The following is a 57671-nucleotide window of genomic DNA, read 5'->3' as shown; positions in this document are numbered from 1 at the left end:
CGACGACGAGACCACCCGGCTGGAACCGAGCCTGGCCCGGCACTACGCCCGCTACCTCAGCCTGACCGCCCACGCCCTGCGCCTGTACAGCAACAGCCGCTTCGGACCCGCGAGCGAGGACGGCCTGCGTGAGGCGGTGCGGGACATGCGCGAGACGCTCGGCACCCTGCGCCAGGACCTGGTCCGCTCCAGCAGCGACGACCCCTCCGGAATCGCCGTCTACGGCGCCCTGCTCGCCCAGGCCCACCGGCTGGCCCGCCAGATGGTCCTCTCCGCCGACTGACCCGGTTACGGGCAGCCGTCCTCCGGGTACTCGGCGGGACGCGAGGGGCGACTTCGGCCAGGGAGGGCGACGCATGACCGCCGAGGACCACACGGTGCGCGCGGGGCGCCGCACCGTCGAGCTGCACCGGCCGGAGAAGGTGCTCTTCCCGGCCGACGGCGACCACCCGGCGTACACCAAGGCGGATCTCGTGGCGTACTACCGCGAGATGGCGCCCTTCATGCTGCCGGGGCTGCGCGGGCGGCCGCTGATGCTGGAGCGGTATCCCGACGGGATCGACGGGCCCCGGTTCATGCAGAAGAACACCCCGGAGTACTACCCGGAGTGGATCACGCGGGCCGAGGTGCCCAAGGAGGGCGGCACGGTCTGCCACACCGTGTGCGACAGCGCCGCCACCCTGCTCTACCTCGCCGACCAGGCATGTCTGACCCCGCACCGCTGGCTGTCCCGCGTGGACCACCCGGACGAGCCCGACCTGCTGGTCTTCGACCTCGACCCGGCCGAGGGCGCCGACGACTTCGGGCGGGTGCGCGAGGCGGCCCACTGGCTCGGCGAGGTGCTTCAGGAGCTGAAGCTGCCCTCGGTGCTGATGACCACCGGCTCGCGCGGCCTGCACGTCACCGTTCCGCTGCTGCCGAGGCAGGACTTCGACGCGGTGCGCGGCTTCGCCCGTGACGTGGCCGACCTGCTCGTCGCCCGGCACCCCGACCGGCTGACCACCGCCGCCCGCAAACGGGACCGCGGCGACCGCCTCTACCTCGACGTGCAGCGCAACGGCTACGCCCAGACCGCCGTGGCCCCCTACGGCGTGCGCGCCCGCCCCGGCGCCCCCGTCGCCACCCCGCTCGCCTGGGACCAGATCGACGACCCGGACCTCGGCCCCCGCCGCTGGACCATCGCCGACGCCGTCGACCAGGCCCGCACCCACCCCTGGCCCGCCCTGCGCGGCCACGCCCTGGACCCGGCCCGGCGCCGGCTTGAGGAGATCGTGTGATGCAGACACCCTCGACCACGGCCGCCCCCGACTCCCTCGTCTCCCCGGTGAACTCGCACAACGAGTGGGACCCGCTGGAGGAGATCGTCGTCGGGCGTCTCGAAGGCGCCACGATCCCGTCCAAGCACGCCGTGGTGTCCTGCAACGTGCCCCGCTGGGCCGCCAGACTCCAGGGGCTCGCGGCCGGGCGAAGATACCCGCGCACGCTGATCCGCCGGGCGCAGCGCGAGCTGGACGAGTTCGCCGGCCTGCTGGGCTCCCTCGGCGTCACGGTGACCCGCCCGGACGCGGTCGAGCACCGGCGCCCCTTCGCCACCCCCGACTGGTCCGCCAGGGGCTTCTGCAACACCTGCCCCCGCGACAGCCTGCTCGTCGTCGGCGACGAGATCATCGAGACGCCGATGGCCTGGCCCTGCCGGTACTTCGAGACCCACTCCTACCGCGCCCTCCTCAAGGATTACTTCCGGCGCGGCGCCCGCTGGACCGCGGCCCCGAAACCCCAGCTCACCGACGAGCTGTACGAACGGGACTTCCGGGTGCCGGGCCCGGACGAGCCGATGCGGTACGTCCTCACCGAGTTCGAGCCGGTCTTCGACGCGGCGGACTTCGTACGCGCCGGGTACGACCTCTTCGTGACCCGCAGCAACGTCACCAACGCCATGGGGATCGAGTGGCTGCGCCGGCACCTCGGGCCCCGGTACCGGGTCCACGAGATCGAGAGCCGCTGCCGTACGCCCATGCACATCGACACCACCCTCGTGCTGCTCGCGCCGGGCAAGGTGATGGTCAACCCGGAGTACATCGACGTCGACCGGCTGCCCGACGTGCTGAAGTCCTGGGACGTGCTGGTCGCGCCGGAACCCGACCCGATCCACGACCCCCTGCTCAAGGTCACCTCGATGTGCGGCAAGTGGCTCAGCATGAACGTGCTGATGCTCGACGAGAAGCGGGTGATCGTCGAGCGCCACCACACCGGCATGGTGCGCGCCCTGGAGCGGTGGGGGTTCGAGACCATCCCCTGCGACCTGCTGCACTACGCGCCCTTCGGCGGCTCCTTCCACTGCGCCACCCTCGACGTCCGGCGCCGGGGCGTGGCGCAGTCCTACTTCCCCTGAGGGCGGCGGCTCAGGTGTGCCGGGCGTGCACCGGGCTGTTGGCCACCTCGTCCGGGCACTTGCGGTGGGCCCGCCGGCCCGGCCGGTCGCGGCGCCAGTCGAAGGCGGCGAGTGCCAGCGAGGCGGCCATGCCGATCAGCGCGGCGATCAGGGCTGTCACCAGGGCGGTGCGGTAGTCGCCGTGGGTGCTGCCGAGCACCACGTAGAACAGGCCGGGCAGCGCGGCCGTACCCACCGCGGCACCGAGCCGCTGGCCGGTCTGGAGGGCGCCGCCGGCCGCGCCCGCCATGCGCACCGGGACGTCGCGCAGGGTCATGGTGATGTTGGGGGACACCACGAAGCCGGAGCCGATCCCGCCGATGAACAGCACCGGCGCGGCCACCCAGGGCGCGATGTCGAGCGGCGCGAGGCGCAGCAGCAGCGCGGTGCCGCCGAGGCCCACGATCACCCCCACCAGCCCGCACACCGTCAGCACCCGGCCGAACCGCTCCACCAGCCGCCCCGCGAGCACGGCCGCGCTCGCCGACCCGATGGCGAAGGCCGTCACGGCGAGGCCCGACTTGAGCGGGGAGTAGCCGAGCCCGTGCTGGTAGAACAGCGCGAACACCAGCCACACCCCGCTGAACCCGACGAAGTACAGCGTGCCCACCCCGGCGCCGACCGCGTAGCCGCGCACCGTGCTGAACAGCCGCGGATCGAGCAGCGGCTGCTTCTCCCGGGCGACCAGGCGCCGCTGCCACCACACGAAGGCGACCAGCAGCACCCCCGCGACCGGGAACAGCCACCACAGCCGCGCGAGCCCGCCCGAGTCCGCCTGGACCAGCGGATACATCAGCGCCAGCACCCCGGTGCCCAGCAGCAGGATGCCCGGCACGTCCACGCTCCCGCGCCCCTTGCGCTCGATACGGGGCAGCAGCCGGCGGCCCAGCAGGACCGCGAGGAGCCCGATCGGGACGTTGACGTAGAAGATCCACCGCCAGCCCTGCTCGCCGGAGGCCAGGGCGAGGATGGTGCCGCCGGTGATCGGGCCGATCGCGGAGGAGATGCCCACGGTCGCGCCGAAGAAGCCGAAGGCCCGGCCGCGCTCGGCGCCCCGGAACATCTGCTGGATCAGGGCCGAGTTCTGCGGCGCCATGAACCCCGCCGCCAGCCCCTGGCAGAGCCGGGCCAGCACCAGGAGTGTGATGTCCGGTGCCGCGCCGCACGCCGCGCTGAAGATCACGAATCCGCTGAGCGCCAGCAGGAAGATCCGCCGCCGGTCCAGCGCGTCGCCCAGCCGCCCGGCGGTGACCAGGGCGAGGGCGAAGGTCAGGGCGTACCCGGAGACCACCCACTGCACCTCGGCCGGGGTGGCGTGCAGGTCCCGCTGGATGGTGGGGAGCGCGACCGCGACGATCGTCACGTCCAGCAGGCTCATGAAACCGGCGACCAGGGTCACCCACAGGGCCCGCCACCGGCGGGGGTCCGGCTCGTACCCGTCCTCGGGTGCGGACGGCCGCCCGCCGCCCGCCGTCGATGCCGACGCAGTCACCAGGGCTCCTCTCACCGGGGACGAACACACCGGGCATCCGAGTTCCCCCGCGGGCCGCCCAGCACTCGTACGGCCCCTCTTTGATCACCCTCGGTAGCGGCGCGGACGCCCAGTGAAGAGGATCGTTTGAGCGCGCGCTGACTGCGCAGGTGTTCTGCTTGAAAACGTGTACGGCGAAAGGAACACCCATGGCGGCCCTCGACAACGAAGATCCGGTGAACCCCGGCGCGGTCAGACGCCACCGTGTGCTCTTCCGCGCGATCGAGCGGCGGCGCAACCCCAAGCTGCGCCGCAGCGACATCACCGTGACGGACCAGGCCGCCGTGAAGCGTGCCACCAAGGCGGCCGCGCTCGGCAACGCCATGGAGTGGTACGACTTCGGCATCTACAGCTACCTCGCCGCCACCCTCGGCAAGGTGTTCTTCCCCTCGGGGAACGACACGGTGCAGTTGCTCAGCTCGTTCGCCACCTTCGCCGTCGCCTTCCTGGTGCGCCCGCTCGGCGGCATGGTCTTCGGTCCGCTCGGCGACAAGATCGGCCGTAAGCGCGTCCTGTCCATGACCATGATCATGATGGCGGTGGGCACCTTCGCCATCGGTCTGATCCCCTCGCACGCCGCCATCGGCCTGTGGGCCCCGGCCCTGCTGATCCTCTTCCGGCTGATCCAGGGCTTCTCGACCGGCGGCGAGTACGGCGGCGCCTCCACCTTCATCGCGGAGTACGCCCCGGACAAGCGGCGCGGGTTCTTCGGCAGCTTCCTGGAGTTCGGCACGCTCGCCGGATACGTCGGCGCCTCCGGCCTGGTCGTCATCCTGAGCACCGTGTTCAGCGAGGACCAGATGCTGCACTGGGGCTGGCGCATCCCGTTCCTGGTCGCCGCGCCGCTCGGCTTCATCGGCCTCTACCTGCGGCTCAAGCTGGACGAGACCCCCGCCTTCCAGAAGCTGGAGGGCGGCAACGTCCGGGCGACCGAGGCCGCCGACGCCGTGGAGACCTCGGCCACCGCCGACCTCGGCAAGATCTTCACCCGGTACTGGCGGCCGCTGGTGCTGTGCCTCGCGCTCGTCGCGGCGTACAACATCACCGACTACATGCTGCTGTCGTACATGCCGACCTATCTGTCGGACGAGCTGGGCTACCCCACCAACCACGGGCTGCTGATCCTGCTGCTCGTGATGGTGCTCCAGATGTGCGTCATCAACCAGGTCGGCCGGCTCTCCGACCGCTTCGGCCGCAAGCCGCTGCTGATGACCGGGATGCTCGGGTTCGTCTTCCTCTCCGTGCCGGCCTTCCTGCTCATCCGCCAGGGCAGCGTCGTCCTCATCACGGTGGGCCTGCTGATGATGGGCCTCTCCCTGGTGGCGATGCTCGGCACGATGTCGGCGGCGCTCCCGGCGATCTTCCCGACCCAGGTGCGCTACGGCTCCCTGTCGGTGGCCTACAACCTCGCCACCTCCATCTTCGGCGGCACGACCCCGCTGGTGATCACCTACCTGATCAGCGTCTTCCACACCAACCTCATGCCGGCCTACTACGCCACCGCGGCCGCGGTCGTCGGTGTGATCGCGGTGCTGTGCATGAAGGAGACGGCCAACAAGCCGCTCGCGGGCTCGCCCCCGGCCGTGGAGACGGAGCAGGAGGCCGCGGAGATCGTCCAGGCCCAGGTCCCGGCGCCCAAGTTCTGACCCGCGCCGGACCCCCGTACGACGGAACGCCCCCAGCCATCGCGGCACGGGGGCGTTCCGTCGTCTGCGGCCGAGGCGCCTACGGCTTGATGCCCACCGCGGTCCACAGGCTGACCTCCGCGTCCGTGGCGGTCGGCTCGGTGTCCGGACGCCAGCGGTGGCCGACCTCGACGCCGGGCTCCAGCAGCTCCAGCCCGTCGAAGAAGCGCGCCACGTCCGCGCGGGAGCGGAACTGCACCGGCGTGCCGGCACCGTGGTAGATGTCGGTGACCTTCTGCCAGGTCGGCGCGTCGAAGTCGGGCGTGCAGTGGCTCAGGGCCAGCGCGCTGCCCGACGGGAGCACGTCCAGCAGCCGGCTGACGATGCCGTACGGGTCCCGGTCGTCCGGCACGAAGTGCATCAGGGCGTTCAGGGAGAGCGCGACGGGCTGCCTCATGTCCAGCACGTCGGTCAGCTCGGGGGCGTCCAGCAGCGACTGCGGGTCGTTGACGTCCGCCTCGATGTACGCGGTGCGCCCCTCGGCGGTGCTGCGCATCAGGCGCTCGGCGTACTTGAGGACCAGCGGGTCGTTGTCGGCGTACACCACCCGCGCGTCGGCCACCACGGACTGGGCGACCTGGTGCAGGTTCGGCTCGGTGGGGATGCCGGTGCCGATGTCCAGCCACTGCCGGATGCCGTGCTCGCGGGCGAGGACGCGGGTGGCGCGGTGCATGAAGGCGCGGTTCTCGCGGGCGCACACGAAGATGCCGGGATAGGCGGAGGCCACCGCCTCGGCGGCGTGCTTGTCTATCTCGAAGTGGTCCTTGCCGCCCAGGTAGTAGTCGTACATCCGGGCGGAGTGGGGCCTGCTGGTGTCGATGTCCCGCGCCGCGTGTGAGTTGGTCATCCTGTCCCTTTTCGGTGTGTGCGTGGGGGGAGAAGTCAGCCGTTGGTCAGATGGTCGGCGAGGCCCCGCTTGACCCCCGCGACGAACGCGGTGATCTCCTCCGGGGTGTAGATCAGCGCGGGTCCGGCGGGGTCGGTCGACTGGCGCAGCGCCACCCGGCCGTCGGCGAGCTGCTTGGTCTGTACGCACTGGCCGCCGTTGGGGCCGCTCCACGGCGACTCCCAGCCCTGCTCGCCGAGGTCGGAGGCGGGCATCCCGTTGTAGGCGTGGCCGCGGCCGTCGATGGTGGTCATGAGTACTCCTTGCGCATGCGGTTCAGGAGTGCCCTGCTCTGCGCGTCGGAGGACAGCAGGGACATGCGGTTGTGCGCCTCCAGATGGGCGACGACGTCGGAGCGCTGGTCCAGGTACATCGCGCCGGAGAGGATCTCGCTGTAGACGATGTCCGGCAGCTCCGGCTCCTCGAACCGGAAGTACGTGAACGGCGCGCACGCCCCCACATGGGCCCCGGCGGCGAACGGCACCACATCGACGCTGACGTGCGGCAGCTCGGAGAACTCCAGCAGCCGGTCGATCTGCTCCCGCATCACCTCGGGCCCGCCCACCACCCGGTGCAGCACGGCCTCCTCCATCACGACCCACAGCGTCGGCGAGTCGGCGCGCTCCAGCAGGGCGCTGCGGCGCAGCCGCAGGTCCACCCGGCGCGCCAGGTCCTCGTCGCCCTCGTTCGGGAAGCCGCCGGCGAGGACGGCGCGCGCGTACGCGGGGGTCTGGAGCAGGCCCGTCACATAGTGCGGCTCGTAGGTGCGCAGGGTCTTCGCGCCCGTCTCCAGGCTCACGTACGCGCTGAACCAGCCCGGCACCACGTCACGGTAGGCGTGCCACCAGCCGGGCTCGTTGGCCCGGTCGGCGAAGGCGACGAACTCCTCCCGCTCCTGCCGGTCCGCGCCGTACGTCTCCAGCAGCTTCTCCACATAGAGGGGCTTGAGCGCCACCTCCGCCTTCTCCAGCCGGCGGATGGTCAGGGCCGTGACCCTGAGCGCCCGCGCCGCGTCCTCCAGCGAGACGCCCGCCTCCTGGCGCCGCTCCTGCAGCCTGCGGCCCAGGACCATGCGCAGCACGGTGGGCGCACTGGCGCCACTGCCCGCGCTCGAACGGCCTTCACTCACGCCCTACCTCCTGATGGGCTGTCACTCGTAAGAGTGTGACAGGGAGTTGGTGAATCAACCAGACGGATAGCGGCTCTCTGTAATTATCAGGGAGTCGGTTGCAGCCTGAACTCGGTTGCGAGCATAGTTACTTGAGTGACCGCCTCACGGAAGGCAATCATCGTGACCCCCACCACGACCTCGTCACCGGACCTGTTAGACGTCGCGGACCCGGACCAGACGCACTGGATCACTTTGCGATCGCACCATTCCAGCGTCCGGATCGCCCGCCGCTCCATGCGGGACCGGCTGACCGGCTGGCCGCTGCCGGGAGACCTGCGCGCGGACGCCGTGCTGCTCGTCTCGGAGCTGGCCACCAACGCCGTCCTGCACACCTCCAGCGTGCGCATCCTCTGCGGCATCGGGCTCATCGCCCCCGGCCGCCTGCGTATCGAGGTGCACGACCACGACTACTCCGGCCAGGGCCTCACCCGGCGCGAACCCGGCCCCGACGACGAGGGCGGCCGGGGCCTGGTGCTCGTCGAGCAGCTCGCCGACTCCTGGGGCGTCGACCGCTCCCGGCTCACCAGCGGCAACGCGGTCTGGGCGACCTTGAGTCCCTGATCAGCCTTCGGCGGGCGTGAGTTGGGCCAGTAACAGGGTCCGGTCGTCCGTGCCGCTCGTGCCCGAGGGCGCGTGCAGCAGGTGCTCGCACAGCGCGGGCAGATCGGCGCCCAGTTCGGGAGCGGCCGCGTCCAGGGAGTCGGCCAGGCGGGCTATCTGGTGGTCTATGTCGGCCTCGCGGGACTCCACCAGACCGTCGCTGTACAGCACCAGCAGGGCGGGCTCCGGGACGTTGAACACGGTCGCCTCGTAGTGGCCGGTGCCGAGTCCCAAGGGCAGGCCGGGCTCCGTCAGGGGGATCGGAGCCGTCTTCCCGTCCGGGCCGCGCAGCAGCGGGGGCGGATGGCCCGCGCTCACCACGGTGCAGGTGCGCTCCGCCGGCGACCACTCGGCGTACACACAGGTGGCGAAGGAAGCACCGGGCGTGTCACAGGCCAGTGCGTCGAGCCGGCGCACCAGATCCACCGCCGGTATGTCGAACCCGGCGAACGCCCGTACCGCCGTGCGGAGTTGGAGCATGGCGACGGCGGACTCCGGGCCGTGGCCCATCGCGTCGCCCACGATCAGGCTGACCCGCCCGTCCGGCCGCCGCAGCACGTCGTACCAGTCGCCGCCTATCACCGTGTCCTCCCCGGCGGGCAGCGAGCCGTGGCTCACCCGGCACCCCTCGAAGCGCTGCAGCGTGCCCGAGGGCAGGCTGCCGCGGATGGCCAGCGTGGTGCGCCGCTCGTGCTCGTAGCGGCGGGCGTTGTCCAGGGCGACCGAGGCCCGCGCCGCCAGCGCCTCCACGGCCGCCACCTCGGTGGACCCGAACGGCTCCCGGTGCGGACCCCGCGTGCACGCGACGAAGCCGATCGCGGCCCCCCGCACCCGCAGCGGCACCACCAGGAAGGACGCCGTCCGTAGCAACTCGTCCATCCGCGCGTCCCCGTTGCCGGAGGCGCGCAGCCGCGCCGAGGTGTGCGGGTCCACCGAGTCCAGCAACTGCGCCTGCCCCGAGGACAACGCGCGGGCGTACGGCGTCTCGCGGGGGAAGACGATCACCTCGCCGACCGGCAGCAGCTTCTCCCAGTCCTCGCGCGCGTCCGCCCCCACCCGCAGCGCCAGCCGGTGCGCCTCGATGCGCGGCGGGTCCGGCGCCACGCCCGCGTTCTCCCCCCGGCGCCACCGCTCCAGCAGGTACACCGAGGCCGCGTCGGCGAAGGCGGGGGCCAGCGCGTGGGTGAACTGGGCGCCGGTCAGGGCGAGATCGAGCGCCGAGCCGATCGCGTCGGCGGCGGGGGTCAGGAGCGGCCGGCGCGGCGAGGTCCGGGCGGCGGGCGGTTCGTCGATGCGGCTGCGCGGGTCGTTCCGCAGAGTCGTGCCTTTCCGGGGGTGAGGGCGACCGACCGCGCGCCGGGCCGTGGGAGGCGGGGCGGGGCGTCGCTCGTCGTTCCGGGCAACTATATGATGCGTCGTCAAGTCGCATGCGAGGGAAGGAAGTTGCGATGTCCGACAGCGCGGTGGCAGGTTCCGGGTCAGAGCCCGACAAGGCGAGCGTCGCCCGGATGTACGACGCGATGCTGGGCGGACAGCACAACTTCGCCATCGACCGGGAGGCGGTGGCCGCCTTCACCGCCATCGACCCCCAGGTGCGTACGCTCGCACGGGCCAACCGGGACTTCCTCGGCCGGGCCGTGCGCTTCCTGATCGACTCCGGGGTACGGCAGTTCATCGACCTCGGCTCCGGCATCCCCACCCAGGGCAACGTCCACGAGGTGGCCCAGGCGGCCGACCCGGACGCCCGCGTGGTGTACGTCGACAACGATCCGGTCGCCGTGGCGCACAGCGCGTCCCTGCTCGCGGACAACCCGTACGCGGACATCGTCGACGGCGACATCCGCAGGCCCGCCGACATCCTGCAGTCGCCGCAGCTCCGTAAGCTGATCGACTTCGAGCAGCCCGTCGCCGTACTGATGATCACGATCCTGCACTTCATCACCCCGGAGGAGGACCCGCGCGCCCTCGTCGGCGCCTTCCGGGACGCGCTGCCCGAGGGGAGCTGGCTGGCGATGTCCCACGCGACCAACCAGGACCGCCCCGACACCGCCGCCGCCGTCGGGCAGCTCTACCGGTCCCGCGCCACCTCTCCGGTGACCGCCCGCTCGTACGAGGAGATCCTCGGCCTCTTCGACGGCTTCGACCTCGCCGAGCCCGGCCTGGTCCACGTCCCGCTGTGGCGCCCCGACCCGGCGGAGGCCCTGCCGGACAACCCGACCGAGTACTGGGTGTACGCGGGGGTCGGGCGGACCACCCCGAGGTAGGGGATTGAGGCCGGGGCGCACGGGCACTTGGTGGCCAGAAGGGCGGCGGGCGTTCCGCCGTCCGGCTGGTGGCAGGGGAAAGGCCGTGCTCATGGACAGAAGACCGACGCAGGCGCACGATCCCGGCCGCGCCCCCACCCCGCCCCTGCTGCCCGGCGGCTACGACCCCGCCGACTACGCCGGGACCGTGGCCCGCAGCGCCGAGACGGCCGGGGTGTCGCCGGTGCTGCTGATGACCGTGCTGCACAACGAGGCGTACAAACCGCACCACCCGCTCCTGGAGCGCCTCTGGCAGTGGTGGAAGCCCGGCGCGTCCTTCGGTGTGGCCAACATGCACCGGGCGGCCTTCGAGTCGGTCCGGCGCGCGTACGGTCTGTCGGGGCGCTGGGAAGACCTGCGGGACGATCCCGCGTTCGCCGTCCGCGTCGCCGCCCTGCACCTCAGGGACCTCGACCGGGCCCTCCCGCGTACCGACGTGCGCCGCTACACCCGCGACGAGCTGCTCGCCCTCGGCTACAACGCGGGCGAACGGAACATGCGGGCCTTCGCGCGGGGCGTCCCGCCGGGGCCCATGGCGCGGTCGTACCTGCGGCGCTACCGGGAGTACCGGGGCCGGGCCGCCGACGCGCTGGCCGAGGGCGGCCGGCCGGGCGACCCGGACGCGCTGGCCGGCTGAGCCGCCCACCGGATGCAGACGGCCGGTTTCTGGGTGACGGTAGTCGGAGGGGCCCACCGGCACGCTGCGCGCCGCCGGAGGGTCCACCACGGCGACGGCGAGGAGGAACTGTGGCTACTTCCGATCACCAGCACGAGGGCCCCGCGGACGGCGGGGCGGCCGGCGAGCCCGGTGTGCACGACGGCGGTGCGGACGGCAGCGCCGAAGGTCCTGCGGACGGCGGTGCGGCGGGCGTTCCCGGCGTGCACGACGGTGGCGCGGACGGCAGTGCCGAGGGTCCGGCGGACGGCGGCGCGGCCGGTGTTCCCGGTGTCCACGACGGCGGAGCCGACGGGAGCGCGGACGAGGGCGCCGAGGGTCCCGCCGACGGGGGCGCGGCCGGTGTCCCCGGTGTCCACGACGGCGGCGCGGACGGTGGCGCCGACGACGGTGCCGAGGGTCCGGCCGACGGTGGTGCCGCCGGTCAGCCCGGTGTACACGACGGTGGCGCGGACGGCGGCGCTTGAGCGGCCCGGCCGACTCCCCTGATCCCGGCACCCCCACGGGTGCCGGGATTCTGGAGCGCCGTCTGACCGGCCTCGCCCCCGACGTCTTCGCACGGGACGTCTGGTCGCGCACCGCGCTGCTCACCCGGCACGCGAGCGACTTCTCCGACGTGCTCGACGCCGGCGCGGTGGACGAACTCCTCGCGCGCCGGGGCCTGCGCACGCCCTTCCTCCGCGTCGCCAAGAACGGCACCGTGCTCCCCGAGTCGTCCTACACCTCGCCCGGCGGAGTCGGCGCCACCATCGCCGACCAGCTCGACGACACCAAGCTGTGGCGGCTGTTCGCCGACGGCGCCACCCTCGTCCTCCAGGCCCTCCAGCGCACCTGGGCGCCGGTCGGGGAACTGTGCGCCGCGCTGGGCGCCGAGCTGGGGCACCCGGTGCAGGCCAACGCCTACATCACCCCGCCGCAGAACCAGGGCTTCAACGACCACTACGACGTCCACGACGTGTTCGTGATCCAGATCCAGGGCAGCAAGCGCTGGCTCGTCCACGAGCCCGTCCACCGCGACCCCCTCCGGGACCAGCCGTGGACCGACCACCGGGCCGCCGTCGCCGAGGCGGCGGAGGGGCCCGCGTACATCGACACCGTGCTGGAGCCCGGCGACGTCCTCTATCTGCCGCGCGGCTGGCTGCACGCCGCCCGCGCCAAGGGCGAGGTCTCCGTCCATCTGACCCTCGGCGTCCACGTCTGGACCCGGTACGCGCTGGCCGAACAGCTCGCCGAAGCCGCCCTCGCCGCGCTCCGCGAGGACCCCTGGACCCGTGCCACGCTGCCGCTCGGCGCCGACGCCACGGCCGAGGTGCTCGACGGCGTCCGCGCCCGCCTCACCGCGGCCGTCGCCGACGCCGACCCCGCCCCGCTGTTCCACCGCACCCGGCGCGGCCAGGGCCGTCCGGCGCCGCTCGGCCCGCTGGCCCAGCTCGCCGCCGTCGACGCCCTCGCCCCCGAGTCGCCCGTACGCCTGCGCGACGCCCTGGAGGCCCGGCTGGAGGGGGCCCGGCTGATGACCCGCGTCGGCTGGCTCGACCTCCCCGCGGCCGACCTGCCCGCCGTGACCCGCCTGCTGGACGGCGAGGTCCGTACGGCCGGTGACCTCGGGCTCCCCCTCGCCGGACGGCTGCTCCGCGCGGGCGTGCTGCTGCCGGGCGGACAGTAGCGGCCCGGTGACCACCACCGACCGGTTCTTCTGCGCCGACGCCGCCCGGATACGCGGCGACTCCCTCGCGGGCACCGCGCCGCGCGGCACGGTCTGGGTGCTGATCGAGTACCGGGGCGCCTGGCCGACCAACGGCTACGACGGCATCGACCTGGACCCGGTCGTCAAGGCCCACGTCTGGGCCGCCGCCCACGCCGTACGCGCCCGCATCTTCCTCATCAGGCGGCTCGTCCGTCCCAGACCCGAGGGGCCCGGCCGCTGGGCCGTACTGCACTACGAGCGGTCGGGCGCCTACCGCCAGCGCTGGGGCACCTGGAGCAGCGACCAGGACCTCGTGGAGATCGCCGAGGCCCTCCGGTCGCCGGGTCATCTCGACGAGCCGCCGGTCGTCCTGGTCTGTGTGCACGGGCAGCACGACATCTGCTGCGCGGTACGCGGCCGGCCCGTGGCGCGGGCGCTCAGCGAGCGGTGGCCCAACCTCGTCTGGGAGTGCACCCACGTGGGCGGGGACCGGTTCGCCGCCAACGTGGTCGTCGTCCCCGACGGGACGTACTACGGCCTCCTCGACCCCGCCTCGGCCGTGGGCGTGGTCGAGGAGCACCTCGCCGGGCGCATCCACCCCGACTTCCTGCGCGGGTACACCGACCTGGCCCCGCCCCAGCAGGTCGCCGTCGCCGCGCTGCTCGCCCGCTTCGGCCCGGCCGGGCGGCACGACTACACGGTCACCGGCACCGCGCGCGACGGCGACGACTGGCGCGTCCGCGTCGAACTCCACGCGCCGCACCCGACCGCGTTCGACATCGAGGTGCACGCCCACCGCACGGCCCCCTACCGGCTCACCTGCCGGGGCCCGGTACCGAGCCCGGCGGTCGCCTATGAGGTGCGGTCCATCCACTCGGCCTGACCGCTTGCCTTGAAGTCCACGCGAAGTCCTAGCGTCGTCAAGGGACTTCACCGGAAGGAACACCATGACCAGCACCTGGTTCATCACGGGCACCTCGTCCGGCTTCGGCCGCCTCCTCACCGAGCGGCTGCTCGCACGCGGGGACCGGGTGGCGGCCACCCTGCGCCGCCCCGAGGCCCTGGACGACCTGCGCGCCGAGTACGGCGACCGGCTCTGGACCGCCCGCCTCGACGTCACCGACACCGCCGAGACCGAGCGGGTCGTCGCCGACGCCTTCGCGGACCTGGGCGAGATCGACGTGATCGTCAACAACGCGGGGTACGGCGTCTTCGCCTCCGTGGAGGAGGCCACCGAGGAACAGATCCGGCGGGTGATCGACACCAACCTGCTCGGCTCCATCCACGTCATCCGCGCCGCCCTGCCCCATCTGCGCGCCCAGGGCCACGGCCGCATCCTCCAGGTCTCCACCGCCGGCGGCCAGACCACGTACCCCGGCTTCGGCTACTACCACGCCTCCAAGTGGGGCATCGAGGGCTTCTGCGAGACGGTCGCCCGGGAGATCGCCCCGTTCGGCATCACCCTCACCATCGTGGAACCCGGCGCCACCCCGACCGGCTTCGGCGCCTCCCTGGACACCGCCCCGCCCATGCCGGAATACGCCGACACCCCAGCCGGCGAGGTCCGGCAGGCCCTCACTGACGGCACCTTCGTCCTGCCCAACGCCCCGGAGAAGATCGCCCAGGCCATGATCGACCTGGTCGACTCCGGCGCGGCCCCGCTCCGCCTGCCCCTCGGTTCGGACACGTACGACGACATCCGCGCCTCCCTGACGACCCGCCTGGCGGAGCACGACGCGCACCGGGACACGGCGTACTCGGTGGTCGGCGAGGAAATCGAGGCCACGTGAAAAAGGTGACGTGAACTGTCACCTTTGGCGTGCACCGTAGAAGCATGACCACAGAACACCTCACCACACCGCTCGCCGGCCGCATCGCCCTCGTCGCCGGGGCCACTCGGGGCGCCGGACGGGCGATGGCCGTCGAGCTCGGCCGGGCCGGAGCCACCGTCTACGTCACCGGACGCACCACCCGCGAACGGGCCAGCGAAGTCGGGCGGGACACCGAGACCATCGAGGAGACGGCGGAACTGGTCACGGCGGCCGGGGGTACCGGGATCGCCGTACCCACCGACCATCTGGAGCCCGAGCAGGTGCGGGCGCTCGTCGCGCGGATCGAGGGCGAGCAGGGGCGGCTCGACATCCTCGTCAACGACCTCTGGGGCGGCGAACACCTGCTGGTCAACTCGGTCTTCGGCAAGAAGAGCTGGGAGACCCCGCTCGACGACGGCCTGCGCATCCTGGAACTCGGGGTGCGCTCGCACGTCATCACCGCCGCGCTCGCCCTCCCACTGCTGATCCGCTCCGACGGCCCGCTGCACGTGGAGGTCACCGACGGCACGGCCGTCTACAACCGCCGGTACCGGGAGAACCTCTACTACGACCTCGCCAAGAACGCCCCCCTCCGCATCGCCTTCGGACTGGGCGAGGAACTCGCGGAGTACGGCGGTACGGCCGTCGCCGTCACGCCCGGCTTCCTGCGCTCGGAGCAGATGCTCGGCCACTTCGGCGTGACCGAGGAGAACTGGCGTGACGCCATCGCCCAGGAACCCGACTTCGCCACCGCCGAGTCGCCCGCCTACCTCGCCCGCGGCATCGCCGCCCTCGCCGCCGACCCCGAGCGCGCCGCCCGCTGGAACGGCCGGTCCACCTCCAGCGCCGAACTCGCCCAGACCTACGACCTCACGGACATCGACGGCAGCCGGCCGGACGCCTGGGCCTACTTCGAGGAGGTCAAGTTCGGCGGCAAGGAGGGCACCCCCGACGACTACCGCTGACCGGCCACCCCGTACAGCGCGGCGAGGGCCCGCGCGTGCGCGCGGAAGCGGGCGCGCAGGCCCTCCGGGGCCAGCACCTCCACGTCCGCGCCCAACTCGCTGAGCTGGGCGAACGCGACCTCCTCCGACTCCACCGGCAGCTCGACCGTCACCCGGCCGTCGGCGTCCGGCCCGCTCGCGGACGCCAGCGCGTCCGCGACCCCGGCCGGGTCCGCGACGGCGGGCAGGCGGGCGAGCCCGCGCTCGGTGAGGCGCAGGGTGGCCGTCGTCCGCAGCAGGGTCCGGGCGAACGCCTCCGCGTTGGCCCGCCAGTACGCGGTCAGGTCGAAGCCGGGGTCGCGGACGAAGGGTTCGCCGTCGGTGGGGGAGAGGGCCGTGACCCGGTCGACGCGGTACGTGCGCCAGGCGCCGTCCCGCCCGGCCGGGACCCGGCCCACGACGTACCAGACGCCCGCCTTCAGCACGAGCCCGTACGGCTGGAGCAGGCGGGTCACCGCGTCGTCCCGGCCCGGCCGTGCGTAGGTGATCTCGACGGTGCGGTCGGACCACACCGCGCGGGCCAGCTCCGGGAGCAGCTCGGGGGCCGACGGCTCGCGGAACCAGGCCGGGGCGTCCAGGTGGAAACGGCGCACCGAGGACTCGGCCGCCGCGCGGAGCGAGGGGAGCAGGGTGGCGGAGAGCTTCAGCCGGGCGGTGTCCGCCGCGTCGGAGAGGCCGAGGTCGCGCAGCGCGGAGGGCAGGCCGGAGAGGTAGAGGGTCTCGGCCTCGGTGGGGTGCAGGGTGGTGAGCCGGGTGCGGTGACCCGGCGCCAGGTGATAGCCGCCCGCGCGGCCGCGTTCGGCGCGGATGGGGACGCCCGCCTCCTGGAGCGCCTGGGCGTCGCGGATGACCGTACGCCGGGAGACGTCCAGTTCGCGGGCGAGGGCGTCGGCGGTCAGGCCGGGGCTGGACTGGACGAGAAGCGCCATGCGGATGAGACGGGCGGCACGCATGGGTCAAGCATCGTGCACGGGGGCGCTCAGGCCGGAGCGCCCCCGCCGCCTCACGACCGGGCGAAGTCCTGCGGCCGGAACTTCCGGTCTTTCAGGTGCCGTTCGATGTCTTCCAGGCTGCGCCCGGTGAGTTCCGGCATCCTCCGCCAGACGAACAGCCAGGCGGCGACGTTGAAGAGGGCGTAGATCCAGAAGACCTGGCCCACGCCGAACGCGTTGATCATCGTCAGCAGGGTGAGGGTGATCAGCAGGTTGGTGCTCCACAGGGTGGCCGACTGCACGCTGGTGGCGGCCGACCGCACCGAGAGCGGGTGGATCTCCGAGCCGGTGAGCCAGCCCATGAGCTGGAGGCCGCCGGCGTTGAAGAACATGAAGGCCAGCAGGCAGCCCACGATCGCCGGGACGTAGGCACGGGTGCCGTGGCCGGTGACGTACAGGGCGCCGAGGGCGAACAGGCTGAGCGCGGCGCCGGGGACCATGATCAGGGTGAGCCTGCGGCGGCCGACCTTGTCGACGATCCACAGGCCGACGATCATCATCACCAGGTAGACCACGCCGAGGGCGACGCTGATCCGGAGCGCGTCGGCCTGCGGGAAGCCGTTGTCGGTGAGGATGGTCGGGGCGTAGTAGATGATCATCTCGATGCCGGAGAGCTGGGTGAAGGCCGCGATACCGCAGCCCACGATCAGCGCCGGACGCACCCACGGCTGCCGCAGCCCGCGCCAGCCCCGCTCGGCCCGGTCGGTGTCCTCCTGCTGCCTGGCCAGACCGGCGATCTCGTCCAGCTCGGCGTCCACGTCGTAGCCCTCGGGCCTCAGCTCCTCGAGCACCTCGCGCGCCCGGTCCGTGCGCCCATGGCGCAGGATCAGCCAGCGGGGGCTCTCAGGCAGCCGCAACTGGCCCAGCAGCATCAGCAGGGCCGGTACGGCGGCCGCGCCGATCGCCACCCGCCAGGACACGGCCTCGGTCGCGCCGACGACGGTGGCGATGACGATGCCCGCGCCGATGGCGAGCTGGAAGCAGAGCACGAGCCGCCCGCGGATCGCCATGGGGGCCAGCTCGGCCACGTACATCGGCACGGTCTGGGTGGCGCCGCCGACCGCGAAGCCGAGCAGTACGCGGGCGAGCGCGAGGCCCACCGCGTTGGGGGCGAAGGCGCAGGTCAGGCTGCCTGCGATGAAGATCCCGCAGATCAGCAGGATGGTGCGGTGCCGCCCGAAGCGCTCGCACAGCCGGCTGCACACCAGGGAGCCGATCACCGCGCCGAGCAGGATGCCCGCCGCGATGGTCTCCTTCATGGTGCTGCCGATGTGGAACTCGTCGGAGATCTGGAGCAGCGCGCCGGAGATGATGCCGGTGTCGTAGCCGTAGAGCAGTCCGCTGATCGCGGACACCACGGCCGCCATCAGCATGTGCCCGTTCAGGCCGCCCGCTCCTGCGCGGTCCGTCCGGCGGGTCTCCGCTGTTGTCCCTCTTTCGTGTGACCCGCTCGGGCGGCGGTCATCCACGCTCTGCACTGACACCGTGATCCATTCCTTCGAATCCGGGTCTCTGGGCGCCCGGACCTGGATCGTCTGCCCTGATGAGAGCGGGAGATGCGCACGAAAGGGACGGATCGCGGCGGGGCTCGGTGCCGGGCTCACCCGCGCGCGGTAGCGCCCTTGGTGCGCGCCGGCGCGGGCCGCCTCGAACTGCTCGGTCTCCGGCGCCGCGTTGCGGATCAGCAGCGCGATCACCACGACCAGGGCGCTGGCCAGGAACGGGATGCGCCAGCCCCAGCTCAGGAAGTCGTCCTCGGGCAGCGTGGAGACGGCGGCGATCGCGCCGGACGCGATGACCACGCCGATGAACTCGCCCGCGCCGGGCAGCGATCCGTACAAGCCCCGCTTGTGTTCCTGGGCGGCTTCCGTCGACATGACGTACGCGCCGCCGAGTTCGGCGCCGACGCCGAAGCCCTGCATCATCCGGCACAGCACGAGCAGCACGGGCGCCCAGATGCCGATCTGGTGGTACGTGGGCAGCGCGCCGATGGCCAGCGTGCCCGCGCCCATCAGGACCACGGTCAGGATCAGCACCGGGCGGCGCCCTATTCGGTCACCGAGATGGGCGAGGAGCAGCCCGCCGATGGGGCGTACCGCGAAGCCGCGTCCGAAGGTGGCGAAGGACGCCAGGGTGGCCGCGAAGGGGGAGACCGACGGGAAGAAGATCTTGTTGAAGACGATACTTGTTGCAACATATGCACGCCTGTTGCGCAAGGGCCGCTAATGTTCTTCACGGCCACAGCCGCATGTCAATGGAGGGGATGGCGATGACCGGTACGACGGTCTGCCTCGGCGAGACGATGGCGCAGGTCACCCCGGCCGACGGCGAAGGGCTGGAACTCAGCCGGGAGTTGCGGCTCGCCGTCGCGGGAGCCGAGTCGACGGTGGCGCAGTACCTGGCCGACCTGGGACACCGGGCCGCGTGGGTGAGCCGGGTCGGGGACGACCCGCTCGGGCGGCGGATCGTCGCGGCGGTCGGCGGGCGCGGAGTGGATGTCAGTGGGGTACGGGTGGACCCGAAGGCGCCAACTGGCCTCTACTTCAAGGACCCTGGGCCGGACGGCACCCGTGTGCACTACTACCGGCGGGGCTCGGCGGCCTCGCGGATGGGGCCCGCGGATGCCGAGCGCGTCGACCTGGCCGGGGCGCGGCTCCTGCATCTGACCGGGATCACGCCCGCGTTGTCGACAGGGTGCGCGGAGCTGGTGGAGCTGCTGATGGAACGGGCTTCGCGGGCCGGGGTGTTGGTGTCCTTCGACGTGAATCACCGGCCCACGCTGTGGAGTTCGCTCGGTGAGGCGGGGGCGGCCTTGCGGGGCCTGGCCCGCCGGGCGGACCTCGTGTTCGTCGGCCGGGACGAGGGCGAGCGGCTGTGGGGGACCGCCACGGCGGAGGAGATCCACGCCCACCTCGCGCCTCGCGGCACGCTGGTCGTGAAGGACGCCGAGGTCGGGGCCACCGAATTCAGCGGCTCTGCGCGGGAGTTCGTACCCGCTCCCGCCGTCGAGGTCGTCGAGGCGGTCGGCGCCGGAGACGCCTTCGCGGCCGGTTACCTGAGCGGACTCCTGCACGGCTCCAACTCCGCCGAGCGGCTGGCCCTCGGGCACCGCCTCGCCGGGCGCACCCTGCGCAGCATCGAGGACTATGTGCCCGCCGACACCTTGGAAAGGAACTGACGTCATGTCACAGACGGTGAGACGGGCCATCGACATCCTGGAGTTCATCGCCCGCGGGCCCCGCACCCAGACCGAGGTGGGCGACCACCTCGGCGTGCACCGGTCGACCGCGCTGCGCATCCTGGAGTCGCTGACCGAGGGCGGGCTCGCGCGGCGGCTGCCCGACGGGCGGTACGCGGTGGGACACCGGCTCGCCGGACTCGCCCAACTCGCGCTGGAGCAGTTCGGGCTCAAGGAGATCGCGGCCGGCCATCTGCGCACGCTGGGCGAACACTGCGGCCACACCGTGCACTTGGCCGCGCTGGAGGGCGATCAGATCGTCTACGTCGACAAGGTAGACCCGGTGGACGGAGTGCGCCTGTACTCCCAGATCGGCCGGCCCGTGACCCTGCACACCGCCGGCGTCGCCAAGGCGATCCTCGCCCATCTACCGCGTCCCACCGCCGAAGCCCTGCTCGCAGGCTGCGACTTCGCCCCCCACACCACCACCACGATCACCGACCCGGCCGCCTACCGGAAGGCGCTGGACGAGACCCGCGCACGCGGCTTCGCCGTGGACGACGGCGAGTACGAGGACTACGTGAACTGCGTCGCCGTACCCGTCCGGGACAGCGGCGGCGAAGTGATCGCGGCGATCTCCGTGACCGCGCTCAAGGCGAAGGCGGACCTCACCGCGCTGGAGCGGGTCGTGCTGCCCGAGCTGACCACCACCGCAGAGACGATCTCCAGGGAGCTGGGATGGCGACCGTGAACCCCCTGACCTTCGACCGGATCTTCGCCGAGGCGCCCGTGATGGCGATCCTGCGCGGGATGCCGCTCGAGAAGTCCGTCGAACTGGCCACCCGTGCCTGGGATCTGGGCATCGAGTGCGTCGAGGTGCCGGTACAGAGCCGGGAGGCCGCCGAGGTCCTCGCGGCCGTCGTGGAGGCGGGTGCCGGGCGCGGCAGGCCGGTGGGCGCGGGCACCGTCACCACGGCGGAGCGGCTGGCGTGGGCGGTGTCGGCCGGGGCGGCCTTCACCGTGGCGCCGGGGTTCGACGCCGAGGTGGCGCGGGCGAGCCTCGACGCGGGGCTGCCGCATCTGCCCGGCGTGGCGACGGCGACCGATGTCCAGGCGGCGCGGGCGCTGGGCCTGGACTGGCTGAAGGCGTTCCCGGCGAGTGTCCTGGGCCCGGACTGGTTCCGCGCCATGCGCGGGCCCTTCCCCGAGGTGCCGTTCGTCGCCACCGGCGGCATCGACGCGTCGAACGCGGCCGCGTACCTGGCGGCGGGCGCCCGGGTCGTCGCCGTCGGCTCGGCGCTCGAAGATCCGGAGCAACTCCGTTCGCTGACCGATCTCTTGAAGCGCTGACCCATCCGTACGCAGACAGGAGCCGCCATGAAGATCACCGCACTCACGACCTACCTCGTCGCCCCCCGCTGGCTCTTCCTGAAGATCGAGACGGACGAGGGGACAACCGGCTGGGGCGAGCCCGTGGTCGAGGGCCGCGCCCACACCGTGGCCGCCGCAGTAGACGAACTCGCCGATTACCTCACCGGCCAGGACCCGCTCCGGATCGAGGATCACTGGCAGGTCATGACCAAGGGCGGCTTCTACCGGGGTGGCCCGGTCCTGTCGTCCGCCGTGTCCGGCATCGACCAGGCGCTGTGGGACATCAAGGGCAAGTACCACGGCGTCCCGGTGCACGACCTGCTCGGCGGCGCGGTGCGGGACCGGATGCGGATGTACTCCTGGATCGGCGGCGACGACCCGAGCGAGGCCGCCGAGCACGCGGCGCAGCGCCTCGAACAGGGCTACCGGGCCGTGAAGATGAACGTCGGCGGCCGGCTCAAGCACCTGGAGACCGCCCGCGAGATCGACGCCGTCCTCGCTCGCGTCGCCTCCGTGCGCGAGGTGATGGGCGAGGACGGGGACGTCGCCGTCGACTTCCACGGCCGCACCTCGCCCGCCCTCGCCAAGCAGCTCGCCCGCGCGCTCGAACCGCTCCGGCCGATGTTCATCGAGGAACCCCTGCTGCCCGAACTCACCTCGCAATACGCCGACTTCACCGCCGCCACCAGCATCCCGGTCGCCACCGGTGAACGCCTCTACTCCCGCTGGGACTTCGACCTGGTCCTGCGCTCCGGCATCGCACTGGCCCAGCCCGACCTGTCGCACGCCGGCGGCATCTCCGAGGTGCGCCGGATCGCGGCCCAGGCCGAGGTGCACGGCGTGGGACTCGCCCCGCACTGCCCGCTGGGCCCCATCGCGCTGGCGGCCTGCCTCCAGGTGGACTTCGCCAGCCCGAACGCCTTCATCCAGGAGACCAGCCTCGGCATCCACTACAACGTCGGCTCCGACCTCGGTGATTACCTCGTCGACACCTCCGTCTTCGACTTCGACACCACCGACGGCCACATGGCCCGCCTCAGCGCCCCCGGCCTCGGCATCGAGATAGACGAGGACGCCGTGGCCAAGGCCGCGGAGAACGGCCACCGTTGGCGCAACCCGGTGTGGCGGCACACGGACGGCTCCCTCGCGGAGTGGTAGGGGTGTGACGGCCGATCCGGTCCAACCGGTTGAGTGGGCTCCGGGAACATCGCCTACCTGCTGTCCGGCACCTTCGAGGCCGAGGGGGAGCGTGTGGTCCACCCGCCCGGCTGGGCACCGGCGCCGCGCTGACTCAGGTGATCGGCGGCAGTGGGCGGTCCGTGTCCGCGACGCGGGTGAGCCGGGCGGTGACCGGGGTGAGGAGCGGCGAGGTGAGGGCCCGCATAACCAGCGTCCGCAGGGCGAGCCCGAGCCGGGTACGGGGGTAGGCGAGGCGTACGACACCGGGCGGGAGCTTCTGCACGGAGTCGACCAGCGGGCGCATCCAGCTCTCGTACGCGGTGAGGGCGGCCTCGGTGTCCGGACGGCCGGCGAGGCCGGCGGCGAGGACGTAACCGCTGGTCAGCGCCAGTGAGGCACCGCCGCCTCCCATCGGCGTGACGCACCACGCGGCGTCGCCCACGAGGCAGACCCGGCCGCGGTGCCAGGTGGGCATGCGGATCTGGGTGAGACCGTCGACGTACACGTCCTCGGAGGCGTCGAACCCGTCCAGCACCCGCTCCGTCTCCCAGCCCGCCCCTGCGTACCGGGCGCGGACGCGGGCCAGCGCCCGGTCGCGGTCGAGCGGGGCGAGGTCCTCGGCGTGGGCGTAGGCGAGGATGGCGCGGGTGGTGCCGTGGTTGTCGGGCCGCAGATGGACCTGCCGGCCGCCGACCGTGCTGTACCAGCGCCAGCGGTCGTCGTCGCCGTCGGTGCGCGGGATGGTGCCGAACACCATGTTGATCCCGAGCGGCCGTCGGTCCACCAGCCCGTCGAAGAGCCGGTCCCGCGTGGTGGAGCGCACGCCCTCGGCGATCACGAGGAGGTCTGCGCGGAGGACGCGGCCGGCCGCGGTGGTGACGGTGATCGAGTCCTCGTCCTCGGCGGTGTCGCCGATCGTATCGCCGTAGACGATCTCGACGCCGTCGGGCAGGTGGTCGAGGATGGCGCGGGCGAAGTCGCCGCGCAAAATCTCCAGTTCGGCCGTGGCGCCGTCCGGCCCGTCGGAGGGCAGTTCGACGGTCACCTCACCCTGCTCGTCCACGAACACCGCCGTCGTCTCGGTGGTGTTGAGCGCCTTCACCGCGCCGAAGAGACCCATCCGGTCGAGCACCTCGCGCGCGACGCCCCGGACGTCGACGTTCTGGCCACCGTCCCGGAAGCTGGGCGCGCGCTCGATGACGGTGACCTCCCAGCCGGTGCTGCGCAGCCAGTAGGCGGCGGAGAGGCCGGCGATGCCGGCACCGGAGACGACGGCGTGCGGGTTACTCATGGCTACTCCTTCGGCTGTGGTGACCCGACCGGATGCGGTCCGTTTCTCCCGTCTTCTACGCTGTCGCCGGTGGACAGCATGATCGACTACGGAGACTTCGCGGCCCGGCTCGCCAGGACGAGGCCCCGCCCGGACGAGCACGCCGTTGGCCTGGTGGACATGGCCCCGCGCTGGGAACTCCTGCGCCAATTCCAGGAGGAGTGGGGGTACGAGGTCCCGGCGGACGCGGAGGCGTGGCACCACGAGCCCGCCCCGTCGCCGGACCTGCCGATCCCGGCCGCGCTGGACCAGTGGTGGGCGCTGCCGTACAACTCCTTCGTCCACAGCCCGCGCCTGTACTGGACCAACCCCGAGTACCCACCGACCCCGCGCCCCGACCCGGCCGGCTACGGCACCCCGGCCGGCCTCCCCGCCGACAGCCCCCTCGTCCCACCGGGTGCGGACCGCCGGGTGTGCGTGTTCAAGGCGGAGTACGAGTACTGCAACGAGTGGGGCTACGCGGCGGCCGACGCGGGGCTGGCCGACCCGCGCGTCCTGGTGAGCGACTCGGAGAACGGGTGGCTGCTCCAGGCGGACTCGCTATCCGAGTTCTTCCTCCAACTCACCGTCCACCGCCTGCCCGCGCACTACGGCTGGACGGTGCACGGCGACGACGACACCGACCGGATCGTCGCCCGGGTCAAGTCCGAGCTGACCCCGCTGGGCTTCCGGCCCTGGCGCGAACTCGCCCAGGAGATCACGGTGTACGGCGCTCCGGACGCGCTGGTCTTCCACGACGAGGGGTACGGCGACTTCGAGCTGACCGTGCACGCGCGTACCGCCGAGGCGTTGGTACGGCTGGGGGAGCGGATGGGGGTGGACTGGGCGGCGCGGATCGAGCCACCTTGCGCGGTGACGGAGGGGCCTCGGGGGTTGGGGCTGAGGGCGGGGGATGGCCGGTGGGAGGTGGTTTCGGTATCTGCGGAGCCGCTGCCTTTCGAGCGACCGGAGCTGGAATCACCCGTTCCGCACACCAGCCCCTTGACGGCCCTGACCCGCATCGACGTCCCGGACCAGGGCCCGCTGGTGGCGACCGGCCACGAGGACGGAAGCCTGCACCTCTGGATGCCGGAGAGCGGGGATGCCCCGGTGGAGGCGGACCGCCGTGGACCGGCGCTGACCGGCCTCACCTCGGCCCACACCGCCAACGGTCCGGTACTCGTCGCGTCCTGGTGCGACGCCGGGGTCTCCCTGTGGGACATCAACTCGGCCGAACGAGCCGACCTGGACCTCGGCCCCGGCATCGTCTCCGTCCACCTCGCCGCCGACCTGCGCCTGCTGGTGGGCGGCCCGGACGGGCGGGCGGTGCTGCGACTCGACGCGGATGCGCTGTGGCCGGCGCGTGAACTCATGCTGAGCGTGGTGTCGTTCGAGGAGACGGAGCCGGGGGTCCCGCGCCTGCTGGCGGAGTTGCTGTCGCACGATACGGAGGTCGCGGAACAGGCGTTTGAGTCCCTGAACCAACTCCTGTCCCCAGCCCCCGACTTGCCCCCGGCAGCGATCCTCTCCTTCATCTACCTGACCCAGATCGGCGCAGCCATCGGCGTAGGAGCCCACCCCTGCACGATCCGCCGCCGAGTACTGGGCCTGGCGCTACGAATAGCGTCCGCGATGCGCGCGGAAGCGGCGCCGGAACCCTGGCTGACAGCCTCCCGTAAACTGCTGTCCTCCCTCCCCCGAATCCTCCCGGACATGCTGCGCGAGCCCAACCCCCTGACCCGCACAGCGGCAGCCCTACTGAGCGGCACCCTCGGCGGCCACCCAGCCCCCTCCGACCCCCACCCGGAGGTCGCCGCCGCAGCGGCCCTCGCCCTGGGCGACTTCGCGGCGATCGACGTACTGGTCGAGGCGGGCTGGGATCGAGCGGACCTGGAGACGTTGCTGCGCGACCGGTGACCCCCTGCGTGGGCAAGTGATCAGTGTCATTCCTCAAGGCCGACCCCTCGCTGTAAAATAGCCACGTTGCACTTGACCTGCGAAAACGCAGGCAGGGAGCCTAGATTTCGGAGTACTTCGATGCTGCGCACCATGTTCAAATCCAAGATCCACCGTGCCACCGTCACCCAGGCCGACCTGCACTACGTGGGATCGGTGACGATCGACGCCGAGCTGCTGGAGGCGGCTGATCTGCTGCCGGGGGAGCTTGTGCACATCGTGGATGTGACCAATGGGGCCCGGCTGGAGACGTACGTCATCGAGGGTGAGCGTGGGTCCGGGGTGGTCGGGATCAATGGGGCCGCGGCGCATCTCGTGCAGCCCGGGGATCTGGTGATCATCATCAGTTACGCTCAGGTCTCCGACGCCGAGGCGCGGGAGCTGAAGCCCAGGGTTGTCCATGTGGATGAGGGCAACCGGATCGTGGCTCTCGGGGCGGATGCGTCCGAGCCGGTGCCCGGTTCCGATCAGCAGCGCAGTCCGCAGGCCGTGTCGGCCTGACCGTGGACGACGACCAGGAGCGTGCGTGCCCATGAGTGGTGTCGAGATTCGTGACGACCGGGCGGCGGGCCGGCTTGAGGCCGTCGCCGGGGGTGAAGTCGTCGGGCACATCGAGTACTTCGTGCTGGACTCGCCCGCGCGCGCCCTGGTTCCCGTTCACACGATCGTGGAGCCCGCCCACGAGGGCAAGGGCATCGCGGGGGCGCTCGCCCGTGAGCTGTACGCGCTTGCCGGGCGGGAGGGTGTGGCGGTCGCGCCGTTGTGCCCGTACGTCGTCACCTGGGCCGAGCGGCATCCCGACGAGGCTCCCGCCGCCGATCCCGCGCTGGTCGCTGCCGCCAAGGAGCGGGTGCGGCGCTGATCGCGGGGGAGTGGGGTGGGGTACGGCGGGTAGTCGGGAGGTGGTCACCACGAAGTCCGGCGACCGCACGGAGGCAGTCATGACCCAGCCGAACCCCGACCCAGTCCCCCCGGCACCCGGCCCCACCCCACCGGACCCGTACCCCACCCCGGTACCACCCCCGGACCCGGCCCCCGAGCCCACACCCCCTGGACCGGGCCCCACGCCTCCGGCCCCCGGTCCGCCCGCGCCGGGTCCGGTGCCCCCTGGCCCCGCCCCGTCGCCCATCCCACCGGGCCCGGAACCCGTGCCGAGCCCGGAGCCGGGTCCCCCGCTGAGCCGCTGAAGGCTACGAGGCGGACATCGACCGGAGCCGACGGCCGGGCTCCGGCTCGAGTGAGCGATCATGCGGAGCCGTGACGGCTGGGGGAGACCCCGGCCGTCACGGCTTTCTCTGGTGACGCGTGGCTGGACTCGGACGTCCGACGCATCATGAGAGTGGATGACACGGGGCTGCCGGCCGCGAAATGAGGGAGTCCGCGATGCCCGTACGCAGACTGGTTCTCGACGTGGACAAGACGGTCAGTGAACCCGACCTGATCCACCTCGCCCTCGTCATCGAGGACGTGGCGGGAGTGGAGGCCGTCAACATCGCGGTCACCGAGATCGACATCGAGACCGTCGGTACGAACGTGACCGTGGAGGGCGACGGAATCGACGTGGAGCGACTGATTCACGCCATCGACCGGACCGGTGCGGTGGTGCACAGCATCGACGAGGTCGTGGCCGGCACGTACACGCTGGAGAACAAGCCACGGTCGCGATGAGCCGGCGGTTGCGCACGATCGCCGCAGGGTCCACGCTGCCACTCGTCCTCGGGCTGGTGGACGGCCTGCTCAACGCGCTCACCCTCGCCGCGGCCTCCCTGGTCGGCTCGGGTGCGCCGGTCACCGCCTCGCTCGCGGTACGGGTGGGTCTGGTGGCGCTGACGACCGCCGCGTTCGCGGTCTTCGTGGCCGATTACGCCGACCGCCGCGCCTATCTGATGCGCGCCTCACGGCAGTTGAACCTGACCCGGCGCGGGCAACTGGCCACCACCCGGCTCGGCAGGCTCGCCACCGCCCGCTCGCTGCTGGCCACTGCCATCGCCTGCACCGCGAGCTTCACCGGGGCGACGGTGCCGCTGCTCGTCGGTGCGGCACTGCCGGGCCTGTCGTGGATCGTGGCCGTGCTGGCCGTCGTCGCCCTGGCGGCCCTGGGTGCCGCGCTCGGCCACCTGTTCGCCGGCAGCCCGGTGCGCTGGGCGGCGGTACTGGGAAGTGGTGGAGTAGCCGTCATCTGGATCGGCGTATGGCTGCACATCACATGAGCGGACCGCACATCGACACTGTCACTGTTCCTTCCGCCAGGTCAGGCCCTCGTGGCAGTGGCGTGCCTCGGCCAGGAATTTCTCCGCCGCCGGTGCCTCCTCGAATTCCGTGATGCGCCAGCGATGCCCCCGCTCCAGCCGGTGCAGCACGGTGGCCAGGGTGCCCTCGTCGGCATGCCAGGCGCGCAGGGCCGCGACATCGGTCAGGGAGGCGAAGTTGGCGTCGTGCGCCGGCACACACAGCACCTCGATCCGTGGCAGGCCGTCCACCAGGGTGTGCAGCAGGGCGACCGGCCGTGCCTGGATTTCCTGGCCCGGCAGCGCGGGTTCCTCCATGAGCAGCAGGGCGTCCACCGGGTTGCTGCCGTCGGTGAGAGTGCCGGCCACGGCACCCGCCCCGACCGGGTAACCCGTCACCCGGATTGAGCCCGCGCTCATCAGCGCGTACCCGTCCGACTCGTCGGCGGGGGCGAACGGCGAGCCGATCGTCGCGGCCACCACGATCACGCATTCCATCACCGCGACCTCCCAGGTGAGCCGGCAAGGGTGGGCAGCAGCATCACGCGGAGGCGTGCCCGGGGCTCGGTCGGGCTCCGCTGCGGTCCCAGCACCCGGACCTGTGGGGGAATGCCAGCGAGGGGCGCCCATGAGGGCGCGGTCAGGCCATTGCGCAGCCAGGTCGAGACGAACAGACGCGCAGAACAAGCGAGTTGCGCGCCCGCATGCGACGAAGCGGCGGCAAACATGGTGGCCTCCCAGGTCTCCCGTTGGCGGGCTGGGCAGGAACCATCGGCCGGTGCGGCGGATCGGCCACCCTCGAACGGGTGGCCCCGGCGGGGTCCATCGCCGGGCGCCTCGCGCCCTTCCAGAGTACCCGCGGCCCGGCACGGGGTCCTGGCGGACGGGTCGTGGCACGCTGCGGCGCGCGACGCCGCTCCGGCGTACCCTGAAGGTCTGCTTCGGCCCTTCGCCGGGCAGCGTACGAGTGCGCAGAGCGCGCCGGTGATGGGGCTCACCGCAACCGCGGCATTCCGCCGCTGACGGTCCCTGGTCCTACGGATGTGACCAGGAGGAGCCATGCCCGCACCCGCGACCCCGCACCCCCCCGTCCCGCCGCCCGGCCGCGTGAGAGATGCCCCCCGCCCACGACCCGCGCTACGCGGACGCACAGGGCCTGGAAGACATCACCGCCTTCGACCGCATGGAGAACACCCGCGCCACGGCCAGGAGGCGCTCCCGACATTCCCGAGGAGAAGCGCATGACCCTGAAGATCGACCGGCTGCACGCCGCGGAGATCCTGGACTCCCGCGCCCGGCCCACCCTCGCCGTCACGCTCACCACCGCCGACGGCATCCGCGTCCGCGCCGGGGTGCCCTCCGGCGCCTCCACCGGCACCCGCGAGGCCGTCGAGCTGCGCGACGGCGACCGGACCCGGTACGGCGGCCAGGGCGTGCGGAGCGCGGTCGCCCACGTGAACGGTGAGATCGCCGGTGCCGTGACCGGCCGGACCTTCGCCTCCGCCGCCGACCTCGACCGGGCACTGATCGAACTGGACGGCACCGGAACCAAGTCCCGTCTCGGCGCGAACGCCGTCGTCGGAGTCTCTCTCGCCGCCTGGCGCGCCGAGGCCGCCGTCGCCGGACTGCCGCTGTGGCAGTACATCGCGCGGGCCGCGGGGACCCGCCCGACTCTGCCGGTGCCCCACTTCAACGTCGTCAACGGCGGTGCGCACGCCGCCAACAGCCTGGACTTCCAGGAGTTCATGCTCGCGCCGCTCGGCGCCCCGGACCTGCCCGAAGCCGTCCGGGCCGGAGCCGAGGTGTACGCGCGCCTCAAATCCCGCCTGGCCACCGAGGGGTATACCACCGGCCTGGGCGACGAAGGCGGGTTCGCCCCTGCCCTCGACGACCCCGAGAACGTGCTGCGGTTCCTGGTCGACGCGATCACGGACGCCGGCTACACCCCCGGCAGGGACGGTGTCGCGATCGCGCTGGACCCGGCCGCCAGCGAGTTCCGGGAGCCGGACGGCCGGTACCGGGTGGCGGGCGAGGCCCTGACCAGCGACCGGCTCATCGACCGCTACGAGGAGATCACCGAGCGTTTCCCGGTGTGGTCCATCGAGGACGGTCTCGCCGAGGACGACTGGGACGGCTGGGTCCGCCTCACCGCCCGCCTCGGCGACCGCATCCAGATCATGGGCGACGACATCTTCGTCACCAACCCCGTCATCATCAGCGAGGCAGTCGGCCGGAAGGTCGCCAACTCCGCACTCATCAAGGTCAACCAGATCGGCACGGTCACCGAGACCCTCGACGCCATGCGGGTCTGCCGGGACGCGGGCTACACCCAGATGGTCTCCCACCGCTCCGGCGAGACCGAGGACTCCTTCATCGCGGACCTCGCGGTCGGCTCGGGCTGCGGCCAGATCAAGTCCGGAGCCCCCGCCCGCGGCGAACGAATCGCCAAGTACAACCGGTTGATCGAGATCGCGGACGAGAACCCCGAACTTCCCTTCGGCCTGCCCTGGCTCGATGCCCGCACGGCCTGACGCGGGGCTGCACACCCGCGCCGCCGAAGGCTCGGGACGGAGCTGTCTGTCCCGAGCCTTCATGTTGTTCGGCGAGTACCCCCGCCCACGGGGGCTCCTGGCCGTCAGGCGCTGACTTCGGCGCGGTCGCCGCCCCAGAGGGTGTGGAAGGCGCCGTCGCGGTCGGTGCGGTGGTAGGTGTGGGCGCCGAAGTAGTCGCGCTGACCCTGGGTGAGGGCCGCGGGGAGGCGGGGGGCGCGCAGGGAGTCGTAGTAGGCGAGGGTGGCGGCGAAGGCGGGCGTGGGGACGCCCTGGGCGACGGCGGTGGCGATGACGCTGCGCCAGTCGTCCTGGGCGGCGGCGATCTCGTCGGCGAAGCCCTCGTCGGCCAGCAGGCTGGGGAGGCCGGGCTGGGCCTCGTAGGCCCGGGTGATGCGGTCGAGGAAGGCGGCGCGGATGATGCAGCCGCCGCGCCAGATCGCGGCGACCTTGCCGAGGTCGATGTCCCAGTCGTACTCCTCGCTGCCGGTGGCGATCTGGTGGAAGCCCTGGGTGTAGGAGACGATCTTCGAGGCGTACAGCGCCTGCTCGACCTGGTCGGCGAAGGCCGCCGCCTCCTCCTTGCCGAGGGTGCGGGCGGAGGGGCCGGCGAGATGCCGGGATGCCTCGCGCAGCTCCGCGTGGCCGGATACGGAGCGGGCGAAGACGGCCTCGGCGATGGCGGAGACCGGTACGCCGAGGTCGAGGGCGATCTGCACGGTCCAGCGGCCGGTGCCCTTCTGCTCGGCCTGGTCGACCACCACGTCGACGAACGGCTTGCCGGTCTCCGCGTCCACGTGGGACAGCACCTCGGCGGTGATCTCGATCAGGTAGGAGTCCAGCCGCCCCTGGTTCCAGGTACGGAAGATGTCCGCGATCTCGGCGGGCGAGTACCCGGCGACATCGCGCAGCAACTGGTATGCCTCGCCGATGAGTTGCATGTCGGCGTACTCGATGCCGTTGTGCACCATCTTCACGAAGTGCCCGGCGCCGTCGGGACCCACGTGCGTCACACAGGGCGCCCCGTCGTCCGCCTTGGCGGAGATCTTCTCCAGCATCGGCCCCAGCGAGTCGTACGACTCCACCGAGCCGCCCGGCATGATGCTCGGCCCGTGCAGCGCGCCCTCCTCGCCGCCGGAGATGCCGGTGCCGACGAAGTGGATGCCCTGCTCGCGCAGGTCCCGCTCCCGGCGCCGGGTGTCCGCGAAGTGCGCGTTGCCCCCGTCGATGATCATGTCGCCGGGCTCCAGCAGCGGCGCGAACTCCTCGATCACCGCGTCCGTCGGCTCACCCGCCTTCACCATGATCACCAGTCGGCGCGGCCGCTCCAGCGACTCCACGAACTCCTTGGCGGTCTCGGCCGGGACGAACTCGCCCTCGCCCCCGAACTCCTCCACCAGCTCGCGCGTCTTCGACGCCGTGCGGTTGTGGACGGCGACCGTATAGCCGTTGCGCGCGAAGTTCCGGGCGAGGTTGCGGCCCATGACCGCCAGGCCCGTGACGCCGATCTGCGCGTGTGTGCTCATACCGCCTGCTCCCTAGCTGCGTCGTTGCTGCGGCTCCGTCGGTGGGGGCCCTGCGGCCCATCCTGTCGCGCCGCCCCGGCGAGCGCACATCCGGCTCGCCAGGTACAGGTACGGACGACATACCCGTCCCGGCTCACTTCACGGGCTGCCGGAAAGCTCCGACCTCAACCAACGCCCGTCCTCAGCCACTTGAACCCATGACAGGCCGGATTCCGCTCTTGTCCTGGCCTGTTCCCGGCGCTTACTTTTGCCCCTCCTGACGCATGTCGAGGGGATTTCGGACCATGGCCGTACGCGGCCGGCATCGCCGGTACCAGCCGAGCAGGATCAACCGCGCCTCACTCACCGTCACCGCCGGCGGCGCCGGACTCGCCATCCCGCTGGTCGCGGCGGGTACGGCGGACGCGGCGGACGCCTCGACCTGGAACAAGGTCGCGGCCTGCGAGTCCAGCGGCAACTGGAGCATCAACACCGGCAACGGCTACTACGGCGGCCTCCAGTTCACCCGCTCCACCTGGGAGGCATACGGCGGCACCCGGTACGCGCCCCGCGCCGACCAGGCCACGCGGGCGCAGCAGATCGCCGTCGCCGAGAAGGTCCTCGACGGCCAGGGCCCCGGCGCCTGGCCCGCTTGCGGCCCGCGCGCCGGACTCGCCCGCGGCGGGAACGCGCCCCACGTCGAGAGCGCGCCGAGCCATCCGGCCAGGTCGGCTACCAAGGCGAGACCCGCCGCCGCCCAGGACGTACGGCCGCAGACCACTCCGCAGTCCCGCGCCGGCCGCGCCGAGATGTACACCGTGGTGCACGGCGACACGCTGTCCGGCATCGCCGGGGAGCACCGGGTACCGGAGGGCTGGCGCGGCCTCTACGAGGACAACCGCACCGTCATCGGCGCCGACCCCGACCTGATCGTCCCCGGCCAGCGGCTCAGCCTGCACGGCGCCGCCAAGGCGCCCGTCACGGCCGCGCCGAAGCAGCGGACGCAGCCGCGGAACACCAAGAACACTGAGAAGACCGAGAAGAAGGCCGCGCCGAAGCCGCAGCGCAAAGCCGCCACCGAGCACAAGACGTCTTCGAGCCAGTCCGGCCACACCGTCGTCGCCCCCGTGCACGCCTCCATCGGCACCAGCTACCGCACGGCCGGCTCACACTGGTCGAAGGGTTATCACACCGGCGTCGACTTCCTGGTGCCCACCGGCACCTCGGTCCATGCCATCTCCGACGGCCTGGTGGTCTCGGCCGGCTGGGGCGGTTCGTACGGCTATCAGGTCGTCGTACGGCACAGCGACGGCCGCTACTCGCAGTACGCCCACCTCTCCGCGATCTCCGTGCGGTCCGGGCAGAGCGTGAGCGCCAGCCAGCGCCTCGGCCGGTCCGGCGCGACCGGCAACGTCACCGGTCCCCACCTGCACTTCGAGGTGCGCACCGGGCCCGGCTTCGGCAGCGACGTCGACCCGGTCGCCTACCTCCGGGCGCACGGCGCCCGGCTCTGACGGTCAGGCGCACAAGGGGACATCGGGCAGGGAGCGGGGGTCGGCGGGGGTGTCCCCGTCGGCCCCCTCCGCTACGGGCTCGGCGTCCACCGACGTGAGCACCGGGGCGGACGGGTCCACCGGCCACCTCGCCCCCGGTACGCGCCCGGTGTCCGCAGGGGGCTTCCGGGCCGCCGGTCCGCCCAGCCGCTCCGTCGTCAGCAGGATCAGCCCGCCGCCCGTCACCACCGCGCAGCCCAGCGCCAGGACCGTGCCCGTGGTGCCGTGGCGGAAGGTCTCGCCGAACAGGACGATGCCGACGACGGCGGCCAGCACCGGGTTGACCACGGTCAGCGTGGCCAGGGGCGCGGCGAGTCCGCCGTCCCGGTAGGCCGACTGGGAGAGGAACACCCCGGCCGCCGAGAGCACGGCGATCACCCCGAGGGACGGCAGTCCGGCGAGGCCGGCGCCCGCGCTCCAGTCGACGGCGACCGTCTTGGTGAACACCGAGGACATGCCGAACGCGGCGCCCGCGCCGGTCGCCAGCAGCACGCTGCGTACCGCCGGGTGCCGGTGCGCGGCCCGCGCGGCCACCATCAGCGCGACGATCGCACCGCCCGTCACCAGCGCCAGCGCCGTCCGCTGCGCCGGGCCCAGCGAGCCCGCGTCGGAGGCGCCGACCAGCGAGAGCAGGCCCGCGAGCCCGGCCGTCGCCATCACCGCGCCGCGCCACGCGGTCGTCCCGGCCTTGCGGCCGACGAACAGCGCCGCCATGGGCAGCGCGAACACGATGGTCAGCGCGCCCAGCGGCTGGACCAGGCTCAGCGGGCCGAAGGCCAGCGCCACGACGTGCAGCACCCCGCCGAGGCCGTTCAGCCCGAGTGCCGCCCACCACCCCGGCCTGCGCAGCGGCGCGAACCGCTCACCGGAGCAGGAGTCCGCGACGCGCTCCTGCACGACGGCACCGCCCGCGTACGCGACGGCGGAGACGAAGGACAGCAGCACGGACAACGCGAGGGCGCTCATCTGCGGCTCCCTCGCGGCAGGCGGGCCCGGCTCGGGGCACGGTCGGCTTCCATGCCGGACACTCTGCCCGCTCGCGCCCGAATAGTCGTCGTCCCTGAGCACGCGATGCGTCCTACTGCCGATGGAGTACGAGGGCGCGCCAATCATCCCCGAGGCGGGTGACCGGACATCCGTCTTCCCGGGGACTGGTAGAAGTGCTGACCGTGGAACTCGATCCCGGCCTCACCGCGTTGCGCCCGCTCGGCGGCTTCTTCGTCCTGCGCACCGGCGCCCCGGCGGACCTGAGCGCGCCTCCTCTCGACCAGACATACGCGGGGCAGTTGACGGGCGTTCACAGCGACGCCCTCGCGGACCGGGTCGCCGTGGTCGCGGACCGGCTCGGCGTGCGGGAGCCCCGCGTCTGCGCCTCCCTGGCCCAGCAGGGCCTCGCCGCCCGGCTCTGGTCGGCCGCGCTCGCCTGCGCCGCGCTGTACGGCCAGGTGCCCGACCTCGACCCGCGCCTGCTGCGCTGGGACGCCGCCGCCACCGCCCCCGACGACCTCTGGCTGACCGAGGTCCGCCCGCTGCCCGGCGACCCCGGCACCCTCGCCGGCACCGTGCTGCACGCGCATCTGGAGCCCCTGGGGGAAGCCCTGACCCGCCGGTACGGGGTCGCCCCCGGCCTGCTGTGGGGCAACGCCGCCTCCGCCCTCGCCGGAGCGGCCCGGCAACTGGACCAGTGGGCCCGCCTCAACTCCCGTACAGAGGTCGCCGAAAGGGCGGCCCACCTCACCAACTCCCTCTTCACACACGCCTTGTTGCGCGACACCGGAATCCGCTCCGGCACGAGGTTCCGCCGCCGGAGCTGCTGCCTCTACTACCGGGTCCCCGGCGGGGGCGTCTGCGGGGACTGCTGCTTCAGCCGACCGCCGGGCTCTTCCCCGCGCGCCGCTTCTGGGTGACCATGAAGGGAACTGCCGCCACAACGCTAGGGGTTACCGGGTGCGAGTGGGACTGCTGACGCGTGAGTACCCCCCGGACGTGTACGGCGGTGCGGGCGTCCATGTGGAGTTCCTCGCCCGCGAGCTGGCCGGACTCGTGGACCTGGAGGTGCACTGCTGGGGCGAGGGCCGAGGCGTCGGCGTCGTACGGCACCGCCCGTGGCCCGTGCTCGACGGCTCCAACGACGCCCTGCGCACCTTCTCCGTGGACCTCTCCATGGCCGCCTCCCTCCAGGGCAGCGACCTCGTCCACTCCCACACCTGGTACGCGGGCCTCGCCGGCCACCTCGCCAAGCTGCTCTACGGCATCCCGCACGTGACGACCGCGCACTCGCTGGAGCCGCTGCGCCCCTGGAAGGCCGAGCAACTGGGCGGCGGATACGCCCTGTCGAGCTGGGCCGAGCGCACCGCGATCGAGTCGGCGGACGGCGTGATCGCCGTGTCCGGCGCCATGCGCGACGACATCCTCGCCTGCTACCCCGCGCTGGACGCGGACCGCGTGCACGTCGTGCACAACGGCATCGACACCCGCCTGTACCGCCCCGACCCCGGCACCGAGGCCCTGCGCCGGCACGGCATCGACCCGGAGCGGCCGTACGTGCTGTTCGTCGGCCGCATCACCCGGCAGAAGGGTGTGCCCCAACTGCTGCGCGCCGTCAGGGAGATCGACCGCGACACCCAGGTCGTGCTCTGCGCCGGTGCCCCCGACACCCCGGAGATCGACCGGGAGTTCCGGGACCGCTTCCAGGAACTCAGTGCCGTGCGGCAGGGGGTGTTCTGGATTCCGCAGATGCTGCCGCGCGCCGAGGTCGTCCAACTCCTCAGCCACGCGGCCGTGTTCGTGTGCCCCTCGGTCTACGAGCCGCTCGGCATCGTCAACCTGGAGGCCATGGCCTGCGGCACCCCGGTCGTCGCCTCCCGCGTCGGCGGCATCCCGGAGGTCGTCGACCACGGCAGCACCGGGCTCCTCGTCGACACCGACGGCGACTTCGAGGGCAGCCTCGCCCGCGCTCTGGACTCCGTGCTCGCCGACCCGGCGGCCGCGCGGCGGATGGGGGAGGCCGGACGGGCCCGCGCGGTGGGCGAGTTCGGCTGGGACGCGGTGGCCCGGCGCACGGCGGGACTGTACGAGGAGATCCGCAAGCAGGCTTAGCCGCCGCCCACCAGGGCATCAGTGTGATCAACCAAGGGGAGGGGAGGCGCCATGCGCCGAGGAGGTCCTTCGGTTCTCGGGATCGTGCTGGCCGGCGGTGAGGGCAAGCGGCTGATGCCGCTCACCACGGACCGGGCCAAACCCGCGGTCACCTTCGGCGGCACCTACCGGCTGGTCGACTTCGTGCTGTCGAACCTGGTCAATGCCGACGTGCTGCGCATCTGCGTGCTCACCCAGTACAAGTCGCACTCGCTGGACCGGCACGTCACCACCACCTGGCGGATGTCCAGCCTGCTGGGCAACTACGTCACCCCGGTCCCCGCCCAGCAGCGCCTCGGCCCGCGCTGGTACCTCGGCAGCGCCGACGCCATCCTCCAGTCGCTCAACCTGGTCCACGACGAACAGCCCGAGTACGTCGCGGTGTTCGGCGCCGACCACGTCTACCGCATGGACCCCCGGCAGATGCTCCGCCAGCACATCGAGGGCGGCGCGGGCGTCACCGTCGCCGGAATCCGGGTGCCGCGCGCGGAGTCCTCGTCGTTCGGCGTGATCACACCGGGCTCGGACGGCCGCATGGTGCAGCGCTTCCTGGAGAAGCCTGCCGACCCGCCCGGCCTGCCCGACGACCCGAACAGCGTCTTCGCCTCCATGGGCAACTACATCTTCACCACCAAGGTCCTCATCGAGGCCCTCCAGCGGGACGCCGAGGACGAGCAGTCCGCGCACGACATGGGCGGCTCGATCCTGCCCCAGCTCACCGGCCGCGGCGAGGCCCAGCTCTACGACTTCCACGACAACCACGTCCCCGGCGAGACCACCCGCGACCAGGGCTACTGGCGGGACGTCGGCACCCTCGACGCGTACTACGAGTCCCACATGGACCTGATCGCCGAGCGGCCCGCGTTCAACCTGTACAACACCCAGTGGCCCATCTACACCCACTCCAACCAGCTCTCCCCGGCCCGGTTCAGCGCGGGCGGCATCGCCAGCGAGTCCATCATCAGCGCCGGCTGCCTGATCCGCGGCCAGGTCAGCCGGTCGGTGCTCTCGCCCGGCGTGCGCGTCGACCCCGGCGCGGTCGTCCAGGGCTCGGTGCTGCACGACAATGTGCGGGTCGGCCGGGGCGCGGTGGTGCGGAACGCGGTGCTGGACAAGAACGTGGAGGTCCCGCCCGGCGCGACCATCGGGGTCAACCCCGACCGCGACGCCGAGCTGTACACCGTCTCCCAGAGCGGCGTCATCGCCCTGGGCAAGGGCCAGCTCGTCACCTGACCCGCCGCCACCGACCGGCCGCCCCCGCGACGCGCCGCCCGCGAACCGTCCCGGATGCCCGAGTTCACGCCGTTCGCCCCGCACGATGCAGGCAACGACGTCGAACCAGCGGAGGTCATCCGACATGAGAGGGACCCGGCGCACCCGGCTGTGCCTGGCCGGGGTGATGGCAGCGTCCGCGCTGGCCGCCACCCCGGCCCGCGCCGCCGTACCGTCCGACGGCCACCTCACCGATCTGGTCAACCCGTTCATCGGGACCCAGAACGAGGGCAACACCTTCCCGGGCGCCGCCGTGCCGTTCGGCATGGTGCAGCTCTCCCCGGACACCGGGCACAGAACGGGCTACGACCACACCCAGGACCACATCCGCGGCTTCTCCCTGGTCCATGTCTCCGGTGTCGGCTGCCCGATCGGCGGCGACCTGCCCGTACTGCCCACCACCGGCGAGGTCACCGCCACCGACAACGCCCGCTACGCCGCCGCCTTCTCCCACGACGACGAGGAGGCGAGCCCCGGCTACTACCGCGTCGGCCTCGGCACCGGCATCCGCGCCGAACTCACCGCCACCGCCCGCACCGGCGTCCAGCGCTACACCTTCCCGGCCACGAAACAGGCCAACGTCCTGCTCAACGCCGCCCAGTCGCTGCACAAGCCGGGCGGCGCCGAGGTGGAGATCCTCGACGACCGCACCGTGCGCACCAAGATCTCCGGCCACGGCTTCTGCCGGGACACCGGCCCGTACACCGTGTACACCGTCACCCGGTTCAGCCGCCCCTTCACCGCCTACGGCACCTGGGACTCCGGCGCGGTCACCGCCGGGGCGCGGAGCGGGACGGGCGGGGCGTACGTCCGCTTCGACACCACCCAGGACCGTACGGTCGAGGCGACCACCGCGCTGTCGTACGTCGACGCGCGCGGCGCCGCCGCCAACCTGCGCGCCGAGGGCGGGACTTCGTTCGACACCGTGCGCCGACGGGCCCGCCAGGCGTGGGAGAGGCGGCTCTCGACCGTCCGGGCGCAGGGCGGGGACCCGGCGCTGCGGCGCACCTTCTACTCCTCGCTGTACCGCTCGTTCCTCGCGCCCAACATCGGCAGCGACGCCGACGGCCGCTATCTGGGCTGGGATCAGAAACCGCACCGCGCCCAGGGGTTCACCTACTACCAGAACTGGTCCCTGTGGGACACCTACCGCACTCAGGCCCAGCTCCTCGCCCTGCTCGCCCCGCGCGAGGCCCGCGACATGGCCCGCTCGGTCGTCCAAATCGACGAGGACGGCGGCTGGCTGCCCAAGTGGGGATACGGGCCCGTCGAGACCAACATCATGACCGGCGACCCGGTGACCCCCTTCCTCACCACCGCCTTCCACCTCGGCCTGCTGAGGGGCTTCGAGGACCGGGCCTACCGGGCGCTGAAGAAGAACGCCGACGGCGTACCGCCCGCCGCCCATCCCGGCGTCGGCCGGGAGTCCAACGCCGAGTACCTGGCCCACGGGTTCGCGCCGTACATCAAGGGGCGCCCGTACGCCAAGAACGGTGACTCCGACTACCACTTCGGCGGCTCCGTCACCCTGGAGTACGCCCTCTCCGACGCCATGCTCGCCCAGATGGCCCGCGCCCTCGGCCACCCGGACGACGCCGACCGCTACGCCGCCCGGTCCCGGAACTACCGCAACGTCTTCGACCCCACGACCGGGTTCTTCCGCGCCCGCGACGCCTCCGGCGCCTTCACCGGACCGGCCGACCCGGCCAAGAGCGTGGGCTTCCACGAGGGAACGTCCTGGCAGTACCAGTGGCTCGTCCCCCAGGACCTCCCCGGCATGATCGGCCTGATCGGCGGCAAGCAGGCGGCCGAACGCCGCCTGGACTCCTTCTTCGCCTACGACAAGCTCCTCGCCGACCCCGGGACCACCGCCCGCCAGGTGTGGGTGCACGGCAACGCGTACGACTACTACGACGCCGACAAGTACAACCCGCAGAACGAGCCCGACCTGATCGCGCCCTACACCTACCTCTCCACCGGGCAGCCGTGGAAGACGACGGACGTGGTGCACGCCGCGTTGACCCTGTTCACGGACGGGCCGACCGGGATGACCGGCAACGACGACCTGGGCACGATGTCCGCCTGGAACGTGCTCTCCTCCATCGGCGTCTTCCCGGTCCAGCCCGGCTACGACACCTGGGGCCTGTCCACCCCCGTCTTCGACCGCGTCAACCTCACCCTGGACCGCCGGTACTGGCCCACCGGCGCCCTCACCGTCACCGCCCCCGGCACCTCGGCGGCCGACCGCTACATCCAGGGCGTCCGTACCGACCGCACCGCGCACGACCGCACCTACCTGACCACCCGCGCCCTGCGCTCGCTGCGGACGCTCGCGTTCACGGTCGGCCCGCGCCCGTCCGAGTGGGGCACCGGACCGCAGGCGGCGCCCCCGGCACTCAGGTGACCTGAGGGTCTGCCGAGTCCCGCCCTCCTCCGGGGGCGGGACTTTATCCGTTGTTAACTGTGCGTAACCTGATCGCACTTGACCGTAATCGGGGTTCGGGGATTGACTCGGGGGAAAGCCCACCCGTCGACGACGCGAGGCACGCCCTTGACTTCCGATCCGCTCGCCCCGCTCGACCTCGCCTTCTGGAACATGGAGTCCGCCCGGCACCCCATGCACCTCGGCGCGCTCGGCGTCTTCGCCACCCAGTCACCCACCGCCGGGGCGCACGCCGCCGACCTGCTGGCCTCCCGCGCCGCCGCCGTCCCCGGCCTGCGCATGCGCATCCGCGACGTCTGGCAGCCCCTCGCCTTCGGCGGCGCCACCCGCGAGCCCGTCCCGGACTTCGACCCCCTGGACCACGTACGGCTGCACGCCCCCACCGACGACTTCCACGGCATGGCGGGACGGCTCATGCAGCGCTCGCTGCGGCGCGGGCGGCCGCCGTGGGAGGCGCACGTCCTGCCCGGCGCGGACGGCGTGTCCTTCGCCGTGCTGTTCAAGTTCCACCACGCCCTCGCCGACGGCCTGCGCGCCCTGAAGCTGGCCGCCTCCCTGCTCGACCCCGTCGACCTGCCCGACCGCGCCCCGCGCCCCGCCGAGCCCCGGCCCGGCCTGCTCTCCGAGGTGCGCGCGCTGCCCGGCCGCGTCCCCGACCTGGTCAGAGGCGCCGTCTCCGACCTGGGCCGGGCCCTGGACATCGGCGCCTCGCTGACCCGCTCCACCCTCGGCATGCGCCCCGCCCCCGCCCTGACCTCCGCCCCCAGCGGCACCCGCCGCACCGCCGGGGCCGTGCTCGACATCGACGACGTGCACCGGGTCAGGAAGAGCGCCGGGGGCACCGTCAACGACGTACTGATCGCGGTCGTCGCCGGCGCCCTGCGCCGCTGGCTGGACGAGCGCGGTGACGGCACCGAAGGCGTCGCCCCGCGCGCCCTCATCCCGGTCTCCCGGCGCCGCCCGCGCACCGCCCAGCCCCAGGGCAACCGGCTCTCCGGGTACCTGATGCGGCTGCCGGTCGCCGACCCCGACCCGCTGGCCCGGCTGGAGACGGTGCGTGCGGCGATGGTCCGCAACAAGGACGCGGGCGCCGACCGGGGCGCCGGTGCCGTGGCCCTGCTCGCGGACCACGTCCCGGCGCTCGGGCACCGGCTCGGCGGGCCGCTGGTCGGACAGGCGGCGCGGCTCTGGTTCGACATCCTCGTCACCAGCGTCCCGCTGCCCGGCATCGGCCTGAAGCTCGGCGGGCACGAGCTGGCCGAGGTCTTCCCGCTCGCCCCGCTCGCCCCCGGCCAGTCCCTCGCGGTGGCGATCTCCACCTATCGGGGACGCGTCCACTACGGGCTCGTGGCCGACGCCCGCGCGGTGCCCGACCTCGACGTCCTGGCCCGCGCGCTCACCGCCGAGATGGAGACCCTCCTCACAGCCTGCGAGGTCTGACCCCTGTCGTCAGGGGCCGTTCCCGGCCCCCGGGCGGCCCGCCACCGGTGCGGGTTTGGTCCAGGGGCCGGGCGCTCCGTAAAATTCCCCGGCCGACAGCGGGCGCGCCCATGCCCCCGCGCGGGTGACCAGGGAAGCGGCAGCGCGATGACGGTGACAGAGGACGGCACGGCGTCCACGGACGCGGTGTCCACGGGCTCCGTGTCCACGGACGAGATGGTGTACGGGCCGGGTATCGACCCCGAGCGCCTGGCCGTCTGCCTGAGCGTGCTGGAGGAGCTGGACCGGATCGACGTCGACCACCCCGACGCCATCCAGGTCCGCCGGGCCACCTCGCACATCTACCGCACGGTCAAGCAGCGCCGCCGCCAGGAGCGCCGGGCCGCCAAGACCGCGCACGACCGCTCGGTCACCGAGGCCACCGCCACCGGCTCCGCCGAGCGCATCGACGACGAGACCGAGGGCATCCTGCCCACCTCCAAGATCGAGGCCGGCCGGATCGCGGGCATACTCCAGCGCCCCCGCTCCTGCTACATCTGCAAGCAGCGGTACACCGAGGTCGACTACTTCTACCACCAGCTCTGCCAGGGCTGCGCCGCCGAGAACCGCGCCCGCCGCGAGGCCCGCGCCGACCTCACCGGCAAGCGCGCCCTGCTCACCGGCGGCCGCGCCAAGATCGGCATGTACATCGCGCTGATGCTGCTGCGCGACGGCGCCCACACCACGATCACCACCCGGTTCCCCAAGGACGCCATCCGCCGCTTCAAGGCGATGGAGGACTCCGCGGACTGGCTGCACCGCCTGGAGGTCGTCGGCATCGACCTGCGCGACCCGGCCCAGGTCGTCGCCCTCGCGGACCGGGTCGCCGAGGCCGGCCCGCTGGACATCCTGATCAACAACGCGACGCAGACCGTACGCCGGCTGCCCTCCGCGTATGCCGCGCTGGTCGACGGCGAGAGCGCCCCGCTGCCCGCCGGTGAGCTGCCCGCCCACCAGGTGATCGGCGCCTTCAACTCCGGCGCGGTCGACGGACTGGCCGCGCTGCCCGTCGGCACCAGCGGCCTGGAGGCCCAGAAGGTCGCCGACCTGGCCCTGGTCGCGGGCAACGCCAGCGTCGCCCGGCACCTGGACGGCACCGCGATCGACGCGGGCGGCCTGCTGCCCGACGTGGTCGACACCAACACCTGGGTGCAGTCCATCGAGCAGATCTCCCCGGTGGAGCTGCTGGAGACCCAGCTCTGCAACTACACGGCGCCGTTCATCCTGATCAGCAAGCTCCGCCCGGCCATGGCCGCCGCCGCGAAGCAGGCCGCCAAGGGGCGCGCGTACGTCGTGAACGTCTCCGCCATGGAGGGCGTCTTCGCCCGCGGTTACAAGGGCGCCGGGCACCCCAACACCAACGCGGCCAAGGCCGCGATGAACATGGTGACCCGGACCAGCGGCCAGGAGATGTTCGACACCGACCGCATCCTGATGACCTCGGTCGACACCGGCTGGATCACCGACGAGCGCCCGCACTACGACAAGCTCCGCCTGGCCGAGGCGGGCTTCCACGCCCCGCTGGACCTGGTCGACGGCGCGGCCCGCGTGTACGACCCGGTCGTGCGCGGCGAGCAGGGCGAGGACCTGTACGGCGTCTTCATGAAGGACTACGCGCCCGGCAAGTGGTGACGCGACCGCCCTCCCGTACCTGACGGCGCGGCATCGGACCTCGGTCCGGTGCCGCGCCGTCGTATGACGGGGCATCGGCCGGGCAGACGCATGACTGGGCCGAGTGAGTGAACCGGCGGCCCCCGCAGCGGATGCGCTTTGCGGTAAACGGCCCCATATTAAGGGGGATTGAGGGGGCGGCGGGCGGCCGGAAGTTACGTCTTGTTTGCACTCCCTATCGAGCGCGGGTCCGCTCATTTGGTTAATCTGGAGGTCCGGGACGCCCCCCAGGGTGATCCGACACATAAGGAGTGCGCGGTGACACCGGAGAAGACGACCAGCGAACAGGGCCCCGACGAACGCACGGAGCGTTCCCGCCGCAGGCCCGGAGAACTCGGCAGCCTGGACGTGTGGGCTCGCTCCGCCCCGATCCGCCTGGCGGGCTACGAGGACGACCTCGCCGAGCCCCACATCCTGCCCAGCGTGGACTGACCCCTTCCGTACCCCGCGATTGTCGGGCGCATGGGCGTGACAGACTCGCGCCCATGCTGATCAGAGAAGCCGGGGCCGGTGACTGGCCCCGGATCTGGCCCGTCTGGCACCGCATCGTCGCCGCCGGTGACACCTACACCTGGGACCCCGGCACCCCCGAGGAAGCCGCCCGCGCCCTCTGGATGAGCCCCGCCAAACGGGTGTACGTGGCCGAGGACGCCGACGGCACCCTGCTCGGCTCGGCCTACCTCACCCCGAACTACGGCGGCCCCGCCGCGCACGTCGCCAACGCCGGCTTCATGGTCGACCCCGACCGGGCCGGACGGGGCACCGGCCGGGCGCTCGCCGAGCACCTCCTCACCGAGGCGAAGGCCCGGGGCTACCGCGCGATGGTCTTCAACGCCGTCGTAGAGACCAACCCCGCCGTCCGCCTCTGGACCTCCCTGGGCTTCACCATCCTCGGCACGATCCCGAACGCCTTCGACCACCCCCGCGACGGCAGGGTGGGGCTGCACATTATGTACAGGGAGCTCTAGGCGTCGTTTGGTCGGCTGATCGGGAGGATCTCATCGGGCGGCTCTGCCGACAGAGGCACAACCCCTGCGAAGGTGACCGCAATGACGAGCAGACAAGCCGACGCCGTCGTCTGCCAGCCGCAGCATTGACCGCGCCGGATGCACCCGTGACCATGCCTCAAGCGGTCGGGATCATCGCTGCGCAAAATCGCTTACGAGGTAGTCCTAGCGGGTCGGGTCACAGTGATGGGGGGCGTGGGGGCACCTCTGTCCCGTGACATGCAGCAGTAAGAGGCAGGTACTCGCTCCGATGTGGATCCAAAGATTCGACTGGTGGGTGAAGAGCAACTGTCCGACGGTCCTGCTGGCAGATTCAAGCGCCTCAATGATGCAGATCGGGCACGGGCGGATCAGATGAGTGCGACGCTGGCGTGCATGGCGCGGTTTATGGCGCCTTGGCCTAGGGGAGGGGATCATCGCGGCTTCCTTCTAGGGGTCGTGGGAACGGGCCCCGGTGTAAGGCCGCAAGCACTCCACCGGGGCCCGGTGCCGCTCGACATGTATGCCGAACGCCGGTCGCGCAGGGTCCACGTGAACACCGCGCTGCCTGTGCTGTCGGTGAATCACCGGCCAGGCAAGTCCATGACCTCAACTGGTGACACCGGCATCCGTCAGCCCTGTCTGCGAGGGCCTGGAAATGCAATTGCATTATTGCCGCCACTGCTGGGGGTTCGGTGACAATGTGCACACCTGGACGGTTTCCTGTGTCCTGAGAGCGCACTGTGGTTGCTAATGGCGGATAAGCTGGCACAGTTGATCAAAGTCGGTCGCCGATGGTGAATCGCCCTGTAAGCGGTCCCTAGTGCAGGGTTGACGCATCTCCGTGGCCTGACTAGCCTCCCTGCGGAGACTTGCGTCATGCGTGACGTGCGTGTGCGGTAAGAGTGTCTTGGGGTCGCTTGATTGACCACTCCCCGGATTTGAACATTGGGGCCTTCGACTCAGATGTGCTGCGCCGGGTGGAAGTCGCAGATTTCTTGCAGTCCGCCAGCCTGGACTAGATCTAGATCGGGGTGGTGCCGGCGTCTTAGTGACTCGGCGGACGCCGAGTCGAGGGGCCGTCGGTGATCGCGCGATCTTTCGCCATGCCGACGTTGTAAAGGTCATGAGCGCGGTGGGTCGAGATCATCGAAAACGGGTGGCCATGTGTCGTAGTCGCCGTCTCATTGCGTGAGGACCTAATGAACGGGCGGCTAGCAGGTCGAACGCCTTCGTGCGGATGTCCACTCCCCGCTCGTCCTCGATGAACAGGCCTCCGTCGTACCCCTCCGCGAAGGCGATCGTTGGGAGACGTCGCCCAAAATCGAAAAGGGTTGTTGGTCCGATTTCGACAGATGCTTCGTAGTCGTACAGGGGGGCGAGGCGAAGCTGAATGCGAGGATGAAACGTCAGCGCGGCCAAGTGTTCCAGTTGCTTGCGCATGATGTCAGCGGATCCGACAGGACGCATCAGCGAGGATTCGTCAACGATGCAGAGAAAATTCTTGTCCGGCGCTGCGTCGAATCGCTGTCGGCGCATAGCGCGGAACTGTACTACCTCATCATGGACGATCGCCGACCCGCGGCCCCGCTCCACCAGCGCGCGGGTGTACTCGGGAGTTTGTAGCAAGCCATGCAGGTAAATGGGTTCGTAGGACCTGATGCGGGTGGCCATATCTTCGAAGCTTACGACTGCTTGCAGGTATTTTGGAGTGACCGTCGACCAGGGTTGCCACCAGGGGGATCGTTGGGCGTCCGAGACCAAATCGCGTAACTGCGTCTGTTCTGTAGTATCTGTGATCTTGTACAGTGCGAAGAATTTCGGCAGATCCTGGTGCTTCGGGGAAAACAAGCCTGATTCGATCCGACTCACCTTTGAGGCTGAGCCCCCAAGCCGCGCCGCCGCCTCTCCCAGGCTCAAGCCGACTGCCTCCCGGCAACGGCGCAGAGCGCTGCCGAGTACCATGCGCGCCGCGCGAGGAGCTGGCTCATCCTGAAGGTAGCGCACCGTCCCTTTACGCTTTGTCTTCTGGCCGCTACCGTCGTCAGGTTCTGCGGCGCTTGGCAACTGCTCGGCCACCCGCGCTCCTTGAAGCCTTGGACTAAGTGTGACGCCCTCCTGGCGCACATAGTGCCTGCTACCGCATTTTCAGGAGACGAAATCGAGGAAACTCACCTCTGGAGCTGCTCGGCAGGGTATAGATCGCGGCCACTGCCAACTGTCAAGTAGGAGTGGCTTGTGAGTCAGCAACCGCCCGGTGGTAGTGGGTGAGCGAATGGTTGGCTGCACGCCAAGGCCGTGAGTGCCGCACCGTCCACAATCTGAACCGCGCACATCGGCTAACGGTGACTCGCCAAGTCGTACTTGCCTAACGGTCGGCTTCTTGGTGCAGCGGCGCCAGACGCGCCCACGGGCGCAGGCGTTCCAGGTCCTCCGCCACCGCCAGGAGGTCCGCCTCCGTGCCCGGGCGGCCGACGAGTTGGACGGCGGCCGGGGCGCCGGTCGGCAGGGCGCCGAAGGGGACCGACATCGCGGGCCAGCCGGTCAGGTTCCAGACCGGGGTGAAGGGTGAACTGGCCGTGTTCACGGCCACGTTGGCGGCCCAGCTCCGCTGGTGCCAGGGTGCGGCGGCGGGGGAGCGGCGGGCCAGGGCCGGGGTGAGCAGCACGTCGTACTCGGTGAGGAACGGCAGCAGGCGGGCGCGGAGCCGGTCGCGGGCGTCGCCGGTGCGGACCGAGCGGACGAAGCGCCGGCCGATGGCCGCGTGCGTACGGGTGCGGGGGGCGAGGCGGGCCGGGTCCAGCTCGGCCGAGTCCACCGCCGTACCGGCCGTCCAGTGGCGCAGCGCGGTCAGGCCGAGGTCGAGCGGGTAGGGCGGCTCGGCCCGCCGTACGGTGTGCCCGGCGCCGTTCAGCAGGCCCGCCGCCTCCCGGACCGCCGTGCGGAACGGCTCGCTCACCGTGACTCCGGCCAGCGGGCTGCGTACGGCGGCCGCGATACGGCGGGGCGTGCGCTCTCCCGGCGCCGGGAACGCGGTCTCCGCGAGGACGGCGAGCATCAGGCGCAGGTCCTCGACGGTGGTGGCCAGCGGGCCGTTCTCCGACATGCCGAACCAGTCGCCGTGCCCGATGTCGGCCGGGACCACGCCGTGGCCCGGCTTCAGCGTCACCAGGCCGCAGGCGGCCGCCGGGATGCGCAGCGAGCCCATGCCGTCGTTGCCGAGCGCCAGCGGGACCAGGCCGGCCGCGACCGCCGCCGCGCTGCCCCCGGAGGAACCGCCCGCCGTGCGGGTGAGGTCCCACGGGCTGCGGGCCGTGCCGTACACGCCCTCGGTGGTGCCGAACACGCACAGCTCGGGCACGTTGGTCAGACCGACCACCACCGCACCCGCCGCGCGCAGCCGGGCCACCGTCACATGGTCCTCGGCGGCCGGGGTGTCCGGGGTCGCGGCGGAGCCGTTGCGGGTGGACTCGCCGCGTACGCCGAGGTTGTCCTTGACCGCCACCGGCACGCCCGCCAGGGGGAGTTCGGCCAGGTCCGGGCGGACGCCGACCTCGTCCGCCTCCGCCAGGGCCGCTTCGTCGCGCACGGTGCGGAAGGCGCCGACCCGCCCGTCCAGCTCCGCGATCCGCGCCAGATGCTCCGCCACCACCTCCCTGGGGGTGACCCGCTTCTCGCGGACGGCGGCGGCGATCTCGGCGGCCGTACGGCCGACCCACGAACTCACGTGCACTCCTCGGGGACTCAAAGGCGCGCGGACGGCGCGCACGGCAGCACTGTGCCCGCTCCCGCGCCCGGCGTCGAGAGGGGGCGGTTCACCGGGTGCCGCTGAGCCGGGTCGGGCGCAGGAAGTCCCGTACGTAGGTGCGTTCCCAGCAGGCGCCCGTCTCGCGCAGCTCGCGCCAGGTGGTGAAGCGGTAGCGGAAGAGGCGGGCCCGGACGAAGCGGGGCGGGGCGCCGGGCGGGAAGGGGGAGCGGCGCAGCAGGCGCAGGGTGTCGCGGTCGTCCTCCAGCAGCTTCTCCACCAGCCTGCCGAACCAGTCCCCGGCGTACGCGGGCGACAGCGCGGCGAACCACATCAGCCAGTCCAGCCGCAGATGGTAGGGCGCGAACTGGCGCGGCCAGCGCCGGGGATCGCCGGGTTTGCCGTGGAACTCGTACTCCCGCCAGTCGCCGTCCTCGCTCGGGCGCTCGTCGTCGGTGCCCTCGATCACCACCTCGTAGCGGTGCCGGCTGACGCTGCCGAACGCGCCGTAGGTGTTGACCAGGCGCAGCGGGTCGAAGGAGCGGTTCATCACCTGGCGCCGGGAGACCATGTTGAGCACCGGGCGGGAGCTGAGCGCCAGCAGGACCACGCCGACCGCGAGCACCAGCACCTCGTACCAGAGGGGCGCGGCGGGCGCGGCGGGCGCGTCGGTGGGGAGCCGGAGCGCGGACAGGGCGAGGACGATGGTGATCCAGTTCAGCCAGGAGAAGTTCCCGGAGAGGACCAGCCAGAGCTGGGTCACGATCATCAGCGCGGCGGCTGCCGAGGCGATCGGCTGGGGGGTGAACAGCAGCACCGGGAGGACGAGTTGGGTGACATGGTTGGCGGCCACCTCCACCCGGTGCAGGGGCTTCGGCAGATGGTGGAAGAACCAGCTCAGCGGGCCCGGCATCGGCTGGGTCTCGTGGTGGTAGTCCAGACAGGTGAGCTTGCGCCAGCAGGCGTCCCCGCGCAGCTTGATCAGCCCCGCGCCGAACTCCACCCGGAACAGCACCCAGCGCAGCAGGAACAGCACCACCACGGGCGGCGCCACCTCGTCGTTGCCGAGGAACGCCGCGAGGAAGCCGACCTCCAGCAGCAGGGTCTCCCAGCCGAACGCGTACCAGGTCTGCCCCACGTTCACGATCGACAGGTACAGCACCCACGGCACCAGCCACAGCAGAATCCCGGCCCACAGCGGCAGCAGGGAGTCCGCCCCCGCCAGCAGCGCCGCCGACACCGCGCACCCCGCCCAGGCGCACCCGGCGAAGAAACGGTCCGAGTAGTACGCGTGGAACAGGCTCGGCGACTCCTTGAAGGGCACCCGCGCCAGATAGCGCGGTACGGGCAGCAGCCCGCGCTCGCCCAGCAGCGGCCGGAACTGGCGTACCGCCGCCAGGAACGCCACCAGATAGAGCGCGGCCAGCCCGCGCTGGAGCACCAGCCGGCTCAGCCAGTAGTCGGGGGCGGTGAACCACTCCATCGCGCTCGTACTCCTGCCTCCACGGCGGCCGCCCGGCCGGGGCCGCTCCCCACCCGTCGCGTCCGCCCGGTCTTCCGTGTACCGCGTCGCCCGGCCCGCATAACCCGGCCCGCATAACCCGTACGGGCCGGGCGGGCACACCCTGCCACGCCCCACTCGAAGATTCGGACATTTGCTGGCAAGGTGGCCCCATGGCTGATCGGGGTGCGAGTGCCCTGTCACTCCCGGAGAACCGGCCCGCCGCCCCGGACACGATCCTGGCGCTCAACCACATGGGCAGCTTCGACTGGGACCTGGACGCGGGCCTGTTCCACATGGACGCCCGGGCCCACGAGATCTTCGACCTGCGCCCCGAGGAATACGACGGCCGGGCCACCTCCCTGGCCGTCCGGGTCCCCCCGCCGGACGCGGCCCGGCTGGACGCGGCGGTCGCCCGCGCCATCAAGGACGGCAGCGAGACCTACGGCGCCTACTTCCGCATCCGCCGCCGCGACGGCGCCATCCGCTGGGCGCACAGCCAGGGCGCCATCCGCCGCGACGGCTCCGGCCGCCCGCGCCGGGTCGTCGGCCTGGTCCGCGACGCCACGAGGGAACTCGCCGACAGCCCCGCCCGCGCCCCGCGCACCGCGCAGGAGGAGGCGTTCCGCCAGCAGGCCGGCATCGTGGAGGCCGTCTCCGCCGCGCTCGCCCACGCCCGCAGCGTCCAGGACGTCATCGACGCCCTCAAGGACACCCACGGCATCCGCCACCTCGGCGCCGCCAGCGTCGTCATCGGCCTGGTGGAGGCCGGCCGCATCCGGCTGGTCGCGGAGGGGCCCACCGAGAGCTTCGTACCCGGCACCCGCATCACCCGGATCGACGAGCCCTACCCGATGAGCGAGGTCGTGCGCACCCTCGTCCCCCGCTTCATCGAGTCGCCGGAGGAGTTCGCCGAGGAGTACCCGATCCTCTGGCCGCACATCACCGAGCTGCACATCACCTCCGCCGCCTACCTCCCGCTGATCGCCCAGGCCCGCCCGCTCGGCGCCATGGGCCTGCTCTACAGCGACCGGCGCGGCTTCTCCGCCGAGGAACGCGCGGTCCTGGTCGCCCTCGGCAGCAGCATCGCCCAGAGCCTCCAGCGCGCCATGCTGTACGAGCAGGAGAAGGACCTCGCCCAGGGCCTCCAGCAGGCGATGCTGCCCCGCACCATCCCCAGCGTCCGGGGCGCCGACGTGGCCGTGCGCTACCGCGCCGCCGCTCTCGGCCGGGACATCGGCGGCGACTGGTACGACCTGATCCCGCTGCCCGGAGGCCGGGTCGGCGCCGTCATCGGGGACGTCCAGGGCCACGACACCCACGCCGCCGCCGTCATGGGCCAGCTCCGCATCGTGCTGCGCGCCTACGCCGCCGAGGGGCACACCCCGGCCACCGTGATGGCCCGCGCCTCCGTCTTCCTCGACGAACTCGACACCGACCGCTTCGCCACCTGCCTCTACGCCCAGGCCGACCTGACCACCGGCGTCGTCCAGGTCGTCCGCGCCGGCCACCTCGACCCCCTGCTCCGGGACGCCGACGGCACCACCCGGCGCCTGAACCTGGAGGGCGGGCTCCCGCTCGGTCTGTCCGCCGAGTTCGGCCGCCTGGAGTACCCCGTCGCCACCCTGGAGCTGGACCCCGGCCACACCCTGCTGCTCTGCACCGACGGCCTGGTCGAACAGCCCGGCGCCGACCTGGACGACGGCATGCGCGACCTCGCCGACCTCTTCGCCGAGGGCCCGGACGACGTACGCGAACTCGCCGGGCGCCTGATCGCGATGGCCGAGGAACGCGGTGGCGAGGACGACGTCGCCCTGCTCCTGCTGCGCCGCCGGGAGCCCGAGGAGCCCGGAGCGCGCGGCCGCCTCCGCCAGCACGTCGCCCCCGGCGACCCCGACGCCCTCACCCGCGCCCGGCACCTCATCGGCGCCGAGGTGCGGGCCTGGGGCGCCGGGGAGCGGGCCGACGAGATCGAACTCGTCGCCGACGAGCTGATCACCAACGCGCTGATGCACACCGAGGGTTCCGCGACCGTCACCCTGCGCCTGCTGACCGGCGGCGAGCGGCGGCTGCGGGTCGAGGTGGAGGACTCCTCCAGCGCGCTGCCCCGGCGCCGCGAACCGCAGGACGACGGCGTCTCGGGGCGCGGGCTGCTCCTGGTCGACATGCTGGCCGACGCCTGGGGCGTGGAGGCGCGCGGCGGCGGCAAGGCCGTGTGGTGCGAGTTCCGGATGAACCCGGACGGCTGACCGCCGCCTGTCACCGCGCCCCGCCGGTGGCACCCTGGACACATGCCGGAACTGCCCGAGGTAGAAGCGCTGAAGGACTTCCTCACCGAGCACCTGGCCGGACGCCGGGTGACCCGCGTGCAGCCGCTCGCCATCAGCGTGCTGAAGACCTACGACCCGCCGGTCACCGCCCTGGAGGGCACCGAGATCACGGCCGTGCGCCGGTACGGCAAGTTCCTGGACCTCGAGAGCGACGGCGGCCTGCACCTGGTCACCCACCTGGCCCGCGCGGGCTGGCTGCACTGGCGTGACCCCGTGCCGGACGCCCCGCCGCGCCCCGGCAAGGGCCCGCTGGCGCTCCGGGTGGCGCTGGAGGGCGGCGAGGGCTTCGACCTGACCGAGGCCGGCACGCAGAAGCGGCTCGCGGTGTATGTGGTGCGCGACCCGGTCCAGGTGCCGGGGATCGCCCGGCTGGGCCCCGACCCGCTGGCCGACGACTTCGACGAGGAGCGCTTCGCGGGGCTGCTGAAGAGCGAGCGGCGCCAGCTCAAGGGCGCGCTGCGGGACCAGTCCCTGATCGCCGGGGTCGGCAACGCCTACAGCGACGAGATCCTGCACGCGGCGAAGATGTCCCCGTTCAAGCTGGCTGCCTCCCTCACCCCCGAGGAGACCTCCCGCCTCTACACCGCGCTGCGCACCACCCTTACCGAGGCGGTCGAGCGCTCGCGCGGGATCGCGGCCGGGCGGCTGAAGGCGGAGAAGAAGAGCGGGCTGCGGGTGCACGGCCGTACCGGCGAGCCCTGCCCGGTGTGCGGGGACACCATCCGCGAGGTGTCCTTCAGCGACTCCTCGCTCCAGTACTGCCCCACCTGCCAGACCGGCGGCAAGCCGCTGGCCGACCGCAGGCTGTCCCGTCTGCTGAAGTGACCGGTCAGTGCGCGGGCAGGGTCACCAGCCGCTCGCCCTTGTCCGTGCGCACCTCGTAGTGGTCGATGTCGTCCGGGCCGAGCGAGGAGCCGGCCGTGGTCTGGGTGGTGCCCTCGTCGTGCGCGCCGACGCTCCAGCCGCCCGCCACCTGCTCCGAGCCGTCCCGGCCGACCACGATCAGCCGGCAGGAGTGCGGACCGGCGCTGTCCCGCACCTCCAGCCGCAGCCCGCTGCCCCAGCGCTCGCCCTCGGTGGTGACCCGCGCCCACACCCCGGTGCCCGGATCGGTCGCCGCCGTGACATGGGACGCGGGCTGCCCGTGCCCGGCGAAGGCCATCACCGCGGGCCCGGCCACCGCGAGCACCACCGAGGCGGCGAGCCCGTAGAGGACTCTGCGCCGCCGGGCGCGGTGGCGTACGGTGATCTCGCCGAGCAGCCGGTCCAGCAGCCGGGGGCCGGGCTGGGCCAGCGCGGGCACGAAGGCGGGCGTGGCCTCCCGGTACAGCATCAACTGCCGTGCCGTAGGGCCGAATTCGGTCGCGTCGGTCGCGCACCGGGGGCACTCGGCGAGGTGGTCCTCGAAGCGGAAGGTCTCCGCCTCGTCCAGCACGCCGAGCGCGTACGCGCCGACGGCGCGATGCCTTTCCAGGGACCTCATGCCGAATCCTCGTGCCTATGGGTGCGGGTGGGGTTACGCGGTGCACCCATTGGTACGCACCGGACGCCGGAATCACTCAAGCCGCACGCAGAAACCCGATGGGGATTCGGAGCGGCCGGGGCCCCGGATTGGTCCGAGTTCCAACTGGCCGGAAAATGTGCCGGGTTCGGTGCCCCGGGCGGGCTCAGAACAGATGGATGGCCAGGTGCCCCAGCGGCAGCCCGAGCCGCCAGGCCGGGGTCCACACCTTCGGCCCCTCGTCCTCGCCCCAGGCCGCGCCGCCGCCCGGCACCGCGTCCAGGTCCGGCGCGAGCAGCTCGGTCTCCTCCAGCCAGCGCCAGGCGTCCCCCGCGAGCGCCAGGTCCGGGTCGGGAGTGTCCAATGCCGCTGCCTCTGCCGTCAGTTCGGCCATCCGCCCGCCGATCCACTCCCGCCACGGCTGGTCGTACGCCGTCAGCGACAGCCAGGTCTCCAACTGCGAGACGACCCGGACCCCGGAGAGTTCGCCCTCGGTGTCGGACAGGAAGACGGTGAGCGCCAGCGCGTCCCGGCCCGCCCGGAACTCGAAGGACGTCGGTGGCATCAGATCGCCGGTGCGCAGCAGCTCGTCGGCGATGTACTCGGCGTAGAACCAGGCCATCGGGACGGTGAGTTCACCGCCGCCGGCGCCGCTCGTGCTCTCGTGACCTCTGTGGAGCATCCCTGCCTGCCTTCCTCCGGTGCGTGCGCGTCGCCCGAACCCGGCCCCCTCGCCCGGAACACGGATGAGGACAGCTCATGGCCCCGACGGGGGTCACGGCAAGGCGCTTTACCGAGGCTTGACCCGGCACCCGGTTTCACCGCAGGTCAGTCGCGTATCCCGGAAGAACCTGGCGCAGGGCGCGCAGTGCGTAGTACGCGCGGGACTTCACGGTACCGGCTGGAATGCCCAGGATTTCCGCGGCCTCCGCCACGCTGGCCCCGCGGAAGTACACGAGTACCAGTACGTCACGGTGGTGCGGGGTGAGTGTCTTCACAGCCTCGCGCACATCGAGCGCGGCGGCGGCCCGCTCGGCGTGGTCTGCTGTCACGCGCGCGTTCTCCGGCACCTCGTCCACCACCTCCGGCGGCCGGGCCCGCCGCGCCCGCCGGGCGTCTATGGCGAGGCGCCGGGCGACGGTCAGCAGCCAGGGGCGGGCCGAGGCGAAGTTCTTCGCGCGCAGCGCCTCGGGGTGCTGCCAGGCCCGGACGAGGGTCTCCTGCACCAGGTCCTCGGCGCGCTGCCGGTCCCCGTCGCTCAGCCGCAGCAGCAGCGCGAAGAGGGGCCGCCCGTGCTCCCGCGCCAGCGCGGCGAGTTCATGCTCGGCGGTCGTCGTCCCTGGGGCAGTGGTCCCGGCCGTCATGGCCGTATGGCAGCGCAGCCCGCCCCCCGGCGACACCCCGCGCGCACGCCGGTGCGACGGGCGGTCGCCAGCGCTCGGTGAACGGTCGGACGAACGGTCGGCGAGGGGCCCGACAGCACCGGATGGGCTAGGGGCTGTTTGCGCGGCTGGTCAGCTTCATACCCATATGCCCGTCAGAGCTTGTCTGTCAATACGACAAGTCCCCTCCGATGACCCTGGGGTGAGTTGATGATCGGACGCAGGCACCAGGTGGCCCTCGCGCTGACCGCCGTGCTCGCGGCGGTGGCCGCCTGCCAGCATCAGGACCGGGCCGGGTCCGGCTCCGGACAGCCCGCGCCGGGCGCCGGGAAGGGCTTCACGCTCGTCGCCGCCGGTGGTGTCCAGCCGTACGCGTCCGCCGCCGACCGGGCGGGCTTCGACGCCTCCGGCGGCGGGCACGACTTCCGCCCCATGCTCGCCGGGGCCCAGCCGGCCGTGTCCGGCGCCGACCTGGCGCTGTGTCACCTGGAGCCGGTCCAGGGCGCCGACGGCGACCCGGCCGTCACCGCGCTGCCCCCGCTGGCCCAGGGCCTCGCCGCCACCGGCTACGACAGTTGCTCCACCGCCTCCCCGCAGGCCGACGGCGCCGGGATCACCCGCACCCTGAACGCCCTCGACCAGGCGGGCGTACGGCACGCCGGGACCTCCCGCACCGAGACCGAGGCCCGCACCGTCACCCTGCTGCGCGCGGGCCCCGCCAAGGTCGCCCATCTGTCGTACGCCTACGACACCACCGGGCAGTCCGGGGCGGTGGACCCGGCCGACGCGGGCCGGATCGCCGCCGCCGCGCGGGCCGCCCGGAAGGCGGGCGCCGACGTGGTCGTGCTCTCCGTCACCTGGGGCTCCGCCGGGCAGGACGCCCCGGACGCCGGGCAGGTCACCCTCGCCAAGCAGCTCACGGCCGCGAAGACCGGCGGCCGCCCCGACATCGACCTCGTCCTCGGCGACCACGCCCAGGTGCCCCAGCCGTACGAGAAGGTCAACGGCACCTGGGTGGTCTTCGGGCTGGGCGACCAGATCGCGGACGGCGGCGCCGGCTCGGGGGAGTGGCGCGGCAACGAGTCCACCCTCGCCCGCTTCACCTTCGCCCCGCCTGCCAAGCCCGGCGCCCGCTGGGAGGTGCGCCGCGCCGAGTTCCTGCCCCAGGTGTACGACCTCGACGCCGGCCGCGCCATCGACGTCAACCGGGCCATCGCCGCGGGCGCCGACCTCGCCGCCACCCGCGACCGGGTACGGAACACCGTACTGAGCCGGGGCGCGGCCAAGGCCGGGCTCACCATGGGGCAGTGATCACTCGGCGGGCGTGCGCCGGGCCAGCACCGAGTGCCGGTAGGAGTAGCCGAAGTAGATGACACAGCCGAGCAGGAACCAGACGGCGAACCGCACCCAGGTCTCCCACTCCAGGAAGGTCACCAGCCAGAGCGAGAACAGCGCGCCGAGCGCGGGGATGAACGGCATCAGCGGGGTGCGGAAGCCGCGCGGCAGGTCGGGCTGGCGGTAGCGCAGCACGATCACCGCGACGCACACCACCACGAACGCCAGCAGGATGCCGATGTTGGTCAGCTCGGCCGCCTCGCCGATCGGCACGAACCCGGCGATGGCGGCCGCCCCGACGCCCACGATCCAGGTCACCCGGGTCGGCACGTGCCGGGTCGGGTGCGTCTTGGCGAACCAGCGCGGCAGCAGCCCGTCGCGGGCCATCGAGAACCAGACGCGGGTCACGCCCAGCATGAAGGTGAACATCACGGTGAGGATGCCGATGATCGCGCCCACCGCGATCACGTCGGCCAGGCCGCCGAGGCCCACCGACTTGAAGGCCGAGGAGAAGCCGCTCTCCGGGTCGATGTCCTTGTAGTTCTGCATACCGGTCAGCACCAGGCAGGCCGCCACGTACAGCACCATCGAGATGACCAGCGAGTAGATGATCGCCTTCGGCATGTGCTTCTGGGCGTCCTTGGACTCCTCGGCCGCCGTCGACATCGCGTCGTAGCCGAACACCGCGAAGAACACGGTGGCCGCGCCGGTGAAGGCGCCGCTGATGCCGAAGGGGAAGAAGGGGTGGTAGTTCGCGGTGTTGATGTGGAAGAAGCCCACCGCGATCACCAGCAGCACCACCAGCACCTTCAGCGCCACGACGAACGTCTCGAACCGGGCCGCGCTCTTCATGCCCAGGTTCAGCAGCCAGGCGATCAGCAGACACAGGACCGCCGCGAACAGGTCGACCCGGTGCCCCGAACCGGTGCCGGGCGCGCCCAGCATCCACGCGGGCAGATCGGCGCCCGCCTCCTCGACCAGGAAGCTGAAGTAGCCGGAGATGCCGATGGCCACCACCGCCACGATCGCGGTGTACTCCAGCAGCAGGTCCCACCCGATGAACCAGCCCACGAACTCGCCCAGCACCGCGTATCCGTAGGTGTACGCCGACCCCGCCTTCGGGATCATGCCCGCGAACTCGGCGTACGACAGCGCCGCGCAGGCGCTCGCGAAGCCGGCGATCAGGAACGACACCAGCACCGCGGGCCCGGCCTTGCCGTTGGCGACCGTGCCGGCGAGCGTGAAGATGCCCGCGCCGATGATGCCGCCCACCCCGATCGCGG

52 protein-coding genes (2 of these 52 cut by a window edge) are annotated in these 57671 nt (G+C 72.2%); 34 read left to right on the top strand and 18 right to left on the bottom strand.

Annotated features, from left to right (window positions below):
• The 3 genes from E5083_RS08880 to E5083_RS08870 all read left to right on the top strand — a co-directional run.
• On the top strand, nt 1-283 hold the 3' portion of the coding sequence (locus E5083_RS08880; RefSeq protein ID WP_244317435.1) for an aromatic acid exporter family protein. 755 nt of this gene lie to the left of the window's left edge; 283 of the gene's 1038 nt are visible here — the last part of the coding sequence; the start codon falls outside the window, past its left edge; its stop codon occupies nt 281-283.
• A gap of 73 nt (nt 284-356) precedes the next feature.
• Nucleotides 357-1277, top strand: a complete 921-nt coding sequence (ligD, locus tag E5083_RS08875; RefSeq protein WP_135785036.1) for a non-homologous end-joining DNA ligase — start codon at nt 357-359, stop codon at nt 1275-1277.
• Complete coding sequence (locus tag E5083_RS08870) at nt 1277-2392, top strand: amidinotransferase (protein ID WP_135785035.1); 1116 nt, start codon at nt 1277-1279, stop codon at nt 2390-2392. The genes ligD and E5083_RS08870 overlap by 1 nt, the downstream gene beginning before the upstream one ends.
• A 10-nt stretch (nt 2393-2402) precedes the next feature.
• On the opposite strand, the gene E5083_RS08865 is transcribed toward E5083_RS08870, so the two are convergent.
• Nucleotides 2403-3923 carry an MFS transporter gene (locus E5083_RS08865; protein WP_135785034.1) on the bottom strand — a complete coding sequence of 507 codons (1521 nt, stop codon included), beginning with the start codon at nt 3921-3923 and terminating at the stop codon, nt 2403-2405.
• Between the two features lie 188 nt (nt 3924-4111).
• On the opposite strand from E5083_RS08865, the gene proP reads away from it, so the two are divergent.
• The gene (proP, locus tag E5083_RS08860) at nt 4112-5608 is read left to right on the top strand and encodes a glycine betaine/L-proline transporter ProP (protein WP_135785033.1); all 1497 of its coding nucleotides are present in this window, start codon (nt 4112-4114) and stop codon (nt 5606-5608) included.
• Nucleotides 5609-5687: 79 nt separating this feature from the next.
• Here proP and E5083_RS08855 read toward each other — a convergent pair whose 3' ends face one another.
• Genes E5083_RS08855 through E5083_RS08845 form a run of 3 tightly spaced genes read right to left on the bottom strand, consistent with a single transcriptional unit; the run spans nt 5688 to nt 7662 of the window.
• Nucleotides 5688-6494 (bottom strand): SAM-dependent methyltransferase, encoded by an 807-nt coding sequence (locus E5083_RS08855; protein WP_135785032.1) that lies wholly within the window; start codon nt 6492-6494, stop codon nt 5688-5690.
• A 35-nt stretch (nt 6495-6529) separates the two neighbouring features.
• Entirely contained in the window at nt 6530-6787 is a 258-nt protein-coding gene (locus E5083_RS08850; RefSeq protein WP_031181346.1) for a DUF397 domain-containing protein, read from the bottom strand.
• The gene (locus E5083_RS08845; protein ID WP_135785031.1) at nt 6784-7662 is read right to left on the bottom strand and encodes a helix-turn-helix domain-containing protein; all 879 of its coding nucleotides are present in this window, start codon (nt 7660-7662) and stop codon (nt 6784-6786) included. The genes E5083_RS08850 and E5083_RS08845 overlap by 4 nt, the downstream gene beginning before the upstream one ends.
• A 162-nt stretch (nt 7663-7824) precedes the next feature.
• On the opposite strand from E5083_RS08845, the gene E5083_RS08840 reads away from it, so the two are divergent.
• Complete coding sequence (locus E5083_RS08840; RefSeq protein WP_135785030.1) at nt 7825-8265, top strand: ATP-binding protein; 441 nt, start codon at nt 7825-7827, stop codon at nt 8263-8265.
• On the opposite strand, the gene E5083_RS08835 is transcribed toward E5083_RS08840, so the two are convergent.
• Nucleotides 8266-9726: a PP2C family protein-serine/threonine phosphatase gene (locus E5083_RS08835; RefSeq protein WP_425276703.1), complete on the bottom strand. Its 1461-nt coding sequence runs from the start codon at nt 9724-9726 to the stop codon at nt 8266-8268.
• Between the two features lie 26 nt (nt 9727-9752).
• Between E5083_RS08835 and E5083_RS08830 the strand changes: the two genes are divergently transcribed.
• The 7 genes from E5083_RS08830 to E5083_RS08800 all read left to right on the top strand — a co-directional run bounded on the left by E5083_RS08830 (nt 9753) and on the right by E5083_RS08800 (nt 15746).
• Nucleotides 9753-10568, top strand: a complete 816-nt coding sequence (locus E5083_RS08830; protein ID WP_135785029.1) for an SAM-dependent methyltransferase — start codon at nt 9753-9755, stop codon at nt 10566-10568.
• A 91-nt stretch (nt 10569-10659) separates the two neighbouring features.
• The gene (locus E5083_RS08825; protein WP_135785028.1) at nt 10660-11244 is read left to right on the top strand and encodes a lytic transglycosylase domain-containing protein; all 585 of its coding nucleotides are present in this window, start codon (nt 10660-10662) and stop codon (nt 11242-11244) included.
• A gap of 110 nt (nt 11245-11354) precedes the next feature.
• Nucleotides 11355-11750 carry a BatC protein gene (locus E5083_RS08820; RefSeq protein WP_135785027.1) on the top strand — a complete coding sequence of 132 codons (396 nt, stop codon included), beginning with the start codon at nt 11355-11357 and terminating at the stop codon, nt 11748-11750.
• Nucleotides 11747-12949, top strand: a complete 1203-nt coding sequence (locus E5083_RS08815) for a cupin domain-containing protein (RefSeq protein ID WP_135785026.1) — start codon at nt 11747-11749, stop codon at nt 12947-12949. Before E5083_RS08820 ends, E5083_RS08815 begins: the two co-directional genes overlap by 4 nt.
• A gap of 7 nt (nt 12950-12956) precedes the next feature.
• Nucleotides 12957-13853, top strand: coding sequence for a sucrase ferredoxin (locus E5083_RS08810; protein ID WP_135785025.1), 897 nt, complete (start codon nt 12957-12959; stop codon nt 13851-13853).
• A gap of 64 nt (nt 13854-13917) precedes the next feature.
• On the top strand, nt 13918-14760 hold the full coding sequence (locus E5083_RS08805; RefSeq protein ID WP_135785024.1) for an SDR family oxidoreductase: 843 nt from the start codon (nt 13918-13920) through the stop codon (nt 14758-14760).
• A gap of 44 nt (nt 14761-14804) precedes the next feature.
• Entirely contained in the window at nt 14805-15746 is a 942-nt protein-coding gene (locus tag E5083_RS08800; protein WP_135785023.1) for an SDR family oxidoreductase, read from the top strand.
• Here E5083_RS08800 and E5083_RS08795 read toward each other — a convergent pair.
• Entirely contained in the window at nt 15737-16738 is a 1002-nt protein-coding gene (locus E5083_RS08795) for a helix-turn-helix transcriptional regulator (protein WP_135785022.1), read from the bottom strand. The two genes, E5083_RS08800 and E5083_RS08795, sit on opposite strands and share 10 nt — an antisense overlap.
• Before the next feature lie 50 nt (nt 16739-16788).
• Complete coding sequence (locus E5083_RS08790; RefSeq protein WP_135785021.1) at nt 16789-18993, bottom strand: sugar porter family MFS transporter; 2205 nt, start codon at nt 18991-18993, stop codon at nt 16789-16791.
• A gap of 53 nt (nt 18994-19046) precedes the next feature.
• On the opposite strand from E5083_RS08790, the gene E5083_RS08785 reads away from it, so the two are divergent.
• From E5083_RS08785 to dgoD, 4 genes are read left to right on the top strand one after another with little or no spacing between them, the layout of a single operon-like run.
• Entirely contained in the window at nt 19047-19955 is a 909-nt protein-coding gene (locus E5083_RS08785; RefSeq protein WP_244317434.1) for a sugar kinase, read from the top strand.
• A 4-nt stretch (nt 19956-19959) separates the two neighbouring features.
• A complete protein-coding gene (locus E5083_RS08780; RefSeq protein ID WP_135785020.1) occupies nt 19960-20706 on the top strand; it encodes an IclR family transcriptional regulator in 747 nt (248 codons plus the stop codon).
• Nucleotides 20694-21305, top strand: a complete 612-nt coding sequence (locus E5083_RS08775; RefSeq protein WP_135785019.1) for a bifunctional 4-hydroxy-2-oxoglutarate aldolase/2-dehydro-3-deoxy-phosphogluconate aldolase — start codon at nt 20694-20696, stop codon at nt 21303-21305. The genes E5083_RS08780 and E5083_RS08775 overlap by 13 nt, the downstream gene beginning before the upstream one ends.
• A gap of 27 nt (nt 21306-21332) precedes the next feature.
• The gene (gene dgoD, locus E5083_RS08770; RefSeq protein ID WP_135785018.1) at nt 21333-22484 is read left to right on the top strand and encodes a galactonate dehydratase; all 1152 of its coding nucleotides are present in this window, start codon (nt 21333-21335) and stop codon (nt 22482-22484) included.
• Between the two features lie 133 nt (nt 22485-22617).
• On the opposite strand, the gene E5083_RS08765 is transcribed toward dgoD, so the two are convergent.
• Nucleotides 22618-23796 carry an FAD-dependent oxidoreductase gene (locus E5083_RS08765; protein WP_135785017.1) on the bottom strand — a complete coding sequence of 393 codons (1179 nt, stop codon included), beginning with the start codon at nt 23794-23796 and terminating at the stop codon, nt 22618-22620.
• Nucleotides 23797-23865: 69 nt separating this feature from the next.
• Here E5083_RS08765 and E5083_RS08760 point away from each other — a divergent pair, with 69 nt between their 5' ends.
• The 5 genes from E5083_RS08760 (at nt 23866) to E5083_RS08735 (ending at nt 27980) form a co-directional block, all read left to right on the top strand.
• Entirely contained in the window at nt 23866-25731 is a 1866-nt protein-coding gene (locus tag E5083_RS08760; protein WP_135785016.1) for a hypothetical protein, read from the top strand.
• A gap of 120 nt (nt 25732-25851) precedes the next feature.
• Nucleotides 25852-26271 (top strand): aspartate 1-decarboxylase, encoded by a 420-nt coding sequence (gene panD / locus E5083_RS08755; protein WP_135785015.1) that lies wholly within the window; start codon nt 25852-25854, stop codon nt 26269-26271.
• 31 nt (nt 26272-26302) lie between these two features.
• Entirely contained in the window at nt 26303-26632 is a 330-nt protein-coding gene (locus E5083_RS08750; protein WP_135785014.1) for a GNAT family N-acetyltransferase, read from the top strand.
• Between the two features lie 521 nt (nt 26633-27153).
• Entirely contained in the window at nt 27154-27438 is a 285-nt protein-coding gene (locus E5083_RS08740) for a DUF211 domain-containing protein (RefSeq protein WP_135785012.1), read from the top strand.
• Nucleotides 27435-27980, top strand: a complete 546-nt coding sequence (locus E5083_RS08735; RefSeq protein WP_208754001.1) for a hypothetical protein — start codon at nt 27435-27437, stop codon at nt 27978-27980. Before E5083_RS08740 ends, E5083_RS08735 begins: the two co-directional genes overlap by 4 nt.
• A 21-nt stretch (nt 27981-28001) precedes the next feature.
• Here the strand turns inward: E5083_RS08735 and E5083_RS08730 are convergent, their stop codons facing one another.
• Complete coding sequence (locus tag E5083_RS08730) at nt 28002-28496, bottom strand: inorganic diphosphatase (RefSeq protein ID WP_135785011.1); 495 nt, start codon at nt 28494-28496, stop codon at nt 28002-28004.
• A gap of 743 nt (nt 28497-29239) precedes the next feature.
• Between E5083_RS08730 and eno the strand changes: the two genes are divergently transcribed.
• Nucleotides 29240-30529 (top strand): phosphopyruvate hydratase, encoded by a 1290-nt coding sequence (gene eno, locus E5083_RS08725; RefSeq protein ID WP_135785010.1) that lies wholly within the window; start codon nt 29240-29242, stop codon nt 30527-30529.
• A gap of 104 nt (nt 30530-30633) precedes the next feature.
• Here eno and gndA read toward each other — a convergent pair whose 3' ends face one another.
• Complete coding sequence (gndA, locus tag E5083_RS08720) at nt 30634-32073, bottom strand: NADP-dependent phosphogluconate dehydrogenase (protein WP_135785009.1); 1440 nt, start codon at nt 32071-32073, stop codon at nt 30634-30636.
• A 284-nt stretch (nt 32074-32357) separates the two neighbouring features.
• Here gndA and E5083_RS08715 point away from each other — a divergent pair, with 284 nt between their 5' ends.
• Nucleotides 32358-33566 carry a transglycosylase family protein gene (locus tag E5083_RS08715; protein WP_135785008.1) on the top strand — a complete coding sequence of 403 codons (1209 nt, stop codon included), beginning with the start codon at nt 32358-32360 and terminating at the stop codon, nt 33564-33566.
• A 3-nt stretch (nt 33567-33569) separates the two neighbouring features.
• On the opposite strand, the gene E5083_RS08710 is transcribed toward E5083_RS08715, so the two are convergent.
• Nucleotides 33570-34571 carry a DMT family transporter gene (locus E5083_RS08710; RefSeq protein WP_167513494.1) on the bottom strand — a complete coding sequence of 334 codons (1002 nt, stop codon included), beginning with the start codon at nt 34569-34571 and terminating at the stop codon, nt 33570-33572.
• 203 nt (nt 34572-34774) lie between these two features.
• Between E5083_RS08710 and E5083_RS08705 the strand changes: the two genes are divergently transcribed.
• The 8 genes from E5083_RS08705 (at nt 34775) to E5083_RS08670 (ending at nt 44576) form a co-directional block, all read left to right on the top strand.
• Nucleotides 34775-35512, top strand: a complete 738-nt coding sequence (locus tag E5083_RS08705; RefSeq protein WP_135785007.1) for a (2Fe-2S)-binding protein — start codon at nt 34775-34777, stop codon at nt 35510-35512.
• Between the two features lie 40 nt (nt 35513-35552).
• A complete protein-coding gene (gene glgA / locus E5083_RS08700; RefSeq protein ID WP_135785006.1) occupies nt 35553-36704 on the top strand; it encodes a glycogen synthase in 1152 nt (383 codons plus the stop codon).
• 51 nt (nt 36705-36755) lie between these two features.
• Nucleotides 36756-37976: a glucose-1-phosphate adenylyltransferase gene (gene glgC / locus E5083_RS08695; protein WP_135785005.1), complete on the top strand. Its 1221-nt coding sequence runs from the start codon at nt 36756-36758 to the stop codon at nt 37974-37976.
• Between the two features lie 124 nt (nt 37977-38100).
• Nucleotides 38101-40419: a GH92 family glycosyl hydrolase gene (locus tag E5083_RS08690; RefSeq protein WP_135785004.1), complete on the top strand. Its 2319-nt coding sequence runs from the start codon at nt 38101-38103 to the stop codon at nt 40417-40419.
• A 147-nt stretch (nt 40420-40566) separates the two neighbouring features.
• A complete protein-coding gene (locus E5083_RS08685) occupies nt 40567-41898 on the top strand; it encodes a wax ester/triacylglycerol synthase family O-acyltransferase (RefSeq protein WP_135785003.1) in 1332 nt (443 codons plus the stop codon).
• A 147-nt stretch (nt 41899-42045) separates the two neighbouring features.
• Nucleotides 42046-43569: an SDR family NAD(P)-dependent oxidoreductase gene (locus E5083_RS08680; protein WP_135785002.1), complete on the top strand. Its 1524-nt coding sequence runs from the start codon at nt 42046-42048 to the stop codon at nt 43567-43569.
• Between the two features lie 297 nt (nt 43570-43866).
• A complete protein-coding gene (locus E5083_RS08675; RefSeq protein WP_107030878.1) occupies nt 43867-44040 on the top strand; it encodes a hypothetical protein in 174 nt (57 codons plus the stop codon).
• 53 nt (nt 44041-44093) lie between these two features.
• Nucleotides 44094-44576 carry a GNAT family N-acetyltransferase gene (locus E5083_RS08670; RefSeq protein ID WP_135785001.1) on the top strand — a complete coding sequence of 161 codons (483 nt, stop codon included), beginning with the start codon at nt 44094-44096 and terminating at the stop codon, nt 44574-44576.
• A gap of 1164 nt (nt 44577-45740) precedes the next feature.
• Here the strand turns inward: E5083_RS08670 and E5083_RS08665 are convergent.
• From E5083_RS08665 to E5083_RS08655, 3 genes are all read right to left on the bottom strand, one after another.
• Nucleotides 45741-46673 carry a helix-turn-helix domain-containing protein gene (locus E5083_RS08665; protein ID WP_244317433.1) on the bottom strand — a complete coding sequence of 311 codons (933 nt, stop codon included), beginning with the start codon at nt 46671-46673 and terminating at the stop codon, nt 45741-45743.
• A gap of 289 nt (nt 46674-46962) precedes the next feature.
• A complete protein-coding gene (locus E5083_RS08660; RefSeq protein ID WP_135785000.1) occupies nt 46963-48321 on the bottom strand; it encodes an amidase in 1359 nt (452 codons plus the stop codon).
• Between the two features lie 88 nt (nt 48322-48409).
• On the bottom strand, nt 48410-49822 hold the full coding sequence (locus tag E5083_RS08655; protein WP_135784999.1) for a lipase maturation factor family protein: 1413 nt from the start codon (nt 49820-49822) through the stop codon (nt 48410-48412).
• A gap of 191 nt (nt 49823-50013) precedes the next feature.
• On the opposite strand from E5083_RS08655, the gene E5083_RS08650 reads away from it, so the two are divergent.
• A complete protein-coding gene (locus E5083_RS08650) occupies nt 50014-52089 on the top strand; it encodes a SpoIIE family protein phosphatase (protein WP_135784998.1) in 2076 nt (691 codons plus the stop codon).
• Nucleotides 52090-52131: 42 nt separating this feature from the next.
• Nucleotides 52132-52995, top strand: coding sequence for an Fpg/Nei family DNA glycosylase (locus E5083_RS08645; RefSeq protein ID WP_135784997.1), 864 nt, complete (start codon nt 52132-52134; stop codon nt 52993-52995).
• A 4-nt stretch (nt 52996-52999) separates the two neighbouring features.
• Here the strand turns inward: E5083_RS08645 and E5083_RS08640 are convergent, their stop codons facing one another.
• From E5083_RS08640 to E5083_RS08630, 3 genes are all read right to left on the bottom strand, one after another.
• The gene (locus tag E5083_RS08640) at nt 53000-53653 is read right to left on the bottom strand and encodes a zf-HC2 domain-containing protein (RefSeq protein ID WP_135784996.1); all 654 of its coding nucleotides are present in this window, start codon (nt 53651-53653) and stop codon (nt 53000-53002) included.
• 184 nt (nt 53654-53837) lie between these two features.
• The gene (locus E5083_RS08635) at nt 53838-54353 is read right to left on the bottom strand and encodes a hypothetical protein (protein ID WP_135784995.1); all 516 of its coding nucleotides are present in this window, start codon (nt 54351-54353) and stop codon (nt 53838-53840) included.
• 136 nt (nt 54354-54489) lie between these two features.
• Nucleotides 54490-55035: a sigma-70 family RNA polymerase sigma factor gene (locus E5083_RS08630; protein WP_135784994.1), complete on the bottom strand. Its 546-nt coding sequence runs from the start codon at nt 55033-55035 to the stop codon at nt 54490-54492.
• A gap of 228 nt (nt 55036-55263) precedes the next feature.
• Here E5083_RS08630 and E5083_RS08625 point away from each other — a divergent pair, with 228 nt between their 5' ends.
• Nucleotides 55264-56364 carry a CapA family protein gene (locus E5083_RS08625; protein WP_135784993.1) on the top strand — a complete coding sequence of 367 codons (1101 nt, stop codon included), beginning with the start codon at nt 55264-55266 and terminating at the stop codon, nt 56362-56364.
• Here the strand turns inward: E5083_RS08625 and E5083_RS08620 are convergent, their stop codons facing one another.
• Nucleotides 56365-57671, bottom strand: the 3' portion of a protein-coding gene (locus E5083_RS08620) for an amino acid permease (RefSeq protein ID WP_135784992.1). It continues 115 nt past the right edge of the window; only the last 1307 of its 1422 coding nucleotides appear in the window; the start codon falls outside the window, past its right edge; its stop codon occupies nt 56365-56367.

The organism is Streptomyces bauhiniae (assembly GCF_004784475.1).
GTDB classification, from domain to species: domain Bacteria; phylum Actinomycetota; class Actinomycetes; order Streptomycetales; family Streptomycetaceae; genus Streptomyces; species Streptomyces seoulensis.
This window is presented reverse-complemented; position numbering and strand designations above follow the sequence as displayed.

Coding starts and splice junctions, on each gene's coding strand:
- E5083_RS08625 (WP_135784993.1), top strand. CDS start 55,264: ATGATCGGACGCAGGCACCAGGTGGCCCTCGCGCTGACCGCCGTGCTC.
- eno (WP_135785010.1), top strand. CDS start 29,240: ATGACCCTGAAGATCGACCGGCTGCACGCCGCGGAGATCCTGGACTCC.
- glgC (WP_135785005.1), top strand. CDS start 36,756: ATGCGCCGAGGAGGTCCTTCGGTTCTCGGGATCGTGCTGGCCGGCGGT.
- E5083_RS08785 (WP_244317434.1), top strand. CDS start 19,047: ATGACCGGTACGACGGTCTGCCTCGGCGAGACGATGGCGCAGGTCACC.
- E5083_RS08715 (WP_135785008.1), top strand. CDS start 32,358: ATGGCCGTACGCGGCCGGCATCGCCGGTACCAGCCGAGCAGGATCAAC.
- ligD (WP_135785036.1), top strand. CDS start 357: ATGACCGCCGAGGACCACACGGTGCGCGCGGGGCGCCGCACCGTCGAG.
- E5083_RS08825 (WP_135785028.1), top strand. CDS start 10,660: ATGGACAGAAGACCGACGCAGGCGCACGATCCCGGCCGCGCCCCCACC.
- E5083_RS08710 (WP_167513494.1), bottom strand. CDS start 34,571: ATGAGCGCCCTCGCGTTGTCCGTGCTGCTGTCCTTCGTCTCCGCCGTC.
- E5083_RS08805 (WP_135785024.1), top strand. CDS start 13,918: ATGACCAGCACCTGGTTCATCACGGGCACCTCGTCCGGCTTCGGCCGC.
- E5083_RS08650 (WP_135784998.1), top strand. CDS start 50,014: ATGGCTGATCGGGGTGCGAGTGCCCTGTCACTCCCGGAGAACCGGCCC.
- E5083_RS08640 (WP_135784996.1), bottom strand. CDS start 53,653: ATGAGGTCCCTGGAAAGGCATCGCGCCGTCGGCGCGTACGCGCTCGGC.
- E5083_RS08735 (WP_208754001.1), top strand. CDS start 27,435: ATGAGCCGGCGGTTGCGCACGATCGCCGCAGGGTCCACGCTGCCACTC.
- dgoD (WP_135785018.1), top strand. CDS start 21,333: ATGAAGATCACCGCACTCACGACCTACCTCGTCGCCCCCCGCTGGCTC.
- E5083_RS08740 (WP_135785012.1), top strand. CDS start 27,154: ATGCCCGTACGCAGACTGGTTCTCGACGTGGACAAGACGGTCAGTGAA.
- E5083_RS08630 (WP_135784994.1), bottom strand. CDS start 55,035: ATGACGGCCGGGACCACTGCCCCAGGGACGACGACCGCCGAGCATGAA.
- E5083_RS08830 (WP_135785029.1), top strand. CDS start 9,753: ATGTCCGACAGCGCGGTGGCAGGTTCCGGGTCAGAGCCCGACAAGGCG.
- E5083_RS08765 (WP_135785017.1), bottom strand. CDS start 23,796: ATGAGTAACCCGCACGCCGTCGTCTCCGGTGCCGGCATCGCCGGCCTC.
- E5083_RS08690 (WP_135785004.1), top strand. CDS start 38,101: ATGAGAGGGACCCGGCGCACCCGGCTGTGCCTGGCCGGGGTGATGGCA.
- E5083_RS08775 (WP_135785019.1), top strand. CDS start 20,694: ATGGCGACCGTGAACCCCCTGACCTTCGACCGGATCTTCGCCGAGGCG.
- proP (WP_135785033.1), top strand. CDS start 4,112: ATGGCGGCCCTCGACAACGAAGATCCGGTGAACCCCGGCGCGGTCAGA.
- E5083_RS08855 (WP_135785032.1), bottom strand. CDS start 6,494: ATGACCAACTCACACGCGGCGCGGGACATCGACACCAGCAGGCCCCAC.
- E5083_RS08670 (WP_135785001.1), top strand. CDS start 44,094: ATGCTGATCAGAGAAGCCGGGGCCGGTGACTGGCCCCGGATCTGGCCC.
- E5083_RS08850 (WP_031181346.1), bottom strand. CDS start 6,787: ATGACCACCATCGACGGCCGCGGCCACGCCTACAACGGGATGCCCGCC.
- E5083_RS08750 (WP_135785014.1), top strand. CDS start 26,303: ATGAGTGGTGTCGAGATTCGTGACGACCGGGCGGCGGGCCGGCTTGAG.
- E5083_RS08635 (WP_135784995.1), bottom strand. CDS start 54,353: ATGCTCCACAGAGGTCACGAGAGCACGAGCGGCGCCGGCGGCGGTGAA.
- E5083_RS08655 (WP_135784999.1), bottom strand. CDS start 49,822: ATGGAGTGGTTCACCGCCCCCGACTACTGGCTGAGCCGGCTGGTGCTC.
- E5083_RS08680 (WP_135785002.1), top strand. CDS start 42,046: ATGACGGTGACAGAGGACGGCACGGCGTCCACGGACGCGGTGTCCACG.
- E5083_RS08795 (WP_135785022.1), bottom strand. CDS start 16,738: ATGCGTGCCGCCCGTCTCATCCGCATGGCGCTTCTCGTCCAGTCCAGC.
- E5083_RS08730 (WP_135785011.1), bottom strand. CDS start 28,496: ATGGAATGCGTGATCGTGGTGGCCGCGACGATCGGCTCGCCGTTCGCC.
- gndA (WP_135785009.1), bottom strand. CDS start 32,073: ATGAGCACACACGCGCAGATCGGCGTCACGGGCCTGGCGGTCATGGGC.
- E5083_RS08645 (WP_135784997.1), top strand. CDS start 52,132: ATGCCGGAACTGCCCGAGGTAGAAGCGCTGAAGGACTTCCTCACCGAG.
- E5083_RS08780 (WP_135785020.1), top strand. CDS start 19,960: ATGTCACAGACGGTGAGACGGGCCATCGACATCCTGGAGTTCATCGCC.
- E5083_RS08870 (WP_135785035.1), top strand. CDS start 1,277: ATGCAGACACCCTCGACCACGGCCGCCCCCGACTCCCTCGTCTCCCCG.
- E5083_RS08800 (WP_135785023.1), top strand. CDS start 14,805: ATGACCACAGAACACCTCACCACACCGCTCGCCGGCCGCATCGCCCTC.
- panD (WP_135785015.1), top strand. CDS start 25,852: ATGCTGCGCACCATGTTCAAATCCAAGATCCACCGTGCCACCGTCACC.